The sequence below is a fragment of the Haloferax sp. Atlit-6N genome, assembly GCF_003383195.1.
Lineage (GTDB): Archaea > Halobacteriota > Halobacteria > Halobacteriales > Haloferacaceae > Haloferax > Haloferax gibbonsii.
This window is the reverse complement of sequence record NZ_QEQJ01000006.1, coordinates 53,479-107,955: the sequence shown is the minus strand read 5'-3', so window position 1 is coordinate 107,955 and position 54,477 is coordinate 53,479. Positions and strand designations below refer to the sequence as shown.

The 54,477-nt window shown below is 64.8% G+C and carries 59 protein-coding genes, 3 tRNA genes and 1 pseudogene (2 of these 63 cut by a window edge); 40 read left to right on the top strand and 23 right to left on the bottom strand.

Annotation, left to right across the window (positions count from 1 at the left end; translation table 11 throughout):
- Together DEQ92_RS18150 and DEQ92_RS18145 are read left to right on the top strand one after the other, a co-directional pair.
- Positions 1–411 carry the final stretch of an ABC transporter ATP-binding protein gene (locus DEQ92_RS18150; protein WP_004974475.1) on the top strand. 453 nt of this gene lie to the left of the window's left edge, so only the last 411 of its 864 coding nucleotides appear in the window; its start codon lies off the left edge, out of view; the stop codon is at positions 409–411.
- Positions 408–1,169, top strand: a complete 762-nt coding sequence (locus DEQ92_RS18145) for an ABC transporter ATP-binding protein (RefSeq protein WP_115804994.1) — start codon at positions 408–410, stop codon at positions 1,167–1,169. Before DEQ92_RS18150 ends, DEQ92_RS18145 begins: the two co-directional genes overlap by 4 nt.
- A 33-nt stretch (positions 1,170–1,202) precedes the next feature.
- Here DEQ92_RS18145 and DEQ92_RS18140 read toward each other — a convergent pair whose 3' ends face one another.
- On the bottom strand, positions 1,203–2,396 hold the full coding sequence (locus DEQ92_RS18140; RefSeq protein ID WP_115821200.1) for a hypothetical protein: 1,194 nt from the start codon (positions 2,394–2,396) through the stop codon (positions 1,203–1,205).
- 119 nt (positions 2,397–2,515) lie between these two features.
- Complete coding sequence (locus DEQ92_RS18135; protein WP_115821199.1) at positions 2,516–3,829, bottom strand: ABC transporter substrate-binding protein; 1,314 nt, start codon at positions 3,827–3,829, stop codon at positions 2,516–2,518.
- 187 nt (positions 3,830–4,016) lie between these two features.
- Between DEQ92_RS18135 and udk the strand changes: the two genes are divergently transcribed.
- On the top strand, positions 4,017–4,712 hold the full coding sequence (gene udk, locus DEQ92_RS18130; protein WP_004974480.1) for a uridine kinase: 696 nt from the start codon (positions 4,017–4,019) through the stop codon (positions 4,710–4,712).
- Positions 4,713–4,748: 36 nt separating this feature from the next.
- Here the strand turns inward: udk and DEQ92_RS18125 are convergent, their stop codons facing one another.
- On the bottom strand, positions 4,749–5,069 hold the full coding sequence (locus tag DEQ92_RS18125; protein ID WP_004974481.1) for a DUF5785 family protein: 321 nt from the start codon (positions 5,067–5,069) through the stop codon (positions 4,749–4,751).
- A 151-nt stretch (positions 5,070–5,220) separates the two neighbouring features.
- On the opposite strand from DEQ92_RS18125, the gene DEQ92_RS18120 reads away from it, so the two are divergent.
- Both DEQ92_RS18120 and DEQ92_RS18110 read left to right on the top strand, forming a co-directional pair.
- Positions 5,221–5,952 (top strand): GNAT family N-acetyltransferase, encoded by a 732-nt coding sequence (locus DEQ92_RS18120; RefSeq protein WP_004974483.1) that lies wholly within the window; start codon positions 5,221–5,223, stop codon positions 5,950–5,952.
- A 453-nt stretch (positions 5,953–6,405) separates the two neighbouring features.
- Positions 6,406–7,566, top strand: coding sequence for a site-specific integrase (locus tag DEQ92_RS18110; protein ID WP_115821198.1), 1,161 nt, complete (start codon positions 6,406–6,408; stop codon positions 7,564–7,566).
- Positions 7,567–7,805: 239 nt separating this feature from the next.
- Here DEQ92_RS18110 and DEQ92_RS18105 read toward each other — a convergent pair whose 3' ends face one another.
- From DEQ92_RS18105 to DEQ92_RS18085, 5 genes are all read right to left on the bottom strand, one after another.
- Positions 7,806–8,123, bottom strand: a complete 318-nt coding sequence (locus DEQ92_RS18105) for a hypothetical protein (protein ID WP_115821197.1) — start codon at positions 8,121–8,123, stop codon at positions 7,806–7,808.
- Entirely contained in the window at positions 8,120–8,533 is a 414-nt protein-coding gene (locus DEQ92_RS18100; RefSeq protein WP_115821196.1) for a hypothetical protein, read from the bottom strand. The genes DEQ92_RS18105 and DEQ92_RS18100 overlap by 4 nt, the downstream gene beginning before the upstream one ends.
- Before the next feature lie 518 nt (positions 8,534–9,051).
- On the bottom strand, positions 9,052–9,774 hold the full coding sequence (locus DEQ92_RS18095; protein WP_115821195.1) for a hypothetical protein: 723 nt from the start codon (positions 9,772–9,774) through the stop codon (positions 9,052–9,054).
- A 440-nt stretch (positions 9,775–10,214) separates the two neighbouring features.
- Positions 10,215–10,385: a hypothetical protein gene (locus tag DEQ92_RS23470; RefSeq protein WP_158547632.1), complete on the bottom strand. Its 171-nt coding sequence runs from the start codon at positions 10,383–10,385 to the stop codon at positions 10,215–10,217.
- A gap of 1,437 nt (positions 10,386–11,822) precedes the next feature.
- On the bottom strand, positions 11,823–12,422 hold the full coding sequence (locus tag DEQ92_RS18085; protein WP_115821193.1) for a site-specific integrase: 600 nt from the start codon (positions 12,420–12,422) through the stop codon (positions 11,823–11,825).
- A gap of 263 nt (positions 12,423–12,685) precedes the next feature.
- Between DEQ92_RS18085 and DEQ92_RS18080 the strand changes: the two genes are divergently transcribed.
- Complete coding sequence (locus tag DEQ92_RS18080; protein WP_115821192.1) at positions 12,686–13,243, top strand: hypothetical protein; 558 nt, start codon at positions 12,686–12,688, stop codon at positions 13,241–13,243.
- Positions 13,244–14,056: 813 nt separating this feature from the next.
- On the opposite strand, the gene DEQ92_RS18075 is transcribed toward DEQ92_RS18080, so the two are convergent.
- The 5 genes from DEQ92_RS18075 to DEQ92_RS18055 form a co-directional block, all read right to left on the bottom strand.
- A tRNA-Ser gene (locus DEQ92_RS18075) sits at positions 14,057–14,140 on the bottom strand.
- Positions 14,141–14,186: 46 nt separating this feature from the next.
- Entirely contained in the window at positions 14,187–14,942 is a 756-nt protein-coding gene (locus DEQ92_RS18070; protein WP_004974484.1) for a hypothetical protein, read from the bottom strand.
- A gap of 96 nt (positions 14,943–15,038) precedes the next feature.
- On the bottom strand, positions 15,039–15,674 hold the full coding sequence (locus DEQ92_RS18065; RefSeq protein ID WP_115804995.1) for a uracil-DNA glycosylase family protein: 636 nt from the start codon (positions 15,672–15,674) through the stop codon (positions 15,039–15,041).
- A gap of 248 nt (positions 15,675–15,922) precedes the next feature.
- Positions 15,923–16,240, bottom strand: a complete 318-nt coding sequence (locus DEQ92_RS18060) for a hypothetical protein (protein WP_115804996.1) — start codon at positions 16,238–16,240, stop codon at positions 15,923–15,925.
- Positions 16,237–17,277, bottom strand: coding sequence for an Mrp/NBP35 family ATP-binding protein (locus tag DEQ92_RS18055; RefSeq protein ID WP_004974495.1), 1,041 nt, complete (start codon positions 17,275–17,277; stop codon positions 16,237–16,239). The genes DEQ92_RS18060 and DEQ92_RS18055 overlap by 4 nt, the downstream gene beginning before the upstream one ends.
- 220 nt (positions 17,278–17,497) lie before the next feature.
- On the opposite strand from DEQ92_RS18055, the pseudogene DEQ92_RS24540 reads away from it, so the two are divergent.
- The 8 genes and pseudogenes from DEQ92_RS24540 to DEQ92_RS18020 form a co-directional block, all read left to right on the top strand.
- A pseudogene (locus tag DEQ92_RS24540) lies at positions 17,498–17,689 on the top strand (hypothetical protein); the annotation flags it as partial.
- A 6-nt stretch (positions 17,690–17,695) separates the two neighbouring features.
- On the top strand, positions 17,696–18,763 hold the full coding sequence (locus tag DEQ92_RS18050) for a PQQ-like beta-propeller repeat protein (RefSeq protein ID WP_233516889.1): 1,068 nt from the start codon (positions 17,696–17,698) through the stop codon (positions 18,761–18,763).
- Between the two features lie 76 nt (positions 18,764–18,839).
- Positions 18,840–19,802, top strand: a complete 963-nt coding sequence (gene moaA / locus DEQ92_RS18045) for a GTP 3',8-cyclase MoaA (protein ID WP_050459785.1) — start codon at positions 18,840–18,842, stop codon at positions 19,800–19,802.
- A 54-nt stretch (positions 19,803–19,856) separates the two neighbouring features.
- The gene (locus tag DEQ92_RS18040) at positions 19,857–20,741 is read left to right on the top strand and encodes a universal stress protein (protein ID WP_115821190.1); all 885 of its coding nucleotides are present in this window, start codon (positions 19,857–19,859) and stop codon (positions 20,739–20,741) included.
- A 175-nt stretch (positions 20,742–20,916) separates the two neighbouring features.
- Positions 20,917–22,542 carry a COG1361 S-layer family protein gene (locus DEQ92_RS18035; RefSeq protein ID WP_115804999.1) on the top strand — a complete coding sequence of 542 codons (1,626 nt, stop codon included), beginning with the start codon at positions 20,917–20,919 and terminating at the stop codon, positions 22,540–22,542.
- Between the two features lie 21 nt (positions 22,543–22,563).
- Positions 22,564–25,041, top strand: a complete 2,478-nt coding sequence (locus DEQ92_RS18030) for an RND family transporter (protein ID WP_115821189.1) — start codon at positions 22,564–22,566, stop codon at positions 25,039–25,041.
- Between the two features lie 238 nt (positions 25,042–25,279).
- Positions 25,280–25,747: a zinc ribbon domain-containing protein gene (locus DEQ92_RS18025; protein ID WP_115805000.1), complete on the top strand. Its 468-nt coding sequence runs from the start codon at positions 25,280–25,282 to the stop codon at positions 25,745–25,747.
- Positions 25,748–25,767: 20 nt separating this feature from the next.
- The gene (locus DEQ92_RS18020; protein WP_115805001.1) at positions 25,768–26,484 is read left to right on the top strand and encodes a TetR/AcrR family transcriptional regulator; all 717 of its coding nucleotides are present in this window, start codon (positions 25,768–25,770) and stop codon (positions 26,482–26,484) included.
- Positions 26,485–26,514: 30 nt separating this feature from the next.
- On the opposite strand, the gene DEQ92_RS18015 is transcribed toward DEQ92_RS18020, so the two are convergent.
- Positions 26,515–26,865, bottom strand: coding sequence for a co-chaperone YbbN (locus DEQ92_RS18015; protein WP_050459779.1), 351 nt, complete (start codon positions 26,863–26,865; stop codon positions 26,515–26,517).
- A gap of 206 nt (positions 26,866–27,071) precedes the next feature.
- Between DEQ92_RS18015 and DEQ92_RS18010 the strand changes: the two genes are divergently transcribed.
- From DEQ92_RS18010 to DEQ92_RS17945, 14 genes are all read left to right on the top strand, one after another.
- Positions 27,072–27,156: transfer RNA gene (locus DEQ92_RS18010), tRNA-Ser, on the top strand.
- Positions 27,157–27,179: 23 nt separating this feature from the next.
- Positions 27,180–27,683, top strand: coding sequence for a 30S ribosomal protein S13 (locus DEQ92_RS18005; RefSeq protein WP_004969358.1), 504 nt, complete (start codon positions 27,180–27,182; stop codon positions 27,681–27,683).
- A complete protein-coding gene (locus tag DEQ92_RS18000; protein WP_004974516.1) occupies positions 27,680–28,207 on the top strand; it encodes a 30S ribosomal protein S4 in 528 nt (175 codons plus the stop codon). The genes DEQ92_RS18005 and DEQ92_RS18000 overlap by 4 nt, the downstream gene beginning before the upstream one ends.
- Entirely contained in the window at positions 28,204–28,596 is a 393-nt protein-coding gene (locus tag DEQ92_RS17995; protein ID WP_004043027.1) for a 30S ribosomal protein S11, read from the top strand. The genes DEQ92_RS18000 and DEQ92_RS17995 overlap by 4 nt, the downstream gene beginning before the upstream one ends.
- A 6-nt stretch (positions 28,597–28,602) precedes the next feature.
- Positions 28,603–29,382, top strand: a complete 780-nt coding sequence (locus tag DEQ92_RS17990; RefSeq protein WP_004974519.1) for a DNA-directed RNA polymerase subunit D — start codon at positions 28,603–28,605, stop codon at positions 29,380–29,382.
- 144 nt (positions 29,383–29,526) lie between these two features.
- A tRNA-Leu gene (locus tag DEQ92_RS17985) sits at positions 29,527–29,611 on the top strand.
- 26 nt (positions 29,612–29,637) lie between these two features.
- On the top strand, positions 29,638–29,988 hold the full coding sequence (locus DEQ92_RS17980; RefSeq protein WP_004043025.1) for a 50S ribosomal protein L18e: 351 nt from the start codon (positions 29,638–29,640) through the stop codon (positions 29,986–29,988).
- Positions 29,985–30,422 (top strand): 50S ribosomal protein L13, encoded by a 438-nt coding sequence (locus tag DEQ92_RS17975; protein ID WP_004974520.1) that lies wholly within the window; start codon positions 29,985–29,987, stop codon positions 30,420–30,422. Before DEQ92_RS17980 ends, DEQ92_RS17975 begins: the two co-directional genes overlap by 4 nt.
- Positions 30,416–30,814 (top strand): 30S ribosomal protein S9, encoded by a 399-nt coding sequence (locus DEQ92_RS17970; protein WP_004043023.1) that lies wholly within the window; start codon positions 30,416–30,418, stop codon positions 30,812–30,814. Before DEQ92_RS17975 ends, DEQ92_RS17970 begins: the two co-directional genes overlap by 7 nt.
- 12 nt (positions 30,815–30,826) lie before the next feature.
- Complete coding sequence (locus DEQ92_RS17965) at positions 30,827–31,021, top strand: DNA-directed RNA polymerase subunit N (protein WP_004061330.1); 195 nt, start codon at positions 30,827–30,829, stop codon at positions 31,019–31,021.
- Positions 31,018–31,194 carry a DNA-directed RNA polymerase subunit K gene (locus DEQ92_RS17960; RefSeq protein WP_004043021.1) on the top strand — a complete coding sequence of 59 codons (177 nt, stop codon included), beginning with the start codon at positions 31,018–31,020 and terminating at the stop codon, positions 31,192–31,194. Before DEQ92_RS17965 ends, DEQ92_RS17960 begins: the two co-directional genes overlap by 4 nt.
- 4 nt (positions 31,195–31,198) lie before the next feature.
- Positions 31,199–32,398: a phosphopyruvate hydratase gene (eno, locus tag DEQ92_RS17955; protein ID WP_115821188.1), complete on the top strand. Its 1,200-nt coding sequence runs from the start codon at positions 31,199–31,201 to the stop codon at positions 32,396–32,398.
- Positions 32,395–33,177 (top strand): 30S ribosomal protein S2, encoded by a 783-nt coding sequence (gene rpsB / locus DEQ92_RS17950; RefSeq protein WP_004974538.1) that lies wholly within the window; start codon positions 32,395–32,397, stop codon positions 33,175–33,177. Before eno ends, rpsB begins: the two co-directional genes overlap by 4 nt.
- Positions 33,178–33,333: 156 nt before the next feature.
- The gene (locus DEQ92_RS17945; protein ID WP_115821187.1) at positions 33,334–34,494 is read left to right on the top strand and encodes a rhodanese-like domain-containing protein; all 1,161 of its coding nucleotides are present in this window, start codon (positions 33,334–33,336) and stop codon (positions 34,492–34,494) included.
- A 57-nt stretch (positions 34,495–34,551) separates the two neighbouring features.
- Here DEQ92_RS17945 and DEQ92_RS17940 read toward each other — a convergent pair whose 3' ends face one another.
- A complete protein-coding gene (locus DEQ92_RS17940) occupies positions 34,552–35,370 on the bottom strand; it encodes a VOC family protein (RefSeq protein ID WP_004974542.1) in 819 nt (272 codons plus the stop codon).
- Positions 35,371–35,480: 110 nt separating this feature from the next.
- On the opposite strand from DEQ92_RS17940, the gene DEQ92_RS17935 reads away from it, so the two are divergent.
- Positions 35,481–36,443 (top strand): zinc-dependent metalloprotease, encoded by a 963-nt coding sequence (locus DEQ92_RS17935; protein ID WP_004974543.1) that lies wholly within the window; start codon positions 35,481–35,483, stop codon positions 36,441–36,443.
- A gap of 264 nt (positions 36,444–36,707) precedes the next feature.
- Here DEQ92_RS17935 and DEQ92_RS17930 read toward each other — a convergent pair whose 3' ends face one another.
- Positions 36,708–36,935, bottom strand: coding sequence for a hypothetical protein (locus DEQ92_RS17930; protein WP_004974550.1), 228 nt, complete (start codon positions 36,933–36,935; stop codon positions 36,708–36,710).
- Between the two features lie 100 nt (positions 36,936–37,035).
- Positions 37,036–37,611, bottom strand: coding sequence for a hypothetical protein (locus DEQ92_RS17925; protein WP_050459777.1), 576 nt, complete (start codon positions 37,609–37,611; stop codon positions 37,036–37,038).
- Positions 37,612–37,732: 121 nt separating this feature from the next.
- On the opposite strand from DEQ92_RS17925, the gene DEQ92_RS17920 reads away from it, so the two are divergent.
- The gene (locus tag DEQ92_RS17920; RefSeq protein ID WP_115805004.1) at positions 37,733–40,387 is read left to right on the top strand and encodes an ATP-dependent helicase; all 2,655 of its coding nucleotides are present in this window, start codon (positions 37,733–37,735) and stop codon (positions 40,385–40,387) included.
- A 63-nt stretch (positions 40,388–40,450) separates the two neighbouring features.
- Here the strand turns inward: DEQ92_RS17920 and DEQ92_RS17915 are convergent, their stop codons facing one another.
- Positions 40,451–43,207, bottom strand: coding sequence for an ATP-dependent helicase (locus DEQ92_RS17915; protein ID WP_115805005.1), 2,757 nt, complete (start codon positions 43,205–43,207; stop codon positions 40,451–40,453).
- Between the two features lie 94 nt (positions 43,208–43,301).
- On the opposite strand from DEQ92_RS17915, the gene DEQ92_RS17910 reads away from it, so the two are divergent.
- Positions 43,302–44,048, top strand: a complete 747-nt coding sequence (locus DEQ92_RS17910) for an MBL fold metallo-hydrolase (protein ID WP_004974559.1) — start codon at positions 43,302–43,304, stop codon at positions 44,046–44,048.
- A gap of 12 nt (positions 44,049–44,060) precedes the next feature.
- On the opposite strand, the gene DEQ92_RS17905 is transcribed toward DEQ92_RS17910, so the two are convergent.
- The 3 genes from DEQ92_RS17905 to DEQ92_RS17895 all read right to left on the bottom strand — a co-directional run bounded on the left by DEQ92_RS17905 (position 44,061) and on the right by DEQ92_RS17895 (position 46,345).
- Positions 44,061–44,807, bottom strand: a complete 747-nt coding sequence (locus DEQ92_RS17905; protein ID WP_115805006.1) for an isopentenyl phosphate kinase — start codon at positions 44,805–44,807, stop codon at positions 44,061–44,063.
- A complete protein-coding gene (mvk, locus tag DEQ92_RS17900) occupies positions 44,804–45,892 on the bottom strand; it encodes a mevalonate kinase (protein WP_115805007.1) in 1,089 nt (362 codons plus the stop codon). The genes DEQ92_RS17905 and mvk overlap by 4 nt, the downstream gene beginning before the upstream one ends.
- Before the next feature lie 108 nt (positions 45,893–46,000).
- Positions 46,001–46,345 (bottom strand): hypothetical protein, encoded by a 345-nt coding sequence (locus tag DEQ92_RS17895; protein ID WP_050459771.1) that lies wholly within the window; start codon positions 46,343–46,345, stop codon positions 46,001–46,003.
- Between the two features lie 150 nt (positions 46,346–46,495).
- On the opposite strand from DEQ92_RS17895, the gene DEQ92_RS17890 reads away from it, so the two are divergent.
- The 8 genes from DEQ92_RS17890 (at position 46,496) to DEQ92_RS17855 (ending at position 52,481) form a co-directional block, all read left to right on the top strand.
- Positions 46,496–47,560: a M42 family peptidase gene (locus tag DEQ92_RS17890; RefSeq protein WP_004974569.1), complete on the top strand. Its 1,065-nt coding sequence runs from the start codon at positions 46,496–46,498 to the stop codon at positions 47,558–47,560.
- Positions 47,561–47,654: 94 nt separating this feature from the next.
- Positions 47,655–48,134 carry a 50S ribosomal protein L11 gene (locus tag DEQ92_RS17885; RefSeq protein ID WP_050459770.1) on the top strand — a complete coding sequence of 160 codons (480 nt, stop codon included), beginning with the start codon at positions 47,655–47,657 and terminating at the stop codon, positions 48,132–48,134.
- Between the two features lie 305 nt (positions 48,135–48,439).
- Positions 48,440–49,078 carry a 50S ribosomal protein L1 gene (locus DEQ92_RS17880; protein ID WP_004969375.1) on the top strand — a complete coding sequence of 213 codons (639 nt, stop codon included), beginning with the start codon at positions 48,440–48,442 and terminating at the stop codon, positions 49,076–49,078.
- On the top strand, positions 49,075–50,124 hold the full coding sequence (locus DEQ92_RS17875) for a 50S ribosomal protein L10 (protein ID WP_004974571.1): 1,050 nt from the start codon (positions 49,075–49,077) through the stop codon (positions 50,122–50,124). The genes DEQ92_RS17880 and DEQ92_RS17875 overlap by 4 nt, the downstream gene beginning before the upstream one ends.
- 21 nt (positions 50,125–50,145) lie before the next feature.
- On the top strand, positions 50,146–50,484 hold the full coding sequence (gene rpl12p / locus DEQ92_RS17870; RefSeq protein ID WP_004974573.1) for a 50S ribosomal protein P1: 339 nt from the start codon (positions 50,146–50,148) through the stop codon (positions 50,482–50,484).
- A 181-nt stretch (positions 50,485–50,665) separates the two neighbouring features.
- Positions 50,666–51,949 carry a tripartite tricarboxylate transporter permease gene (locus tag DEQ92_RS17865; protein ID WP_004974575.1) on the top strand — a complete coding sequence of 428 codons (1,284 nt, stop codon included), beginning with the start codon at positions 50,666–50,668 and terminating at the stop codon, positions 51,947–51,949.
- Between the two features lie 83 nt (positions 51,950–52,032).
- Positions 52,033–52,212: an HVO_2753 family zinc finger protein gene (locus DEQ92_RS17860; protein ID WP_004042997.1), complete on the top strand. Its 180-nt coding sequence runs from the start codon at positions 52,033–52,035 to the stop codon at positions 52,210–52,212.
- A 2-nt stretch (positions 52,213–52,214) separates the two neighbouring features.
- Positions 52,215–52,481: an elongation factor 1-beta gene (locus tag DEQ92_RS17855; RefSeq protein ID WP_004969379.1), complete on the top strand. Its 267-nt coding sequence runs from the start codon at positions 52,215–52,217 to the stop codon at positions 52,479–52,481.
- A gap of 57 nt (positions 52,482–52,538) precedes the next feature.
- Here DEQ92_RS17855 and DEQ92_RS17850 read toward each other — a convergent pair whose 3' ends face one another.
- The gene (locus tag DEQ92_RS17850) at positions 52,539–52,796 is read right to left on the bottom strand and encodes a hypothetical protein (protein ID WP_004974577.1); all 258 of its coding nucleotides are present in this window, start codon (positions 52,794–52,796) and stop codon (positions 52,539–52,541) included.
- A gap of 116 nt (positions 52,797–52,912) precedes the next feature.
- Positions 52,913–54,073, bottom strand: coding sequence for a cystathionine gamma-synthase (locus tag DEQ92_RS17845; RefSeq protein ID WP_115805009.1), 1,161 nt, complete (start codon positions 54,071–54,073; stop codon positions 52,913–52,915).
- A 123-nt stretch (positions 54,074–54,196) separates the two neighbouring features.
- Here DEQ92_RS17845 and DEQ92_RS17840 point away from each other — a divergent pair, with 123 nt between their 5' ends.
- On the top strand, positions 54,197–54,477 hold the 5' portion of the coding sequence (locus tag DEQ92_RS17840) for a 50S ribosomal protein L21e (RefSeq protein WP_004974579.1). 10 nt of this gene lie beyond the right edge of the window; 281 of the gene's 291 nt are visible here — the first part of the coding sequence; the start codon lies at positions 54,197–54,199; its stop codon lies off the right edge, out of view.

The window sequence follows — 54,477 nt, the reverse complement described above, 5'->3', positions numbered from 1 at the left end:
CGCGACGACGTCCGCGAACAGGAAGAGGAACTCCTCGAACGCGTCTGGGAGGTGCTCGACTTCTTCGACATCGCCCACATCGCAGAGGAGTACGCGGGCAATCTCTCCGGCGGGCAGCGCAAGCTCCTCGAGATGGCGCGGGCGCTCCTGACCGACCCCGACATGCTGCTCTTGGACGAGCCGTTCGCCGGGGTCAACCCCACGCTCGAGAAGAAACTGCTCGAACACGTACACGAACTCCGCGAGCAGGGCTACACGTTCCTGCTCGTCGAACACGACATGGACCTCATCATGAACAACTGTGAACACGTCATCGTCCTCCACCAGGGCTCGGTGCTCACGGAGGGGACGCCGGACGAGATTCGGAGCAACGAAGAGGTCATCGAGGCCTACCTCGGTGGTAACGTATGAGCGTCGACGCCAACACCGACGCGACGAGCGGCGCGGGCGTCGAAGGACGCGACGACGTGCTCCTTCGCGTCCGCAACCTCGACGCCGGCTACGGCGACCTCCAGATTCTCACCGACGTCGACATGGACGTGTTCGACGGCGAGTACGTCACCATCGTCGGCCCGAACGGGGCCGGCAAGTCCACGACGATGAAGTCCGTCTTCGGCCTGACCGCCCACATGGGCGGGACCGTCCGGTTCAAAGACGAGGACATCACCGGGCGTCGACCCGAGGACATCATCCACGTCGGCATCGGTTACGTCCCGCAGAACGACAACATCTTCCCGACGCTGACGGTCGAAGAGAACCTCGAAATGGGCGCGTACATCCTCGACGAGGTGCCGCAGGACGCCATGGAGGCGGTCTACGAGCGGTTCCCCATCCTCAGAGAGCGGAAAGACCAGAAGGCGGGCACGATGTCCGGCGGGCAACAGCAGATGCTCGCGATGGGTCGCGCGCTCATGCTCGACCCCGACCTGCTGCTCCTCGACGAACCCTCGGCGGGGCTCGCGCCCGACCTCGTCGAGGAGATGTTCGACAAAATCGACGAGATTAACGAGGCCGGCACGGCCGTCCTGATGGTCGAACAGAACGCGAAGGAGGCGCTCCGGCGCTGCGACCGCGGTTACGTCCTCGCCAACGGGCAGAACCGCTACATGGACACCGGCACGGCGCTCCTCGAAGACGAACAGGTCCGCCAGGACTTCCTCGGCGGGTAGTCCGTCTCGGCGGTCCACGCTCTTTTTGGGCAATCAACTGCAGACGTACTCGAATGACTCGACCGAGAGGTCGCCATCTCCACCGCCGCCTCCGTCGCCGTCGCCTCCGCCGCGACCATTGAGGGTCACCGTCACGTTCGTGTTCCAGCAGTAGCACGCCGCGTAGTCGACCGTTTCGGACCCCGCGGCCGTCTCGATAGTGAGTTCGTACACGTCACCGATGGGAACCTCGAAGCCGACGGTCGATTCGCCGGGCGGGGCAGTCCGGTTCGTCTCCGAGACGTCCGCGCCACCAGAGCCGGTCTCGCCGCCGGCGTCGTCACTAGCGGTGTCCGCGTCGGCGGGTCGAACGAGCGTCAGCGTCAGGTCGCGCTCCGCCTCGCCCTCGTTTTCGACGTGAACCGAGGCCGTCTTGGGCCAGCCAGACCCGACCCGAAGCGAGCCGTCTGCCGCGACGAGCACCGCGAGCGTCGGCCAGCCCCAGTTCTCCGGGATGTCCCACTCGTGGGTCGCGGTGCGGCCGTCTTCGGCCTCCACGACCACCTCGTAGGTCCCGTGGGACGCCACGAGCGCCGGCGTCGAAATCTCGCGGTCGGTCGCCGCGTCGAAGGCGCGTTCGAAAACGCGGCTCCCGTCGTGGTCGATGGCGACGGTGAGCCGAGCGTCGGCGTCGCTCCGATTCCGAATCGTCGCGCCCGGCGGTGCGAAGATGTCTTTCGCACCCGTGACGGTGTACGGGAGATCGGCAGCGTCGAGAGCCGGCCGCACGCGTTGTCGCGGTTCGAGGTCCGCGTCGGACGTGACGACGAGTTCGAGATGGCGCGCCTCGTCGGTGACCGTCCACTCGTAGTCGAGCGTCGCGCCCGCTTCGAGTTCCGCGACGACGCGGACAGTTCTCTCACCGACGAGGTCGTTCTCGACGCTCCGCCCGCGGCCGGGCCCCGCTCCGATGTCGAGCGACCCGACGAAACGCGTCTCGTCGCCGTCGGTCACACGGACCGACAGCGTGTGCGACTTGTCGTCCTCGTTGACGACCGAGAGGCCGATGCTGGAGTCCGGTTCCGACGTGTTCGTCTCGGTCGTCGTCTCGGTCGGCGGGTCGGTCGTCGCCATCGTCGTCTGTGGGTTCACGGGGGTCTCGACCGGTTCGTCCAAGTCGCTGAGACAGCCGGCGGCGAGCCCGAGGGCCGAACCGGCGACCGTCGAGAGGAGGGCGCGGCGCTTCATCGACTCACATCTGTCAGCGGTCGTATGAGTGTCTTGTGTCGGGGAGTCGTGTGCGGCAGTCGAGCGCAACCGCTCGCGTCGGCGGCGACGAAAGAAAAGTCGGGTCTGTCGAGTCGGTCTCAGTTGTCCGGGCCGGAGAGCGCCGTCTCGATGACGGAGGAGTACGACGACTCGCCGATGTTGAACGCGACCTGGTTGTACACTTCGCCGTCGAACGAGTCGCTGAACACGTTCGAGAAGCGCTCCGAGAGCTGCTGGCCGTAGTCGTTGTTGACGTACAGCGTCGAGACCGAACTGACTTCGAGGCGCTCGGCCATGACCTGCGCCATGACGCGGCCCTGCAGGAAGTCGGACGGTGCAGTCCGGAAGATGAAGTCGTTGTCTTCGAGGTTCGAGACGGACAGCGCCGTCGAGGACGGCGAGCAACCGACGATTTCGTTCGGGATGAACGCCTGCTGCGAGACGGGGACGTTCACGCCGGAGGACGCGGAGCCACAGACGGACGGAACACCCGCGGAGACGAGCGACTGCGCGGCGGAGACACCGGCGTCCGGGGACGTCTGGGTGTCTTCGATTTGGGCGTTGACGGAGAGCCCGGCCGGGTTGGCGTCGTTGACCTGCATGACAGGAATCTGTGCGGCCTGAATCATCGGCGCACCGACGGCAGCGAGGTCGCCGGTTTCGGGCAGCAGGATGCCGACCGACATCTCGCGGTCGGAACCGCCCGGACCGCTGTCCGCGGACGGGCCGTTCCCGTCGGGGTTCTCGCCGGCGAACGACTGCGTCTCGACGCTCGACGTGGCGTTGTTCTCGGCGTCGAACTCCCAGATGGCGTACGCGGCTTCCGCCGGGTCGCCGTTCTCGTCGAAGTTGACGGACGAGGACGCGCCCTGGTAGTCGATGTCTTCGCCGTTCGCGGCCGCCTCGACGCCCTCGACGAGGTTGTCCGGTCCGACGGTCATTCCATCGGGGTTCGCCATCCGGCGCATCTGGTCTTTGATGGCCGGGCCGGAGTTCTCCCCGGCGGCGGCGTTCGCGAGCAGCTGAATCGCGACCGAGTCGTAGGTCTGCGACGTGAAGACGCCCGGAGCCGCGCCGTACTCGTCTTCGAACAGTTGATTGAACGTGTCTTGGTTCGGACCGCCAGCGGCGGGTGCCGTCCCGGTCACGTTCGCCATGTCGTTGCCGACCTGTCCGGGCATCGACCCGGAGCGCATCCCGTCGGGCACGAGTATCTCCTCGCTCCCGTCGGACGCGCTGTAGTAGTCACGGAACAGTTGAATACCGCTTTCGGGGTAGCCGATGACGACGAGTCCTTCGGGACCGCCGCCACCGCCGCCGCCACCGATGCATCCGGATAAGCCAGTCAAGCCTGCCGCGCCCGCGGCTCCCACTCCCTTGAGGAAGTCGCGGCGTACGATATCATGTACCATGTGAAAGGCAATGGCAACTCCCGCTTATAAAATTTACTCCCTGCGTTTGAAAAGCCATGATAATTGCGACCGACGGCGGTGCGAGAATCGGCTGTGTGAGAACGTCAGACATCGTGATTTATATACCCAACGCGCCGAAGCCGGAGAACCGCTGCGTTCAAACCCGTTCGCGGGCGTCTTTGGGACAATGACTATCCCGTCGTTCGTTATCGGTATCGCGGGGGGGAGCGGTGCCGGCAAGACCACCGTGGCCCGACTCATCACGGAGAACGTCGGCGAGTCCGTGACGCGGATTCCGATTGACAACTACTACAAAGACCAGAGTCACCTCGAGATGACCGAGCGCGAGCAGGTGAACTACGACCACCCCTCGGCGTTCGAGTGGAACCTCCTGTACGAACAGCTCTCGGAACTGCTGGAGGGGAGAGCGGTCGAGATGCCGCAGTACGACTTCGAGATACACAACCGGAAGCCCGAGCGGAACACCGTCGAACCGACCGACGTCATCATCCTCGAGGGGATTCTCGCGCTCTACGACGAGGACGTAAACGAGATGCTCGACCTCCGGCTCTACGTCGAGACCGACGCCGACGTTCGCATCCTCCGGCGCATCCAGCGGGACGCAATCGACCGCGGACGCGACCTCCAGGGCGTCATCGACCAGTACCTCTCGACGGTCAAGCCGATGCACGAGCAGTTCATCGAGCCGACGAAGAAGCACGCGGACCTCATCATTCCCGAGGGGGCCAACAGCGTCGCCGTCACGCTGCTCGAAGAGAAAGTCCAAGCGGAAGTCGAAGGCGACGAGACGCGCACCTGGGAGCGCGACGCTATCGAACGGAAAGTCCAAGAGCGGACCTCGTCCCGCGGGCCCGACAACTAACGCGGCGTCGCGGGTCGAAAATCGGGGCCTCGAAGATTACGCGTTCTTGCCGGTGACGAACTGCGCTGCGCCCTCGTAGAACCAGAAGTCGTTTTCGCGCATCGCCTTGCCGACTGCCTTGTGCAGTTCGACGAAGTCGCCGAACTCCTCGCCTTCGACGTGCTCGAAGATGTCCGCGAGCGAGACGACGCGCTCGTAGTCGAGTCGGATGGGGTGGTCGCCGAACTCCTCGACGAACTCCGCTTTGTTCAGCGGGAAGTCCTCGTCTTCGTCGATCTTCTTCGCGATGACTGCCTGGCCGTACTTGCGTCCGCCTTCGCTCCCCTCTTCGCCGTCCGGGTCGTGTGGCCAATCCATACCCGAGTGTTGGCAGGCCGATTCAAAGCCGTTACGCATTTGTGGGAATTTGTCACGCGGAACGTCGCGGCCGAGTCGCCCTCGCCTCTTCGTGTCGCTTGCTACCGATGAACAAGAAATATACGCGTGGCACGCCATCGTTCTTGGAGTCATGCGAGCGACCGAGCGGCCGACGTTCGAATCCGAGGCCAGCAAGCTGATTTACGAGTACGTCGAGCGGCACGGCACCGCGAAACGGAACGTCCTCCTCGACGTCGCGCCCGTCTCGTCCGACGAGTTCAGAACCGAACTGGAGCGACTGAAATCCCGCGGTTATCTCCAAGAAGACGGCGGCACCCTCCAGTTGGCGCTCGACGTGGGCGCTATCGAGGAACACGAGACCGACGCGGGAATCGTCACCATCCGACCCGCCCGTCAGCGCGACTTCGAGGGTCTGGTCGACGCCATTCGCGACGTGACGTCCGAAGAGACGTACGTCGTCGCCGAGACAATCGCCGAACAACTCCTCTACGACGAGGCGGTCACGCGCCACAACCGGGTGGAGTCTCGGGTGTTCTTCGTCGCCACCATCGGCGAGGAGGTCGTCGGCTGGACGCACCTCGACCTCCCGCAGGTGTCGCGCATCCGCGAGACCGCCCAGCAGACCGTCGGCGTCAAGGGAGAGTACCGCGGTTCGGGCATCGGCAGCCTCCTGCTTCGCCGCGGCCTCGACTGGGCCGAAGCCAACGGCTTCCGGAAAGTGTACAACAGCGTTCCGATGACGAACGACCGCGCGCTGGAGTTCCTCGGCGACCACGACTGGGAGACCGAGGCGATTCGCAGGGACCACTACACTATCGGCGACGAGCACGTCGACGAAGTGATGATGGCGTACCGGTTCTGAGCGGGTCGGCGGCGGTGGGTCGGTTTTTGTGGGGTTGTCGGTCGATTCTCTGAGAATGCGGTGGGACTGGGATTTGAACCCCACTCGCTCCGCTCACGTCGTTCGCGTCGCTCCCTGCTTCAAATCCCAGTCTGTCTCCGCGTCACGTGTTCACCGGAGACGCGCAGCTAAACCTGCGCGTCTCGGTTCTCTGAGAATGCGGTGGGACTGGGATTTGAACCCAGGATTCCGTGAGGAAACCTGCTTTCAAGGCAGGCGCGTTAGGCCACTCCGCCATCCGAAACTCAAGCGGAGTAGTCTAACAGCGGACTATCCCACCGTTGTCTTGCGGTCTCACGCATCCCCGTGGTGGTCACAACATGGAGGAATACGAAACATGTCGAATGCTACTGCGCCTACCTTGAATCGACCACACCAACTCCGTCTTGCGATTTCACGGGGGTGTCCCAACTAATGGCGACTGACAACCACAAAACCTCGTTCGGGACCCAACACAATGAGGCGAGCAATGTTGTAGAAACAGAGGATGGGAGAATCGTCCTGCTACCCGAACCAACCCGCGAATTGCTGAACGACCGCCAGCGAATTGACTACCGAAACCACCGTGAGCAGTGGGTCAAGTGGTTGCTCAATCTTGGTAAGAACCCCGATAAGGCGGACGGCTACGCGTACACAGTGTCCAAACGACGCGCCCACGACACTGACGTGTTCTATCGGTATGTCTGGTCAGAACACGCGGATGGGTACACTACGACCGTAACCCACGAGCATGCCAACGCCTACATGAAACAGTTGGCGTACAGTGACTACTCGGAGACCCACAAGTCGAACGTACAGAAATCTCTAATGTCGCTGTTCCGCTGGCGCGACGACACCGACGAATGGGACCCCGAAATCAAGTTCAGTGGTGAGAGTCAGACCGCTCCACGAGACTACCTTACGCGAGAGGAACGAACCCGTCTGCGAGAGGCTGCGCTTGAGTACGACAGTATCCCCGCCTACTCGTGGATGTCTCCTGAGGAACGCGACCGTTGGCGGGAGTACCTTGCTTACCGCTTGGATAAGCCACTGTCCGACGTTCGTCCCGCTGACTTTGAGGATGCTGATGGGTACAAGTTCGCCAGTATGGTGTGTGTCTCGTTGGATTGTGGACTTCGACCCGTGGAAGTTGGGCGAGCAAAGGTCCAGTGGGTAGACACGGATAACGCGGTCCTCCGTATCCCCAAAGAGGAATCAAGCAAGAATCGTGACAACTGGATTGTTTCGCTAAGACGGGCTACCGCTGAACTGTTACAGAATTGGTTGCTGGAACGTCGGTTGTATGACAAATACGACGACACGGACGCCCTCTGGCTCACACGCCACAGTAATCCCTACGGGTCGTCGTCACTCTCGGGGCTACTGGAACGTCTGGCGGACGTAGCAGATATCGACACGGAGAACCGTTCACTCACGTGGTACAGTCTCCGTCACTCAGTTGGGACCTACATGAGTCGTGAGGAAGGACTTGCAGCGGCTCAAGCACAGTTGCGTCACCGTAGTATTCGTACTACCGTTAAGTACGATGCTGCTCCGATAGAAGATAGACGGGACGCGTTGGACCGTATGGGTTGAACTGATAGCAACCACCTACCGCGTTCATAGATTCTATTTAAACGAGACCTTTAGCGTACGTCAGTATAGGGCGCGAGACCGTCAGTAAATTGATGACCGCCTTGTAGTACATCCGCAGTCGTACTTTGCTGTCTGATACATCGTTATCGGGGCAAATGCTCGAAAATGGTGGTGTGGGAACCACTGTTTTGTCTCCTTTTGTCGTTCCTCTGTCCGACCTAACTACGGCGTAGATACATCTATACGAAGTCAGACAGTCCGCTCGTCTCGTTCTCGTAGTCGTCAAGCGTCCGCTGTTCCATATCCATTTTCGTCATCCGTCCATGCCTCATTGAAAAGTGAAAGTCGTCAAACTCGTAGACGACGTTTTGAAGCGTTTGGCGAGTGACTCCAAACAAATCGGCTATTTGCCGTGTCGAATATTTCAGTTGCTCGTGGAAATACTTGAGAACCTGTTTCGACTTCCACGGCTTGTCAAGTTCAACTAATGCCCGCTGAATCTCGTTGCTCGGAATCTCACAATCATATCGGTGGTCCTCGTGGGTGTATCCCGTCATGCGGACCACCTCACGTTTTCAACAACTGTCTTGAGAGTGAACCCGTATTCGTCCTCAACCTTCTCTGCTACGTCCGTGAGGCGGCGCTGTAACAAGCGCTGAATCCGCTCGTCGTCTATCACATGGCGTAGGTTGTTCAGAATACGGGACCGTTCAGTGGGACTATCAGCGTGTTCAATCGCCAACTGTATCTGCTGAATATCGTCGCTCTCAGACTCAATACGCTGAATCTGTCTTGATACATGCTCGTCTCTTGCAATGACGAGCGATGCTGTGGCGGTCGCCTCGAACGTCCGCCCATTCGTCTGTTGCTCGTCAAGCGAGGCAACGAGCGTTCGGGCGCGGTTCTCCACCGCCCCGTCTGCATTCAGTTCGTCCGCGACGTTCGAGACGACCGTAAGAAGGGTCATACTACGGATTCGGTCGTCACCGTCGGTCTCAACGCCAGAGCCACGGTGACACTCTAAGTACGCGTCACCCTCTCGTTCGTAGCGTTCGGGGTCGAATGTCAGGATTTCTTCGTCACGCTTTCGGAGACGTTCCCACTGCTCGCTGTTACAGTCGTTAGCGGATATTTGAGACCCAAGGGGACGCCCCGATTGGTCTCCACGCTTCGGACTGTCGCGTGTCTCAAGGTCACGTCCGTCGGTTACGCTCGTGTCGTACTCCCGTCCGCGAATTTTCGTTGCACTGTTTTCATTCGGTCGTACAAATGGTGAGGCGGAGGCGGGACTACGGTCTAATCCGTCGTCAATCCACGTCGTCGGTCGTTGCTGTTTGCAGTCGGTACTACTGTTGCTCTGTTGGGGCGTAATGCTCATGGGAATAATCGCAATACGGCGTCCCGCCGAAACCCCTCCCGTGTCTAAAGAACGTAGTACGTCCTTGGGGGTTCTGCGGGACGGTTCAAACGTTGTTAGTTATCAGTCTATTCTCCGCGTTCAACAGTGACCGTAGGGTCACGAGCGACCGCTTCACTGTTGATGTTGATACCCGTGTTCCCACCGCTGTTGGGAACGTCCGTGTCTCTGTAACTCATGCTTGTCCCGCCAAGTTGATGGGAGGGTTCACTGTCCTCAGATTCGTTCGAGTGAATCAATCCCACGTTGCGGAGGATTGCACGAATCTGATTCGGGGTCACGTTCCGCCCTTCGTCGCTGAATACCTCCGCAATCTCATTGGTCGAACACCCAAGTTCTGCATAGAGTGTAGAGACCGTAATCGCGTTCGAGGGGTCTCGCATATCTTCGGGGTAGTCGCCCAACAATTCCGTGAGACGACTCTTGCTGTCTTGCATGTCGTGTTCGTCGCTGTCTTCTGGGATAGAGACACCAAACAGTTCAGTCGCCCTCTCAAATGCCTCACGCCAGTTAGCGACAATCAGTCGGTCACCAGTTGCGGGCGTCGTCTCTTGGATTGCGTCATCAATTGACGAGACGAGCGGATGGGCGAATAATTCGGTGACGAACTGGTTCGCTTCGGGCGTCGTCAAGTCGTCGGGCTGTTCGAGGTAGTCGTCATAGTCGTCACCGACGAGCGGGTCCGACTCACCATATCCAAGACGTGGGCGGTTCAGTATCTCGTCTACGCGGTCGTTGCGGTCCTCTGCGGCGTCACCGTCGCGTTGGCGGGCGCTTTGAATGTCGTACATCAATCATCGCCCCCATACGCGTTGGCGGGAGTCAGAACGTAAGCGACGCCCTCACCGTAGTCAAGGACTTTCGCTCCGTCTGCTACCTCAAACGTGTTTGCGTCACCGTATCGGTAAACGGAAAACACGTACTCCTGTTGGTCGTCCGTGTCTGCGGGATAGGCGACACGAATCCGCCCGTTCTCACGGTCATAATTGGGTGTCGCGGACTTAGATATACTAAGAGTGTCAAACGGTTCAATCTGTTGGTCAATGACGTGGACTTTACTACTCATGTTTGCTGTAACTCTCGATTAGTTCGGCTCGTCGCTCGTCGTCAGGGACGTGAGAAAACGAGGGGTCGTCGTCGTAACAGTCACGACAGTAGAGATAGCCATTCTTGTCAGGATATTGTGGGAACCGTCTGCACCCATCAACAGTGCAAACCTCCGCAATCTCACTCATGCGATAGTCACCTCTTCGCTGGCGTCGTTTTCTTCAACAATCTTCCTCGCTCCAACTCGGGCGACGTAACCAAGCGGAACGTCCGCCTCGAACTGTGCTTTTGCTGATTTCAACATCTGGTGGTCCGTGTCATTCACTCGGATAGCGTGTTCTCTGGTTTCTGTCATATTTTCACGTTGGGCGGGGCGTTCAACTTCCCCACATCTAATACGTACTGACAAGTGATTGAACGCCGCAGACAACTGATTTCGACCGATTCGGATTTTCGACACTCGTTCTGCGTGTCGTTCAACGCCCGCCTCTACTTCTACCGTAGTCAGAGTGAGGTATTTAAAGGAGAATCGCGGTTGCTCGCTTCTACGCGACGTGTCGAACCAGTGGGCGGTCCCCCCTACGTTCGTTTAAGTAACCACCTTTCACGTTAGTAATATAGGGAGGTAGTGAGGGAGAACTGTGGTGGGTTGCGGTGAGATAGTGGGAACAACCTCGTGGGGTTGCGGGGCCTCAACGTGGCGGTGTCCTACGGACGTTCGAGGACTTGTCCGTAGAAGAAATGGATTTTGCTGGCGATTCATCGGCGTATCTCGTATTCCACGCCCGTCCTATATCATGGGGCGTGAGGACATCTGACGCCGATTTCTCCTATTTATCTCACCTTTGACGTACTACTAATATGGGGCTGTTTTTTGAGCAAATCATTCAGCGAGTACTCCGCTGTCCTCCCGCGTGGAACGGTGACGACGTAGAACGAATCACGTTCAACGTGGGTGGTGTCGAACGGCTTTGCGAAAACATTCAACATACCGAACAATCGTCCGTGGATAGGACAATTCATCTCTCACCTACGTGATAATATGACTGAGTGTCCCGAATGTGGTGAGCGATTTGAGCGACTTGGACAACACTTCGCGTATCATTCGGACCACCGACCCGACTTAACGCCACAACAGTTGGCGATGGTCGAATATCTGATATTTCGTGGGGCTAACGTTCGTGGCGACAGCGCAAAATCCCGATTAGAGGTGTATTCCACGTCGGAGGCGTGGATTCGGGACGTTGCGGATACCCTTGGGTGGGTAGCGAATGACCCACGGATACATCAGTCTGCAGCGGACGTAGCCGAACGCCTCAATGACCGTGGATGGAACACGAGTGTGACTGAATGTAGCGATGTGTGGGCGTTCTCTACGGTCCCACATCCGTCGTTGAACTACGACGGTCCTACCGACGTGACTGAGTTGCGACCCCTCACACTTCGCTTACTCGCCTCTGAGCGGGCTACGTTCGTGGGGACAATATTCGGGTCACTACATGTGGACCTACGGGGGTGGAACGTTTCGAGCGACCACCTTCGCGGACTACTCCACGGCATGGGTGTGACCACTGTTGAGTACGAGGGTGAGGGCTACGCAAGGGACACCCATCGTTGTCGCTACCACTGGCATGACGAAGTGCTGGCTATCCCTCACTACGACGCCCTCGAACTACTCGAATCAGTTGGGCTGTCGCTATCAGATGTTTCGGAACCTATCAAACTTGAATAGCGGGGCGGTTGCGGTCAGTGGGCGGTCAGTTCTCCCGACGGGCGGGGCGGTCGCTGTTGCTCACGCCATCGCCGCTCCGATTCTCGCCTCTGTCGGGGCGTCAAGATAGGGTTCAATCGCGGAGTACGACGACCATCCACCGATAGCCATCATGGTACGAACATCCACAGGGTCTGGTCGTTCCACAAGGTGCCACGTCGCCCATGAGCGGCGTAGGTCGTGAGAACTGACGTGGCCCCACCTATCGTTCTCAGTCGTCTCTCCTACTGATTGAGCCGCTTCACGGACCCACCGACGGACTGACGACGGTGACACCGACACAAGCGGGTCGTCGTCGGATAGGTCTCGCTCACGGGCGTACTTCGAGACGTTCCGCTCAACGTCCTCTGGCATCCATGCGTCCCGCATTTTGGGGTCTCCACCGTCGGTGTTCTTGCCCGCGACGGTGAACAGCCAACACTCTCCCTCTTCGGAGTAGCGAATGTCTCCAAGCGTCACCTTGGGTACTTCGTCTGACCGTAGTCCACACCGTGTCTGTAATTGAATGGCTATCTCGCGTTGCCAGTCGCGTTCGCCCGCCGCTCGTTCTAACTGGTCACATTCGTCCCGAGACAGCCAACACTTGACCGTTCCACCGCCAGTCTCTTGGACTGATACCATACACACATTTTCATAGACAATCTACGTAAAGTTTGGGACGGCCGAACCGCTTGAGACGAGACTACTTATAAACAAACTGTAATTCACGGTCGTCAGTAAGCAAGTTGTTATACAAAGTGGCTACGGGGGTGGGGACGGGTTACCCCCGTCAAGATTACAGAGCGGACGGGTCCCATACTCCACGTTGGTGGGGGTGGATAATCACCCGCTACGTATCGGGATTGAGGACACTCTTATCACAATTGCAAAGTTATCTGTTCTCAATGTCAGAAAGTCAATCAAAGATAAACGAAGGTGAGAGGGATGCTCTCGGAGCAATCGCTGGTGATGCCCTCAAGGTGTTCAGGGCAGGGCTGTTCATGATTGTGATTTACATCTCAATACTCTCATTGACGCTGAGGACGGGTGGCGTTGATTATATTGAGAATATTATCGGCTCGTTCTATACTATCAACGGCATCGTGTTTTGGGTTGGTTCCATCACGAGTAGTGTACTCACACATAGAATGGCCCGCCGTGTCACACTGCAAGAGCACTACTCCCAACTTGGACGGATAGACGACAAATTCGACGTATTGAATTTTGCTACCGCTGGTACTGTTGGACTACTGATTTCAGTACTCTCGCTCATCTTCGGTTTGCTTGAAGGTTGGTCGAACACAGTAAACCCTTCAGCGGGGGGTATCGGGATTGACCAACCGCTCTTGATAGTTGGTTTCTCTCTGCTTTTTGTTCTCAGTATCTACACTTTCTTCTCATTCTTAGATATGGTTAGAGACAGGTGGGGGTCAATAAGGAACCTTCTCGGACTGTCGGGCTGATTGTTGTGGTTCACTGAAAACAGCCCGCACAACCAAGACAGAGCAATTAATCATTTGACCAGTACGTTTATCAGGAATCCTTTGATGAATAGTTCACACCTATGTCATTATGGGCTTACGCGTTCGTCGGGTTGTGTCTCAACCTGTCAATTGCATATCTAACCGCGAGAGACGCACACCAACGGGGACACGACAGAGACAAGTGGTTTGTCGCGGCGTCGGTTTTCGGACTACTGGCGATTATTGTCTATCTTCTCACGAGGAACGACCGTGTAGTGCCTGAATCAGAGCGACAACCAAAGCGAACGGGGACTCGAACAGCCTACGTAGGTTCTGCGATGATAGCGGTGATTGCTCTATTTATCATTTCGTTGTCTATCTCTCCGATTCTATTCCCAAACCCGTCCCTTTACGATTCATGCGATGGGGACATAGTTGTTAGTAGCCACCCAAGCACCTCTGACCAATGTGAGATTTCTAGGGGACGGTGGAATGAATTGCAGGAACCGAGAGAACACCGAGGGACGTTTGAGTTCGTCACAGGCTTATCTGGAATTGTGTTAGGTCCCGCAGGACTCTATTTATACAAAAATAGGGAGTCCATTTAGATTCTGGATATCGTGAACAAGTCGGCAAGGATACTCTTTGTTCAGCCAATGTAGCCGCGCAGTCAAGACAGGCCCAATTAGCCCCGAGGCTATCGTGCCCAAGTTTTATCACCGTGAGTCAAGCGCATGTGGATGTGAACGCTACGGGTCCGAATGCCGAGACACCCGATAATCGCCATACAAGGCTGTAAGGAGTGTTAGAAGGCGGTGGGACTGGGATTTGAACCCAGGATTCCGTGAGGAAACCTGCTTTCAAGGCAGGCGCGTTAGGCCGCTCCGCCATCCCACCTTCGCACGACAGTTTTGAGTCGGATACCTAAGTGTTGTCGCTTCGCTCAGTCGCGGACGAGTTCCAACACGCCGTCGGTCGGTTCGACCCGAAGCCCCCTCTCGAAGACGAACGTCGTCGTGTGCTCGGGGACGACCCGCTCCGACTCGACCCGCGAGCGGAGCATCGGCACGACCGTGGCGAGGTCCGCGCCCGTTTCGAGGACGGGAAGCATCGGGACGTAGTCGAGGCCGTGGCCCGCGTCGTCGGCGCGCTCGGCGAGCGTCTCGACTTCCGGCTCCGCGTAGGCGTCGGTGAAATCGATGGGGTCGAGGAAGCCCGAGAAGTAGACGCGTCCTTCCGTCGAGGGGCCGAGGACGACGGGCGTGCTCCGGAGCTTCATCGCCGCGCTGTCGATGTGGGTGCGCCCGAGAAGCGGCGCGACCGGGCGGACGATAGCGGCCGAGTGGACCTCCTCCTCGTTGAGGAGATGCGAGACGGTGTTGCCCGCGCGGGCGGAGAACGACGAGCCGACCTGCGGTTCGAACCGCACGCCGTCGGTGCCGCCGAGGGCGTCGGCGACGACGCTCCGAATCTCGGCCTCCGAGTCGTGGTCCCCGGCGAACTCGTCCGGGAGGTCGTCCTCGGTACGGTAGTTGACGAGGAGGTCGCCGCCGGAGCGCTCGACGGCGATACAGGCGTCTTTGAGCATCGCGGCGTAGAGCTCCGCGGCTTCGGCTTCGGTGAGCGGACTCGTCTCCGCGAGTTCCGAAAGCACCAGTCCCGGCCGCGGCGGTTCGGCGAGTACGGCGATGACCGTCATACCCTCCCCTCGCGCCGGGGAACCCTTGAACCCGCCGCTTGTGACCCGTCGAATCGGGGGGCCGCGGGGACGGAACGCTCCGCGCGCCGTCCCGTTTCAGCGACTCTGCCGACCCTTCGTCTGCCGGTAGTCCCGGCCGAACACCGACTCGCGGACGTGTTCGACGAACGCCTCGGCGTCGGCGTCGGTCAATCGCTCCGGCTCCTTCATCGGGACGAGTTCGAAGCCGCGGCCGCGGATGGTCGTCGCGTGCTCCGCGTCGACGTCGAAGCTGTCGGCCGCGCGCGTGGTGTAGTCGAACGCGAGCGCCTCCAGCGCGGCCTGCCCGACGGGGACGATGATGTGCGGGTTTATCATCCGAATCTCCGCGTTCAGGTAGGGCTCGCAGGTCGCGACCTCGTCGTCGGTCGGCCCGCGCTCGGGATGGCGACAGCGCGTGAGGTACGTGAAAAAGACGTTCTGCACGTCCGGCTCGTCGGCGTCCGGTTCGGACCGGACGAACCCGAGGTCGACGAGGATGCGCTGGACGCGCTGGCCGGCCTCGTCGCCGGTGAAGGGGACGCCCGTCCGCTCCGCGGCCGCGGTCGGAGCCTCGCCGACGAACAGGAACTCCGCGCCCACGTCGCCGTAGCCGTGGACGACCTGCTCGCGCGTCTCGCAGAGCGCCGAGCAGTTCGTGCAGTCGGTGTCCATCGAGAAGGGGTTCCGGAACTGGCGTTGGTGTGCGTCCACACCCTCGAATTCGGCTCCGGAACCAAAACCCGCCCGGTCCGCGCAGATAATCGAGTCGCACCCTCGCTGGCGGGGGGCAACCGAGTCGGCGAGTGCGTGGTGAAAGTGAACACGGGGCGAATCGGAGGAGACGCGGGCAAAGAGGGCGCAGTCGCTCGAATCGCGGAGTCGACAAAAGCGGAAGTGAACCGAGCGGAGGCGAACGCGAGTCGGACGGTCAGCGGTGTTCGGCAGTCGGGGGAGTCAGTTCAGCGGTCGATGCCGCCCTGCGCCTTGATGTCCATGATGTGGCGGACGTTCAGGTAAATCTCCTCGGGCGAGGTGTCGCCGTCGGGGTCGTAGAGGTCGCTGACGCGGTAGAGGATGGCCGACACCTGCCGGCTCTCGGAGGACTCGCCGTAGATGTCGTCGGCGATGTCGCGGAGGAACGCGACGCGTTCGGGGTCCGCGGGGAAGTCGGCGTCCGAGTCCGGAGCCATCTCCCAGTCGACCTCGTCGGGGTCCGCCTCTGGGCTCGCATCCGCATCGGCGTCCCCGCCCGCGTCGGGCCGTCCGTCGTCGCTCATCGCTCGCTGACGGTCCGCCGCTGGACGACGCCGACCATGTCGGCGATGTTCTCGGTCATCACGCGGAACGCGTCGGCCGTCTCGTCGCCGTCTTCGAGGACGATGGGCTTGCCGCCGTCGCCGCCCTCGCGGACGGCCGGGTCGAGCGGGAGCGCCCCGAGGAACGGCAGGTCGTTCGACGCGGCGAACTCGCGGCCGCCGCCCGCGCCGAAGATGTCGTGGCGGTTCCCGCAGTCGGGACACCGGAACGTGCTCATGTTCTCGACGATGCCGAGGACGTTCGTGTCGTGCTTGCCGAACATCCGGAGTCCCTTGTTGGCGTCGTCGAGGGCGACGTTCTGCGGGGTCGTGACGATGACCGCACCCGTGAGCGGGAGCGTCTGAAGGATGGACAGTTGGGTGTCGCCCGTGCCCGGCGGCAGGTCGAGAACGAGGTAGTCGAGGCTGCCCCACTCCACGTCCTCGACGAGCTGGGTGAGAAGTTGGTGGACCATCGGGCCGCGCCAGATGACCGGGTCGTCGTCGCCGACGAGGAAGGCCATCGACATGAGCTTCATGCCGTACTTCTCCGGCGGGACGATGGTCTGGTCTTGGGTCGCCTGCGGCGCTTCCTCGGCGGCGACCATCCGCGGGACGTTCGGCCCGTAGATGTCGGCGTCGAACAGGCCGACGCGTGCGCCGAGCTTCGAGAGGCCCGCCGCGAGGTTCACGGCGACCGTCGACTTCCCGACGCCGCCCTTGCCGGAGGCGACGGCGATGATGTTCTTCACGCCGGGGAGGACCTCCTCGTCGGGGTCGCGGTCGCTCGGAATCTTGGCGGTGAGGTCGGCCTCCAGTCCGTCCTCGGCGAGGACCTCGCGGATTCGACGGCCGATGTCCGTCTCCGCCGGGGAGTACGGGGCACCGAGCGCGAGCGAGATGCGGGCGGTGTCGCCGTCGACCTCGACGGCGTTCACCAGTCCGAGCGAGACGATGTCGTCTCCGAGTTCGGGGTCCTCGACCGCACGCAAGCGGTCGCGTACGTCGGCTTCGTCCATGTCCGTCACTCCGGCGGTGCGGCCGATAAGAGTTTTGTAAGGGCCGGTCGGGGATGGCTACCGAGACGGCTGCACCCGAAGACGTATATATCCTGTCTGGGAACAAACATTAGTGCCCTCTTCTCACGGTCCCGGTGCCGACGGACAAGCCCTCTCCAGACGCCGACTCCTCGCAGCGCTCGGAACCGGCGCGACGGTTTCACTCGCGGGGTGTTCGGCGATGAATCGTCGCACGACTGTCTCCGGGTCGTGGCAGACGCGCGGGTACGGCCCCGCTCGTACCGGCGCACCTGCAGACGTGTCTGGACCGAAACCTCCACTTAAGCGGCGGTGGAAAGCCGATTTCGTCGGTGACTGGAATCAATCTTCACCGGTCGTCGCCGGTGACACCGTCTACCTCGGGTCGATGACCGGAGGAATGTCTGGGAGGGAGGCCGAAACCTACCTCAACGCCTTCGACGCCAGCACTGGCGAGGGTCGGTGGACGCGGTCCATAGAGCAACACACCCCGAAACACAACAGTTCGTACGCTGACTCCCTCACCGCTAGTGACGACGGCCTCTTCATCCAGACGTTCCGTGGCCTCCGCGCGCTTGACTTCGACGGCACCGAACGATGGAAATTCGAGAATACTGGCCCTCGATTTCTCGCGGATACCTGCCACCCGGCCATCACCGACGGCGTCGTTTACACCGGAACCTACGGGTCAACACGAGTTCGGGATGACGACGACGAGTACAGCGGCTCAGAAGGTCTATTCGCTCTCGACGCCTCAGACGGGAGTCTCCTGTGGGAGTACAGACCGGACGAGTACGCGACCGACCTGACGTTCAGTCCGACTGTCGCCGATGGAACGGTCTATCTCTGCTTTCTCGGACGCGGTATCGTCGCACTCGACACCGCCGACGGCGAGGTGCAGTGGACGAGAGCGGTTCCTGTGGACACACCCGCAACCGTGCGAAACGGAACGGCGTACGTCGCAACGCAAGTTTTCCACGAGCGTGACGACGCGTATGAGTACAGACTGTACGCGTTAGACGCCGAAACCGGGGAGACGGTGTGGGACCGACCCGTCGGTGGTGCGTGGTCGTCACGGGGAATCTCACACGACGGGTCTGCGCTCTATCTCTCGAGTGACCGCTACCTGCTGTCGCTCGACGCCGAGACCGGTGAGGTGCGGTGGCGTGCCTTCGGCGATGCGAGCGACTGGCACTCCGAGATTGGATGGTTCGACGATGACCACGCACCGATTTCCGGCTGGGGCGTCCCCGTCGTTATCGATGATGTGGTCTACGCGGGCGACGGCGAGTACGGAACGCTCGTCGCACTCGACAGTGAGACAGGTGAACTCCTCGATGCCGCACCGAAACGACGATGGGGAGCGAGCGGCACAGAAGGTTCACCTGCAGTCGCAGACGGTGTCGCGTTCTACACGACACCGCACTTCCTCCACGCTGTCGACACGAACGTCTTCGAGTTTTGGTGAGTTGTAACTAATACCAGTTACGCCGCCCCAGTCATCGACAGCGAATTTATCAACGTACGCTCCCAGGATTCGGTATATGGTGCTGGTGGACGACTTTGGCCGCGAGGTAACCGGCGTTCGAATCTCTCTGACCGACCGGTGTAACTTCGACTGCGTCTACTGTCATAACGAGGGCTTGGGCGACACGCGCGGGCCGATGGACCCCGCGGACGAGGAGATGAGCACTGACGACGTGGTCCGTTTTCTCGAAGTCGTCGAGGAGTACGGCGTCGAGAAGGTGAAGTTCACCGGGGGCGAGCCGATGCTCCGCTCGGACCTCGAAGAGATTATCCGCCGGACGCCGGACTCGATGGAGACGTCGCTCACCACCAACGGGACGTTCCTCGGCGACCGAGCGGAGGACCTCGTCGCGGCCGGACTCGACCGCGTGAACGTCTCGCAGGACGCCCTCGACCCCGAGGCGTTCGCGCAAATCACCAAGTCCGGCGCGTACGACAAGGTGATGGAGGGCGTCAAGGCCGCGGTCGACGCCGGTCTCACGCCCGTGAAGCTCAACATGGTCGTGTTCACGAAGACCGCGGGCCACGTCGAGGAGATGGTCGAGTACGTCGCCGAGAACGAGGGGCTACAGCTCCAGCTCATCCAGTACATGCCCGAACTGACGGGCCGCCCGGAGTGGAACATCGACATCGAGCGGGTCCACCGCTGGCTGGCCGACCTCGCCGACGAGGTGGAGGTCCGCGACATGCACCACCGCCGCCGCTACTACGTCGGCGAGGGAATGGTCGAAATCGTCGACCCCGTGGAGAATCCCGAGTTCTGCGCCAACTGCCACCGCGTGCGCGTAACACACCAAGGATACCTCAAGGGCTGTCTCAACCGCAACGACGACCTCCGTCCGATGGGCGAGATGACCCGGGAGGAAATCCGCGAGACGTTCGAGGCGGTCGTCGCCAACCGCGTGCCGTACTACGGCGAGTACCTCGTCCGCGACGGCGACGACGGCTGGACCATCAACGAAGAGTACATCGGGGCCTGAGCGGCGACCGTCCCGACGCGCGAGCTTTTCTCTTCTGACGACTTTTCGGAGCCCATGACTGTCATCGTCGAGCGCGTGGTCCTCGCGACGGACGGAAGCGAACCCGCGAGAACGGCCGCGACCCACGCGCTGTTTCTCGCCCGCGTCCTCGACGCGCCGCTCCACGTCGTCTCCGCGACCGGCACGTCGTCGGCCGCCGCCGAGACCGCCGAACCGTCCGTAAGCGCCGCCTTCGAAGCGGAGGAGGCCGTCAGCGCGGTCGTCCGTCGTGCGCTCCTCGCGGACGTCCGAGCGACCTCGGAAGTCGCCGACGGTCCGGCCGCGACCGCCGTGGAGCGCGCCGTCGGCGAGGGAGACCTGCTCGTCCTCGGGCGGCGCGGACAGACCGGTTCCGGTCGGTTTCTCGTCGGGTCGGTCGCGGAGCGGCTTCTCGGCGCGCCGCCGGTCCCGACGCTCGCGGTTCCGGCGGCGGCCACCGACCCGGACTACCGGACGGTTGCGCTTCTCGCGGACGGCGAGTCGTCGTCGGGGTCGGCTGCGCCGCTCGCCCGCCGCATCGCCGCGGCGACCCGCGCGACGCTCCAACCGCTCGCCATCGTAGACGGCCGCGATGCCGCGATCGCGTCGCCGGAGGCCCTCCGAGCCCTCGAAGCCGAGGCGCGAACCCGACTGAACGACGTCGTCGCCGCGGCCGCGAGAGACGCCGTCGAATCCGGCGGAACCGTCCGAACCGGCGAGCCCGCGGCCGAACTGCTGGCGCACGTCGAACGGGTGGGGGCCGACGTGGTCGTCGTCGGCGTCGGGGGGTCCGGCGGCGAAAACCGACGACCCCGGCCCACGGAACACCGCGCCGGCGGGGTCGTCGCCAGTCGGGTCGTCCGCCACGCGGAAGTTCCGGTCCTCGTCGTCCCGAGCGTGAGCGACAGTGTAAAACGCTGAACTAGTTTTTAGAAGTTCCATTCAATTTATACGTCCCCACTACTCAGGGTAGCGTGTTGATTGTACGTTCAGTCAGCCGGCGTTCGGCGTGGGCGTACGACCGCGTTCGTCTCTCCCCCATCCCCACCGGCGGACGCGATTCAACATCCGAACCCCACCACCCCCTCTACACTCCATGAAACTCTCACGTGCACTTGTGGTCTTGCTGGTCGTCTTGGTCGCCGTACCGAGCCCAGCGATGGCCGGTATCGTCGGCGAACCGAACCTTCAGGCGTACGCGCCGAGCAACAAACTCGTTCCCGGGCAGGAGACCTCCCTGAACGTCGTCGTGACTAACTACGGCGGCGACAGCGAGTACCGGAAGTTCTCCTCGTCGGAGAGTTCGGGAACGCTGAGCGACCAACAGCGCTCGGCGCTCGAAGCCCAGGTCAAATCGACGCGGAACGTCAGGCTCACACTCGAATCCGGTGAGGCGCCGGTCGAGGTGAACACCGCGACGCTCCCGGTCGGCGACATCCCGCACGCGACCCAGCGGGACGCCTCGTTCTCCGTCTCGGTCAAGGAGAACGCCACGCCGGGGACCTACGAGATGACGCTCGTCGCGAAGTACGAACACGACTCGTCCGTCCGCGACGACGGTGACGTGAAGAACGAAGAGGAGAAGACCGAGGAGATTCCCGTGACCGTCGTCGTCGAGCAGGCCCCGCGCTTCGAGGTCGTCTCCGTGAACACGACCGCGCAGGTCGGCGGCAGCGGGACGACCACCGTCACGATGCGCAACGTCGGGTCGCTCCCCGCGTTCGACTCGTCCGTCACCGCGACCTCGCAGAACCCCTCGATAACGTTCGGTCAGTCTGCCTCCGCGACCCGGTACGCCGGCTCGTGGGGCGTCAACGAGACGCGCCGGCTCGAATACGAGACGAGCGTCGCGTCCTCCGCCGCCGTCCAGCAGTACGCCCTCTCGCTCGGCGTGAGCTACGAGGACGAAGACGGCGTCGCCAAGCAGTCGAAGAACATCGCCACCGGCGTGAGGCCGGTGGCCGAACAGGAGTTCTCCATCGACGCCGAGCAGTCGACGCTCCGCGTCGGCCGCGAGACCACCGTCAGCGGAACGCTCACGAACGACGGCCCGCAGACGGCCCGCGACGCCGTGCTCACTATCTCCTCGAAGTCGCCGAACACGAACATCAAGGAGACCGAGTACGCGCTCGGCACCCTCGACGTCGGCGAGTCCTCGGACTTCTCGTTCTCGGTCGAAGTGACCGACTCCGCGGACGCCGGCCAGCGGCAACTGAGCTACACGGTCGAGTACCGCAACTCCGAGGGCGACACCCAGCAGTCGAAGGCCCTCTTGATGAACGCCGAAGTGAAACCCAAGCAGAACCTCTTCGGCGTGACCACGAAGAACGGGAGCATCGAGGCGGGCGGCTCGCAGACCGTCACGCTCGTCGTGACCAACAACGGCGACGAGACCTACCGCAACATCGACGCGAAGGCCTTCGCCGACAGCCCGCTGACGCTTAACGACGACACCGCGTTCATCCAGGAGCTCGAACCCGGCGAGTCGACCGAGATTCCCCTCGAACTGAGCGTCGGTTCCTCGGCCAACCCGAAGGCCTACTCCTTCGACATCGACTTCCAGTACGAAAACGAGGACGGCGAACGCAAGCTCTCTGACCAGTATCCGGTCGCCATCGACGTCACCGAATCGAGCGGCGGCGGCGGCCTCTCGACGCCCCTCGTCGGCGGTCTCATCGTCGTCGGACTCGGCGTCGTCGGCTTCCTCTGGTACCGCCGCTAACCGCCCCACTTTCCCCCCACAATGATAGACTACGAAGTGTACGTCGACCGCCTCGGCGGGTTCATCGTCGAGAACCCCGGGAGAGTCGTGGCGCTGTTCTTCGTGCTGACGCTCGTCTTCGGGGCCGGTCTCGGAAACATCTCGACCGACTCCGGCACCTCGCAGTTCACCGAGGACTCGCCCGCACAGGAAGCGCTCGACGACGTCAACCGGGAGTTCTCACCCGCGTTCGAGACGAGTTCGGGGAGCACCCAACTCATCCAACGGGACGATAACGTCCTCTCGAAACCGGCGATGCTCGACATGTTGCGGCTCCAAGAGCGCATCTTGAGCCGCCCCGACCTCCGGGCGACCTCCACGTCGAGCGTCGCGTCCACGGTCGCCCAGACGCTCGACCCGTCGGCGACGACCATCGACGAACAGATAGGCGCGCTCGAATCGGCCTCGCCGAGCGAGGTCCGCGCCGCGGCCAAGCAGGCGACCGCGAGCCCGCAGGTCTCGTCGCTCCTGAGCGATGACTTCAACCGCCAGTCCGTCGAGGCCTCCTCGACTATCGGCGTCGTGAGTCACGAGGTCCCCGGCCTCTCGTCGAGCGCCGGTACCTCCGGAACCAGCCCGATGACGGGCATCCAAGAGGAGATTCAGACGATGACTTCCGTCTCGAACAGCGACATCCGCGTGTTCGGGAGCGGCATCATCTCCGGCGAGTTAGGCAACGTCATCGCCGACTCGCTCCTGCTCGTGGTTCCGGCGGCGGTGCTCCTCATCTTCGGGTTCCTCGTCGTCGCCTACCGCGACCCCATCGACCTGCTCCTCGGCGTCGTCTCCCTCGTCATCGCCGTCGTCTGGACGTTCGGCTTCATGGGCCTCGCGGGCATCGCGTTCAGCCAGATGCTCATCGCGGTGCCGCCGCTGTTGCTCGCGGTCGGTATCGACTTCGGGCTCCACGCGGTGAACCGCTACCGCGAGGAGCGCGTCAAGGACATCTCGCCGGTCCCCTCGATGCGGACCACCATCAAACAGCTCTCGGTCGCGTTCTTCATCGTCACCGGCACGACCGTCCTCGGGTTCCTCGCGAACGCCACGAGCGACCTCGCGCCCATCCGCGACTTCGGTCTCGTCGCGGCGGTCGGCATCATCTTCACGTTCCTCGTCTTCGGGGTGTTCCTCCCCGCGGCGAAGCTCTACGCGGACGAACTCCGCGAAAAGTACAACGTGCCCGAGTTCGCCTCCGACCCTCTCGGAAGCGAGGGTGGCATGCTCGCGCGGGTCCTGTCGGGCGGCGTCGTCGTCGGGCGGAAGGCCCCGCGGGCGTTTCTCGTGGTCATCCTGCTCACGACGGTCGTCGCGGGCGCGTACGGGACCGGCGTCGACACGACGTTCTCCCAGGAGGACTTCCTCCCGCCGGAGGACCAACCCGCCTACCTCCAACAGCTTCCCGAGCCGTTCAAGCCCGGCGTCTACACCGTCACGAAGGACCTGAACTACCTCGAAGACAACTTCGAGAGCACGCAGGGTGACAGCGTGACGATATACGTCGAGGGACAGTTACGACAGGACTCGTCCCTCGAGATGATTCACCGCAACGGCGAGGACCCGCCGGAGTCGTTCGTCACGGACGACCGCCGCGCGGAGGCGACGAGCATCGTCACGGTCATCCAGAGCTACGCTGAGCAGGACCCCGAATTCGCCGCGCTCGTCGCCCGGAACGACGCCGACGGTAACGGCGTCCCCGACGACAACCTCGAGACGATATACGACGAACTCCTCAGTTCGCCGGTATCGAACCAGGCGTCGTCGTACATCACGGAGGACTACCGGCAGACGCGCATCGTCTACACCGTCGAGGGCGACGCCACGCAGGACGAAATCGTCGCCGACGGGAAACTCGTCGCCGAGCGCCTCCGCATGGACGCCACGGCGACCGGGAGCACCGTCGTGTTCAAAGGCGTCTCCGACACGATCTTGCTGTCGGCCATCGAGAGCCTCACCGTCGCGCTCGCCGCGACCGCGCTGTTCTTGGTGGTCATCTACCAGCTCCTCGAAGGGCAGTGGACCCTCGGCGTGGTGAACCTCGTGCCCATCGTCGTCTCCATCGCGCTCCTCGCCGGGACGATGCGCTATCTCGGTATCCCGCTGAACGCGCTGACGGCGACGATTCTCTCCATCGCCATCGGGCTGGGTATCGACTACTCGGCCCACGTGGTCCACCGGTTCGCCGACGAGTACAACGCCGAAGGTCACGACCTCGACGAGGCGCTTCGGCTGACCGTCGGCGGGACCGGGGGCGCGCTCACCGGGAGCATGCTCACCACGACCACGGGACTCGGCGTCCTCGCCATCGCCATCACGCCCGTCCTCGGTCAGTTCGGGGTCGTGACCGCGCTGAGTATCTTCTACTCGTACCTCACCGCGCTCCTTGTCACGCCCTCGGCCATCGTCCTGTGGGAGCAGTGGACCCAGCAGGACACCGCCACCGCGGCACCAACGTCCCCCTGACGCATCGCCTTCCAACCCCCACGCTGACGCATCGCCTTCCCAAATTCAGTTTGCCCCTGCCCCGGCCCCCACGCCCGCATCGCTCGCAGACCAGCCCACACGGACGAACCGCACGCCAACCGGCCCGCGAGGAACCGCGCGTCGAACAGCCCGCGACGAATCGCACGCGACCCGCCCACGACTCCCACGACACACCACGAACGGAACCCTCATGAGCGAGAATCAATCGAGTCCACGTATGTCCGCACTCACGAAGCTCCGTCCTTGGCTCGCCGCGATACTCGGACTGATATTCACCGGGTTCGGCCACATCTACCTGCGTCGCTGGCGACGGGCCGCCATGTGGGTGCTCCTCGTTCTCGCGGTGGCCGCGCTGTTCGTTCCTTCGGGGACGCTCGAGGCGTTGGACGCCGCCGAGACGATGTCCCCCTCGGAGTTCACCTCGGTTCTCACGGAGCTGTTGCCCCTCCTCGCGGTGAGCTTTGCGAGCGTCCTCGACGCGTTCGTCATCGGCTTCCGGCAGGCCGCCGAGGCGCAGGCGCAGGCGGCGCGCTCCACCGTCGACGACGCCGACGACTCGGCGGCGGCCGTTTCCGACCCCGACTCGGACGCCGTCACGTGCCCCGAATGCGGCCGCGAGGTCGACGCCGACCTCGACTTCTGTCACTGGTGTACCACTCGCCTCGACGAACCAACTGACGACTGAGAATCCCAACGAGACACATCATGGACGACGACCGAATCGACACCGGCCGAAGCGAGACCGAGCAGGCGATTATGGACGCCACGCTCCGGGCGCTCGCGAAACACGGCTACGCTGACCTCTCGATAAAGAACATCGGCACGGAGTTCGAAAAGAGCACCTCGCTTCTGTACTACCACTACGAGAACAAAGACGAGCTGCTCCTCGCGTTCCTCGACTACATCATCGACCTGTTCGTCGAGACCATCGACCCGGAGGCCGACGACCCCGACGCCGAGCTTCGGCAGTTCGTCGAGTACGTCCTCCCCCCGGAGGGCGACCTTTCGACCTGCGAGTCGGTCCCTCCCGGCGTTCCGGAGCCGGTCGCGGACAGCGGCAGCGTCGACCCGTTCCAGCGGGCCATCTTCGAACTCCGCACGCAGACCGTCCACGACGAGCAGTACCGAGAGAAGTTCCGGCGCATGGAGACGCACATGGTCGAGACGGTCGCGACGCTCATCGCTCGGGAGATGGAGTCGGGCCACTACCGCGAGATGAACGCCGAGATGATGGCCGAGAACCTGATGGCCTTCCTCTTTCGGAGCCTGGACGTGCGCGTCACCGGGACGCGGCTCGAATCAGCGTACGCGATGCGCGACTCGGTGTACTTCCTCCTCGACAACGTGATGCCGAAAGGGAGCCACCCGGGCGAGGCCGCTGCACGCGACGCCGACGGTAACGACGCGGATTACGACGCGTAACCGGCGTCGCCACCGTACCGAACCGACTCCTCACCGCTCGTCGTTCTCGACGAAGTCGACGACCGCCTGCGCGCCCTGAAACCCGTCGGCGAGGCGGTCGACGAGTTCGCCGTCCTCGAACAGGAGGAGCGTCGGGACGCTCCGAATCGTGTACCGTTCCGCGACCGACATGTCCGTCTGCGGATTTATCATCGCGACGACCACGTCGGTCGCCTTCGCGACGTTGCCCAGCACCGGCTCGATGCTCTGACACAGCGTGCAGCCCTTGGTGTAGATGTCGAGGAGGACGCGGTCGTGTTCGGCCACGAGGGCGTCGAGCTCTTCGACGGTCTCGATTCGGACCGGCTTCGTCGCCTCAGGAGCGGACTCTGTCGAACTCATTGACCAGAATACGTAACCGTAGTTATTATGATTTTGGTGAGATTGTGTAACACCCCACAGTTCGCCGGCGAGCGACGGTGACTCGGGGTCTCACGCGAGGTCCCTTTCGTGATGTTTAAGTAATGCCCCCGTCTCGTAACGGATGCAATCGATGTAGGGGAATGTCGTCCCCGAGTCCGGAAGGGCGAAACTAACACGAACGAAGTGTTGCGGTAGCCAAGCCTGGCCCAAGGCGCTGGGTTGCTAACTCAGTGGCGTCAAGCCCCCGGGGTTCGAATCCCCGCCGCAACGCTCACAACACGACTTCCAAAGTCATGAGTGCAGAAGAACCACAGGACGGCTCTCCGGAGGAGGAAGAGGACCTCCGTTACTTCATCCGAATTGGTCAGACCGACCTTGACGGAACGAAGACGGTAGAGCGCAGTCTGACGGACATGAAGGGTATCGGCAAGCGCACAGCGCGCATCATCGCCGACGCCGCGGAAGTGAACCGAACGGCGCTGTTCGGTAAGCTTCCCGAAGACGAGATCGACTCCGTTGTCGATGTCGTCGAGAACTTCGAGGACCACGCCCCCGAGTGGATGGCAAACCGACGGAAGGACTTCTTCTCCGGTGAGACCGACCACATCACGGGTTCGGACCTCGAAGAAAAGCGGCGGCATGATATCAACCGCATGAAGATGATCAGCTCCTACAAGGGCGTTCGACATCAGCGCGGCCAGAAGGTTCGCGGCCAGCGGACGAAGTCCACTGGACGTACCGAAGGCACCATCGGTGTCAACGTCGAGGAGATCAAGGAGGCGCAGGCTGAAGAATGACGACGGGTAACAACACCAAGTTCTACGAGACCCCGAACCACCCGTTCCAGGGCGAGCGTATCGCGCAGGAATCGGACCTCCTCTCTCGGTACGGTCTCAAGAACAAGGAAGAACTCTGGCGCGCGCAGTCCGAACTGCGCAACCTCCGCCGCGAGGCGCGACGCCTCCTCGGCGAGGCCCAGGGTGACGTCGAAGAGGCCGAGTCGCTCGGTGCCGAGTTCATGGCGCGCATGCGCCGCTACGGCATCCTCTCTGCGGAGGACGACATCTCCCAGACGCTGCGTCTCGACGTGACCGACATCCTCGAACGTCGGTTCCAGACGGTCGCCTACCGCAAGGGGCTCGCACAGACGCCCCAGCAGGCCCGTCAGTTCATCGTCCACGGTCACGTGGCCGTCGGCGGTGCTCGGACGACCGTCCCCTCCCGCAAGGTCGAGGTCGACGAAGAGGACACCGTGGCGTTCGACGAGACGTCGAAGCTCGCGGACGAACTGCACCCTGAGCGCGCGGAGGCCCAAGAATGAGCGAATCCGAAACCGGTGACAAGTGGGGCATCGCCCACGTTCACGCATCGTTCAACAACACGCTCATCACGGTGACTGACATCACGGGCGCCGAGACGATCGTCAAGTCGTCCGGCGGTTCCGTCGTCAAGCAGAACCGTGACGAGGCATCTCCGTACGCGGCCATGCAGATGGCAGAGAGCGTCGCCGACCAGATTAAGGCGGCCGGTATCGCCGGTCTGCACGTCCGCGTCCGCGGTCCCGGTGGCAACGGTAACAAGAGCCCCGGACCCGGCGCACAGGCAACGATTCGCGCCCTCGCTCGCGCCGGTCTCGAGATCGGTCGCATCGAGGACGTGACGCCGATTCCGCACGACGGAACTCGCGCGCCGAAAAACAGCCGACTCTAACACACCATGGTAAACGACTTCCAGGTCGAGTTCATCGAACGCGAAGACCGACGCGCCCGTTTCGTCGCGCGCGGTCTGACCCCGGCGCTAGCCAACGGCATTCGCCGGGCGATGGTCGCCGACGTGCCGACGTTCTCCATCGAAACCGTTCGGTTCGTGGAGAACACCTCGGTCATGTTCGACGAGATGATCGGGCTTCGTCTCGGTCTGGTTCCGTTGACCACGCCTCTCGACGACTTCGAGCCCGGTGACACCGTCACCGTCGCGCTCGAAGTCGACGGGCCGGCAACCGCCTACTCCGGGGACATCGAATCCGCGGACGACATGGTCGTCCCGGCGGACGAGAACATCCCCATCATCGAGCTGAAGGAGGGCCAGCGCCTCGAGTTCGAGGCCGACGCCGTCCTCGGCTACGGAAAGGACCACGCCAAGAACCAAGGCGGGGTCGCCGTCGGCTACCGACACCTCCAGCGCGTGGAGGTCGTCGGCGACGCCGGCGAGTTCGATGAACAGGAACCGAACATCCTCCGCGGCGTCATCGAAGAGGCCGCGGCGGAGCACGCCGAGGGGGACGCCGAAGACGGCGACCTCGTCGCGACGGAGACGTTCGGGAACGACCTGACGGAGCGGTACCCCGGTAAAGAGGTCGAAGTACACGACGTGCCCGGAGCGTTCGTCTTCAGTGTGGAGACGGACGGTTCGTTCGACGTCGACGAGCTCGTGACCCGCGCAGTCGCCTCCTTGGGTGACCGCGCGGCCGAGCTCGAAGAGAAGGTCGCACTGTAAGAATGAACACTGCCCCGTCTCAACACCGACGTTCGCCCGCCCCGCGAGGGGTCACGACCACCGATAGCGTGGCGTGTGACTCCCTCACGGCGGCGGGTCGGACCGAAGGTGTTTTTACGGGGCATGAAGTACAGCGGAATGCTTGCAGGGATAGCCAAGTCTGGCCAACGGCGCAGCGTTCAGGGCGCTGTCTCATAGGAGTCCGCAGGTTCAAATCCTGCTCCCTGCACTCCGCTTTCTCTCTGGAGGTAGACAATGAGTAAGACGAACCCGAGACTCAACAGTCTCATCGCCGAGCTGAAGGCGGTCTCGCGTGAGTCCGGTGCCAACGTCTGGCAGGATGTCGCGGACCGTCTCGAAAAGCCACGGCGCACCCACGCGGAAGTCAACCTTGGTCGTATCGAACGATACGCTCAGGAAGACGAGACCGTCGTCGTGCCCGGCAAGGTGCTGGGTAGCGGTGTGCTGCAGAAGAACGTCACAGTCGCGGCCGTGGACTTCTCGTCCACCGCTCGAAAGAAGATCGAGCAGGTCGGCGACACCGTGACGCTAGAACAACTCGCTGAACAGAACCCCGACGGGTCCAACGTACGGGTGATCCGATGAGCCTCGCAGAATTCGACGCAGACGTCGTTGTCGACGCTCGAAACTGCATCGTCGGCCGCGTCGCCTCGGAGGTCGCACAGCGCGCCCTCGCAGGGGAGACGGTCGCCGTCGTCAACGCTGAAGACGCCGTCATCACGGGCTCGGAACAGGACGTGATGGCCAAGTACAGAAAGCGCGTCGAAGTCGGTTCGGACCAGGGTCCGTACTACCCGAAGCGTCCCGACCGCATCTTCAAGCGTGCCATCCGCGGCATGCTTCCGTACAAGAAGCCCCGCGGCCGCGAGGCGCTCTCGAACGTCCGCGTCTACGTCGGCAATCCGTACGACGAAGACGGCGAGATGCTCGAAGACACCTCGCTGGACCGACTTTCGAACATCAAGTTCATCTCGCTCGGAGAGGTCTCCGAGAAGCTGGGTGCTAACGTCACATGGTAACGAACACGTCCGGTAAGAAGAAGACCGCAATCGCTCGCGCCACCGTGCGCGAGGGCGAAGGTCGAGTCCGAATCAACTCCCAGCCGGTCGAGCTGGTCGAGCCGGAGATGGCCCGCCTCAAGATGCTGGAACCGTTCCGCATCGCAGGCGAGGACCTCCGCTCGCAGGTCGACATCGACGTGCGCGTCAACGGCGGCGGCGTGGCCGGTCAGGCCGACGCAGTCCGCACCGCGCTCGCTCGTGGCCTGGTGCAGTACCTGAACGACGCGGAGCTTCGCGACGCGTACATGGAGTTCGACCGCTCGCTTCTGGTCAACGACGTCCGCCAGTCCGAACCCAAGAAGTGGGGCGGACCGGGCGCGCGCGCTCGTTACCAGAAGTCCTACCGCTGAGGTGATCTAACCATGATGATTCCCGTCCGGTGTTTCACCTGCGGCACAGTGATCGGCGAACACTGGGACGAGTTCAAAGCCCGTGCTCGCGAGGGAGACGAGGACCCCGCTGACGTCCTCGACGACCTCGGGGTCACCCGTGCTTGCTGCCGGCGGATGATGGTGTCGCACAAGGACCTCGTGGACGTCGTATCTCCCTACCAATGATGCAACGGTACAACCGATACGAGAAGGCACGCATCCTCGGCGCGCGAGCGCTGCAGGTCTCCTACGGTGCACCCGTACTCGTCGATTCGGAACAGACCGAACCGATATTAATCGCCGCTGAGGAGTACGACGCAGGTGTACTTCCGTTCACCGTCAAACGAGAGGGTAAGTGACAACATGACTCGAATCACATCCGTAGCTCTGCGCCGCGTGCTCGACTCCCGTGGAAACCCGACGGTCGAAGCCGACGTGCTCACCGAATCCGGTGGGTTCGGTCGCGCTGCGGCCCCGAGCGGGGCGTCCACCGGCGAGTACGAGGCAATCGAACTGCCGCCGACTGAAGCCATCGCCGCCGCGCGGCGACACGCCGTTCCCCGACTCGTGGACGAGGTCCACGCGGGCAACCAGCGTGAGGTCGACGCGACGCTCCGCGCCGCAGACGGCTCCGAGAACTTCTCGGAAATCGGCGCGAACAGTGCGGTCGCCATCTCGATGGCGGCCGCGAAGGCCGGTGCCGACGTGCTCGGTGCACCCCTGTACCAGCACCTCGGCGGCGCGTTCCGCGGCGACAACTTCCCGACGCCGCTCGGGAACGTCATCGGTGGCGGTGAACACGCCAAGGAAGCGACGAACATCCAGGAGTTCCTCGCCGCGCCCGTCGGCGCGCCGAGCGTCTCCGAAGCCGTCTTCGCCAACGCGAAGGTCCACGCCCGCGCGTCCGAGATTCTCGACGAGCGCGGCGTGCCCGCCGCGAAGGGCGACGAGGGTGCGTGGGCACCGCCGGTTTCGGACGCCGACGCGTTCGAAATCATGTCCGAAGCGGTCTCCGACGTCGAGGACGAACTCGGCTTCGAGATTCGCTTCGGCCTCGACATCGCGGCCTCGGAGATGTTCGAAGACAGCGTCTACCACTACGGTGACGAGACGAAGACGACCGACGAGCAGATCGACTACGTCGCCGAAATGGTCGACGAGTACGACCTCGTCTACGTCGAAGACCCCCTCGACGAGAACGACTACGAGGGCTTCGCGGAACTCACAGAGCGCGTGGGCGACCGCACGCTCATCTGCGGTGACGACCTGTTCGTCACCAACGTCGACCGTCTGCAGGACGGCATCGACGTGGGCGCCGCGAACTCCATCCTCATCAAGCCGAACCAGATCGGGACGCTGACCGACGCGTTCGACGCCGTCGAACTGGCCTCCCGAAACGGGATGGACGCCGTCATCTCTCACCGCTCCGGTGAGACGGAAGACGCGACCATCGCACACCTCGCCGTCGCAACCGACGCGCCGTTCATCAAGACTGGCACGGTGCAGGGCGAGCGAACCGCCAAACTGAACGAACTCATCCGCATCGCGGACGACGCAGTATGAGCGACAACGAAAACGACGCGGTGGAGGTCGCCGACGAGGAACCCGAGACGGAGACCGAAGCGGTCGCCGAGACGGAACCCGCCGAGGCCGCCACCGAAGACGAGACAGCAGAGACCGCCGAGGCGGCCGACGAAGCCGCCGAGGCCGAAGAAGCAGAGCCGGAACCGGCCTTCGACGAGGACGTTATGCCCGACGAAGACGCCGACCTGCTCATCCCGGTCGAGGACTACCTGGCCGCCGGTGTCCACATCGGTACCCAGCAGAAGACCAAGGACATGGTCCGGTTCATCCACCGTGTCCGCGACGACGGGCTCTACGTGCTCGACGTCAGCCAGACTGACTCGCGAATCCGCACCGCCGCGGACTTCCTCGCGAACTACAGTCCGGAGCAGATTCTGGTCACGTCCTCCCGCCAGTACGGTCGCTTCCCGGCCGAGAAGTTCGCCGACGCCGTCGGCGCTCGCGCCCGCACGGGCCGCTTCATCCCGGGAACCCTGACGAACCCCGACTACGCCGGCTACATCGAACCCGACGTGGTCGTCGTCACCGACCCGATCGGTGACGCGCAGGCCGTCAAGGAGGCCATCACGGTCGGCATCCCGGTCATCGCGATGTGCGACTCCAACAACCAGACGTCGAACGTCGACCTCGTCGTCCCGACGAACAACAAGGGTCGACGCGCGCTGTCGGTCGTCTACTGGCTCCTCGCCAACGAGACGCTCGACCGCCGCGGCTCCGACACGGTCTACGCCCTCGAAGACTTCGAGGCCGAACTGTAGTTCGGGACGACATTTCGATTCGACTTTTCTGACACCCGCCCGGTGAGCGGCGGCACGTTCTCTCGGTTCGATAGCGGTGCAGCGACGCCGACCCGAGAGCCGCGCGCGTCGCTCCCGCCGCAAACGGTTTTGTGCGTCGTTCCCATAGCTAACCACATGAGTAAACTCCTCCACCAGCTCACCGTGAGCGAACTCGCTGACCAGGTAGACGCGGGAGAATCGTTCACCGTGGTCGACACGCGACCGCCCGAGAGCTTCGAGTCGTGGCACATCGAGGGCTCGGTTAACGTTCCCTTCCACCCCGTCGACGGACTCGGCGGCGACTGGGATTGGGAGCGCGTCGACGACCTCGCCGAGGAAGGGCCGGTCGTCGCCATCTGCGGGAAGGGCCTGTCCTCTACGTCGTTCGGGTTCGAACTCGCGTCGCGGGGCTACGACGACGTGGAGGTCGTCAAGGGCGGCATGGAAGACTGGAGCAAACTGTACGAGGTGGTCGAACTCGACACCGGCGACGACGACCTGTTCGTCGCGCAGGTCCAGCGGCGCGCGAAGGGCTGTCTCGGCTACGTCGTCGGCTCGCGGTCGGCCCGCGAGGCGGTCGTCGTGGACGCGACGCGGCAGGTCCACGAGTTCGAACTCGTCGCCGCCGACGCCGGCATGACGGTCTCGGGTGTGCTCGACACGCACGTCCACGCCGACCACGTCTCGGGCGGCCGGGCCCTCGCCGACCGACTCGGCGTGCCGTACTACCTCGGTTCGGAGGCGGCGGACCGCGACGTTGCATACGAGTTCACCGCGCTCGACGACGGCGAGACGCTGAGCGTCGGCGACTACGGTATCGAGGCGATTCACGCGCCGGGCCACACCTCGGACATGACGAACTACCTCGTCGACGGTCGGTTCCTCCTCACCGGCGACACGCTGTTCGTCGAGTCGGTCGGCCGGACGGAACTCCAGTTCGGCGACGCCGACGCGGCGACGGGCGCGGAACTCCTCTACGAGACGCTCCACGACACGCTGTTGTCGCTTCCCGACGAGACGCGCGTCCTCCCCGGGCACGTCTCGGTCGGGGCGGACGGGCGCTACGGCGTCGCCGCGCCGGGCGAACTCGTGAGCGCGACGCTCGGCGACCTGCGCGGGGAACTCGACTTGCTGTCGATGGACGAGCAGGCGTTCGTCGACCGGGTGGCCGGAGATACGCCGGAAAAGCCCGCGAACTACGAGCGCGTCATCGCCATCAACACCGGGCGGGCCTCGGTCGGCGACGAGGAGGAGGCGACCGAACTCGAACTCGGACCGAACAACTGCGCCGCCTGAGCCGACCGTCGGACCTCGACTCGCGATTCAGGGCGATTCGGGCCGATTCGGGCCGATTCAGGGGAGTTCCACCACGCCCAGTCGCCCCTCGAACAGGTCGTGGTCGAACCACGCCATGTGGCGGTCGCTGTAGCGAATCTCGGGGCCGAGCGACAGCGAGTTCCGCGCCCGGTCGAGGTCGGTGACGCCGACGAGAAACGCGCACGGTCCCTCGCCGACCGCGTCGATGCGCGCTTCGAGCGCGCCGCCGCCGGGTTCGCACAGGGCGAGCGGCGTGCCGGGGAGGACGGCGAACTCGGAGAACGGCCCGTTGATGTCGACCGGCGAAGGGTAGCGGTGCCGTCGGGCGAACAGCGCCGCGGTCGCTTCGCGGTTGCGGGTGGCGACGACGACGGTGTGGAGTCCGCGGACGGCGGCGTTTCGCGCGGCTTTCGGGACGCGGTAGCTCCGCGGGGTGCGGTCCCGGATGAAGAAGGGGAGCCGCTGGTCCGCGCCCTCGAAGCTCATGTCCCACTCGACGAGGCGGCCGTCCGGCCGAGCGCGGGAGGCCTCGTGCGGACCGTCGACGGGAAGGCCGGCGTCGATGGCGGCCTTGGCGGTGGCGGCGGCGTCGTCGGTCTCCAGACACCACGATGCGGGGCCGGCGTCGGCCGCGAGGTGGTCCGGCCAGAAGCCGGCGTCCGCCGCGTCGGTTCCGAGCGTCGGCGCGATGAGTTCGAGGTACGACCCGTCGGGGAACGGGACGACGGCCATGTGAGTCGTTCCGGTCCCGTGTTCGCCGCCGTAGGTCGGGGTGAGACCGACCTCGTTCGCGGCCGCCCGGAGTTCGTACAGCTCGGTACCACCGAACGCGACGTGGTCGATGGTTCGGTCCATACGCCCCCCACGTTCGACTCGGTATAGTGTTTAGGGGCGTCGTGTCTGCGAATTAGAGGGTTCGTTTCGCCCGACCGAAGCGTTTTGCGTCCGGCCCGCCACGATACAGTATGAACCTCTTTCGGAGCGTCAGAGCGGTCGCGGACGCTTCGGCGACCGGCTCCGGCACCATCGACTGGGACGCCGTCGCCGAGGCCGCGAAAGCCGCGACCGACCCCGGCTCGCTCGACCTCTCGGAGGCGGAGCGAGCGGGGTACGCCGCGGACGTTCGCGACGCGCGCGACCGCCTTTCGACCGTCGCCGAGGTGGAGTTCGACGTGCCCGAAGTCGTCGAAGTCCAGAACCGACACCACTGGATAGACGCGAACGTGGCGACGTTCCGCCGGGTGATGGTCCCGTTCGAGGAACACGGCCCCGCGCTCCTTCCCGGTGTCACCCGCGCCGTCAACACCGGCTCGTTCGCCTTCGTCCTCTCGTTCCTCGGGAACAACGTCCTCGGGCAGTACGACCCGCTGCTCCTCGCCGAGGGCGACGACGACCACGGCCTGTACTTCGTCCACCCGAACATCCGCCGGGTCGCCGACAGCCTCGACGTGGACTACCCGCGGTTCCGCCGCTGGATCGCCTTCCACGAGGTGTCCCACGCCGCGGAGTTCGGCGCGGCCCCGTGGCTCTCGACGCACCTCGAATCGCGGATGCAACGCGGCGTCGACGCGCTCGTCGAAGGCGACATCGACCGCGACGCGTTCCGCGAACTCGACACGGCGATGACCGCCGTCGAGGGCTACGCGGAACTGCTGATGGACCGGGCGTTCGACGACGACTACGAGGACCTCCGCCGGAAGCTCGACGAGCGACGACAGGGCGGCGGTCCCGTCGCGAAGCTCGCGCGGCGGCTCCTCGGACTCGGCCTCAAGCGCCGGCAGTACGAACGCGGCGCTCGCTTTTTCGAGCACGTCGCCGACGAACGCGGCGTCGCGGCCGCTTCGCGAGTGTGGGACCATCCGGAGAACTTACCGACCGACGCGGAATTGGACGCGCCCGAGCGATGGATCGCACGGGTATCGCCCTGAGGAGACTGCAACTCCATCACATGCGTACCCGACACCCGAACCGTGTCCGGGTCGCGCACGCACCTTGGGTAGGACGCCGCGTTGCACCGAAGGCCCAATTCCGGTGTCCCACAGCGTCTTCCGGTGAATAACCAGGTCATTGCCCCTGCCCTGGTTACCGGCGAGAAACTGTCCTCAGAGGACAGATATATACCCTGCGATTCAGTGCCACGCGTTTAATCTGAAATATGTGTTTGTGTTCGAATTTCACAACAGACGATACGTCTAGCGTCGGTTCACCGCGGTGAACTCCTTGGCCCAGCGGCCCAGATACCACGTGAGGACCCCGCCGACGGCCACCCCGGCGAGGAGCGCGATTGCGCTCTGAACGAGCGTCGCTCCGGCTTGGACGGCGACGAGCCCGGCCGACACGCCGACCAACAGGACGAATCCGATTTTGATTCGGTTGTTGGCGAGCCGCGTCTCCTCGTCGCTCATGCTGGAACCGACCATCGTTCCTCCGAAATCGCGCCGTGGGGCGGTTTTCGCGACCGCCCGCGGAATCTATCGTCCATAGCAGTCCATTGGGTTGGGAGGGTTTGAAACCGGTGTCTCACTGGAACCCGCGGTCGACGCCGTCGGACTCGATGAGGTCGTCGAGGTCCGTGGACAGCAGTTCGTCGGCGTCGGCGAACTCGTCCGCGAGGTCGTCGAGGCGGTCGGGCCGGGCGTCGAACTCGTAGTCCATCGGGCCGAACGCCGGGCTTTCGAGCGCCTCCATCACGTCGGTGAAGAAGTCGTCGGCGGTGGTCGGCGCGTCGGCGTGGACTTTCACGGTCTCTTCGAGTCGCCGCGCCATCGATTCGGCCTGCGACTCGTCTTCGGGCGGTTGCTGGACGGCGAACCGGCCGGCGTCGTTCTCGCCGTCGTCGCCGCGCCGGCGCGGGAACAGCGGGTCGAGGTCGTCGTCGATGCGACGGGCGACGCGAGCGCCGACGCCGCGGACCTCGTAGGGGTTCTTCGCGTACGTCTTCAGTTGGTAGACACCGGCGTTCGGATGGGCGAGAAAGAGGTCCTCACCGAGGCTCCGTCGCCGGGTGCCCGCGACGGCCCGCCACGCGTCGGGGTCGCGGCCGCGGCCGTCTTCGACGACCTCCGAGAGGATGTCCTGCCAATCTCTGACGCGCATGGTTGGGCGTACCACGCGGGAGAGAAAGAGCGTGACGGTCGGGGAGAGTCGCGCACGCGAACCGCGCGGGACTCACACCCCACCGACGGCTATTTGGCCGCGCCTCACCGACGGTTCGGACGTGAACCTTCGCGGTCCGCTCGTCGAGGTCGGCGAGCCGCGTGACGTCGAAACGAAGTACGGCGAGCGGTCGCTGGCGGAGGTGACGCTCCGCCCCGAGCGCGGGACCGGAGACCCCGTGACCGTCACCCTCTGGGGGAAGTGGACCCACGCCGCCGAACACGCCGAACCGGGGATGGACCTGCTCGTCACCGACGCCGAGGAGTCCGAGTACCGCGGCGAGACGACCTATTCGACCGGCTCGGAGTCGTTCGTCGTCGTCGAACCCGACTTCCTCGTCGACGTGACCGACATCCGCTCGTGGGTGCAGTGCTCGCGGATGTACTACCTGAACAAGCTCTCGGGTATCCCGCTGAACTACCCGGTGGTGAAAGGGACCATCGTCCACGACGTGTTCGGCGACCTCCTCCGCGGCCGCGACCTCGACTCGTCCATCGACGAGCGCATCGACGAGCGCGGCCTCGAACTCGGCCTGCTCGGCCGCGAGGTCGACGAGGTCGCGGACGAGGTCCGCCGCAACGCCGCCGCCATCGAGGGCTGGCTCTCGCAGGGCGTCCTCACGGACGAAGACGAGTGGCGCTCCGAGTACACGCTCATCTCGCCGACGTTCGGCATCAAGGGCCGCGCCGACGCCCTCCGCCGAGGGTCGCCCGTCGAACTCAAGACCGGCAAGAACCTCAACCGCGACCCGCGGTTCCAGGACAAGATTCAGGCCGCCTCCTACGCGCTCATCCTCGAAGAGCGGGGCGTCCCGGTCGACACGGGGACGCTCCTCTACACGAAGAACACGACGCTCGACCGGACCGAGGAGTCCGGCGACCTCTCGCCGGCGAAGGACTTCTCCATCGGCCGCGGCCTCCTCGAGTTCGTCGTCCGCACCCGCAACGAAATCGCGGCGATGGAACACGACGCGTCGGTGCCGACCGGCTACGAGGTGAACTCGAAGTGCGAGTACTGCTTCGAGAAGGACACCTGCATGGTCGTCTCCGGCAGACTCGACCAGGAGTCGAAAGCCGGCGCAATCGGGAATCCGGTCCCCGAGGAGGAACGCGACTACTTCGACCGCTTCTACCGCGCCGTCGAGGAGGAGCGACGAGCGGTCCACAAGGAGTACCGCAAACTCTGGGACCAGAGCGCCGAGGAGCGCGCCGACGACGACCGGGCGCTCATCGGCCTCGAACCCATCGGCCAGACCGAGCGCCCCGACGGCACGTGGGAACTCCGGGCGAAGCAGACCGACGACGCGGTGTCGAAACTCCGCGCCGGCGACGTGGCGCTCGCCAGCGACGGCCACCCCGTCGAGGGGCACGCCGAACTCGCGCGCATCGTCGAACTCGGCGACGAAATCGTCGTCACGACCGACGAACCCGTCCCGCTCCGCCGCCTCGACGTGTACCCCTCCGAACTCACCGTCGACCGCCTGCTCACCGCGCTCCACGACGCGGTGCTCAAGGGCTCGCCCGACCGCAAGGACGTGCTGTTCGACCGCCGTGACCCCGACTTTTCGGACCGCTCTGCGGGCCGCACGTTCATCGACAACAACGACGCGCAGGACGACGCGGTCCGCCTCGCCGTCGACGCCGACGACCTCGCGCTCATCCACGGGCCGCCGGGGACGGGCAAGACCTACACCATCGCCCGGACCATCCGCGCGCTCGTCGAGGACGGCAACCGCGTCTTGCTCTCGGCCTTCACGAACCGCGCGGTCGACAACGCGCTGGAGGCCCTGCGCGACCAAGGATTCGAAGATATCGTCCGCGTCGGCACCGAATCCGGCGTCCGCGAGGACATGCAGGACGTTCGGCTCTCCCGGAGCGGCGACCCGAACGCGCTCGCCGCCGCTCTCCACGACGCGCCGGTCGTCGCCGCGACCACCGCCTCCTGCGGGTCGCGCGTGATGCGCGAGCAGTCGTTCGACGTGGCGCTCGTCGACGAGGCGTCGCAGATAACCGAACCGGGCACGCTCGCCGCCGTCAACCTCGCAGACCGGTTCGTCCTCGTCGGCGACCACAAACAGCTTCCGCCGGTCGTCCGCGCCGAAAACGACCTCCAGAAATCGCTGTTCCAGCGACTCATCGAGACGTACCCGGACGCCTCGGTCATGCTCGACCGCCAGTACCGCATGTCCCAGCGGATTCAGGCCTTCGCCTCCAAGGAGTTCTACGACGGCGCGCTCCGCCCGGCCACGGGCGCTGTCGCGTCTCAGCACCTCCGCGACCTCGGCGTCGACACCGCGGACCTCCCCGCGGAACTTGCGGACCAAGTCGCCTTCGTCGACCCCGACGGCCGGCGCGTCGGCAACACGAACCCCATCGAAGCCGACCGCGTGGCGGAGGTCGTCGCCGCCTACGAGGCCGCCGGCGTCGACGCCGACGACATCGGCGTCATCGCGCCGTTCCGGGCGCAGGTCGCAGAAATCTCCCGCAGAACCAACGCGACCGTCGACACGGTCGACCGGTTCCAGGGCTCCTCGAAGGAGGTCATCGTCGTCTCCTTCGTCGCCACCGGCGACTTGGACGGCCCGCTGTTCGAGGACCACCGCCGCATCAACGTCGCCCTGACGCGGGCGAAGAAGGCGCTGTGTCTCGTCGGCGACGCCGACGCGCTCGAATCCGACCCGTTCTACGACCGGATGCTCGCGTGGGCGCGCCGGTAGGTCGTCTCGGCGGCGCACCGACCGTCGGCCCGCCGCCCCGCCGACTCGCCGACCCGTCGCCCGTCAGTCCACGTCGATGCCGAGGTCCGCCTCGTCGTCGCCGATTTCGGCCTTGACGCGCTCGTGGAACTCCCGGAGCGCCGCGCTCTCGTCTTCGGCGAGGACCACGTCGCTCGCGGTCAGCGTGGCGAGGCCGAACGCCCGCGGCGTCGGCGACGAGACCTGGTGGCCGACCACGTCCACGTCGCCCGTTTGAATCGCCGCAACCGCGTCCTCGATGGCGGCGAGGTTGAGTTTGTCTTCGAGGATCTCACGGTAGGTCTCTTCTATCACGGCGAACTCGTCGAGGTCCTGTGCGAACGACAGCAGCATCTCCGAGGAGACCTGCTGTTGGGCGGCGGACTTCTCGTAGCCCTTGTAGCGCTTGAGAATCATGAGCGAGCGCGTCGCGTTGATGCGGAAGTAGCGCTTCAGGAGGTCGGTCCCGTCGAGGGCGGCCCGCAGGTCGGCTTCGACTTCCTCGGGTGTCAGGTCGCGGAGGACGCCCGCGAGGTCGACTTTGCGGTTGAGCGGCATCGAGAGCGAAAAGCCGTTGTCGGCGACGGCGACCTGCACGTTCGCGTTCGTCCGGCGGGCCGCGTGGTACGCGAGGAGCCGCGAGAGGCCGTCGTTGAACCGCCGGCCGTAGGTGCAGTGGACGTAGAAGTGCCGGCGGTAGGTGTCGCGGTCGAGTTCGGTCTCCACGACGAGTCTGTCCGGAGTCGCCACGCTCTCGGGGCCGGCGTACCTGACCTGCTCGTCGAACATCCGCGTGACGGCGCGGACGCTGTTCTCGTCGAGCGGGAACTCCCGGAGCCACGACCTGACGGCGGGCGCGCCGCCGGCGTCGAGTCGGTCCACGAGGTCGGCCTGGAACGCCGCGAGTTCGCGGCCGAGGTCGTACGAAAGCGGCAGGCGCTCGGAGAACCACGAGGGGACCGTCGGGCGCTGTGCGGTGCGGTCGACGTACACCTTCGACCCGCGGCGGTAGCGGTACGCGAAGTGGTCGCCGCCGAGGACGAACACGTCGCCTTTCTCCAGCGTGTCGAGGTAACCCTCGTCGAGCGTGCCGACCCACTGGTCGGCCCCGCGGACCAACACGTCGCAGGTAAACGAGTCCGGAATCGTGCCGATGTTGGTCATGTAGATGACGCGGGCCATCCGACCGCGCTTGCCGATGAGGTGCTCGCCGACGGGGTACTCCTCGTAGTGGTGTTCGCCGTCCGGCGGGTCGTTGGTGTCGCGCCAGATTTTCGCGTAGACGTTCTTGTCTTCGAGACCGTCGTAGTCGGCGGTGAGATAGCGGAACAGGCGCTCGAAGTCGTCGTCCGAGAAGTTCCGATACGGGTAGGCCCGCCGGAGCGTCTCCCGCAGTTCCGACTCGGGGCGAATCGCGTTGATGGCCATCCCGTACACCTGCTGGGCGGCCACGTCGAAGGCGTTCTCGGGGATGAACACCCGGTCGACGAAGCCAGACTCGGCCTTCGAGAGCATCACCGCGCACTCGACGAGTTCGTCCCTGTCGAGGGCGATGACGCGCCCTTCGACCGTCTGGCCGAGCTGGTGGCCGGCCCGACCGACCCGCTGGAGGAGCGCGGCGACGGATTTGGGTGAGCCGACCTGCACGACGAGGTCGATGTGGGGCATGTCGATGCCGAGTTCGAGGCTCGTAGAAGTTGTGACGACGCGTAACTCGCCGGCTTTCAGCTTCGACTCTATCTCCTGTCTGCGCTCTTTCGAGAGGCTCCCGTGGTGACAGCCGGAGTTCGACTCGTCGATGTCGTCGAACCCCTCGCGGAGGTTGTGGAGGACGCGCTCCGCGCCCGACCGCGTGTTGGTGAACACGAGCGTGTTCGTGTGCGAGGCGACGAGGTCGTGCAGGCGGTCGTAAAACCGGCTCTGGACCTCGCTTCGGGGCGTCCGAATCAGGTCGTCGGTCGGACACTCCAGCTGCACGTCGAAGTCGCGGACGAACCGCGTGTCGACGAGTTCGTAGTCGCGGGGCTCGCCGTCCTCGCGGCCGACGAGGAACTCCGCGACCGTGTCGAGCGGTTCGACGGTGGCCGAACAGCCGATGCGCGTCGGCGACGACTCGGCGAGGTCCTCCAGCCGCTCTAACGACACCGACAGATGAGTGCCGCGTTTGTTCTCCGCGAGGCTGTGAATCTCGTCGACGACGACGTACTCGACGGTTCGGAGCTTCTCTTTGAACTTCGGCGAGTTGAGCAGAATCGCCAGCGTCTCGGGCGTCGTGTTGAGGATGTGCGGCGTCTCCGAGAGCATCTTCTGGCGGTCCGCCGAGGAGGTGTCGCCGTGGCGGATGGCGTGTCTGATGTCGACCGTCTCGCCGCGGTCGGCGGCGATGTCGGCGATGCCCTCTAACGGCTCGGTCAGGTTCCGGTGGATGTCGTTGGCGAGCGACTTCAGCGGCGAGACGTAGAGGCAGTACACCGAGTTGTCGAGGCCGTCGGGCGACTCGCGCTCCCGGCGGAACAGCTCGTTGATGATGGCCGTGAAGGAGGCGAGGGTCTTGCCCGACCCCGTCGGCGCGCAGATGAGGGCGTTGTCGCCGTCGTGGATGCGCGGGATGGCCCCGCGCTGGGGCGGGGTGAAAAAGCCGCCGTTGCCGGGGACGAACTCCCCGAACCGGTCGACCCACCACTCCTGGACGGCGGGCTCCAACAGGTCGAGGACGTCCTCGTCGGCGACCGTCACCGACTCGGGGTCGAACTCGTAGTCGCCGCCTCTCGACGCGAGAAGCGAGCGGCCGCGCCGGGTCATTACCTCGGGGTTAGCCTGCGCGGGTATGAGGGTTGTGCCCGCGGCCGAGCCAGCGGGCGCAAGGACTAACGCCGCCGCCGTGGTATCTCGGCGCATGCGCGTCACGTTCCTCGGAACCGGTAGTGCGATGCCCGTCACCGGCCGCGCCCAGACCGGGCTCCTCCTCGAATCGGACAGCAACGCCCTCCTCGTGGACTGCGGGTCGGGCGTCCTCGCCCGACTCGCGGAGACGGAGGTCGGCTACGAGGGCGTCTCGTCTGTCCTCCTCACGCACCACCACCTCGACCACGTGTCGGACCTGATGGCGCTCGTGAAAGCCCGGTGGCTCGCCGGACAGGACCGACTCGAAATCGTCGGCCCCGAGGGAACCGAGGACCTCGTCGAGGGGCTGTTCGACGTTCACGACTACCTAAAGGGACGCCTCGACGTGCAGGTTCGGGAGGTCGGGCCGACCGAGTTCGGCGTCGCCGGCTTCGACGTGATGGGGTTCGAGGTCCGCCACTCGATGCCGACGCTCGCCTACCGCTTCAGCAACGAGCGGGGCGAGGCCGACTTCGTCTTCTCGGGGGACACAGAGGCGTTCTCCGCCCTCGGCGACTTCGCCGACGGCGCGAGCGTCCTCGCGCACGACTGCTCGTTCCCGGACGACGTGGACGTGTCGAACCATCCGACGCCGTCGCAGGTGGGCGAGGCGCTCGCCGGCTGGGACATCGATTCGGTCTACCTGACGCACCTCTACCCGCACGCCGACCGCGTCACCGACGACCTCCGAGCGAGCGTGAGCGAACGGTTCGACGGCGAGGTTCGGGTCGCAAAAGACGGCTTGGTCGTCGAACTCTGAGTTCGAGTCCGACTATTCTCCGCGGATGACGGTCCCGGGCGACTCGCCGGCGACGAACGCCGACAGCCCCTCGGGGCCGAAGACGTGCGCCGGCGCGCCGAGCGCGAGCAGTTTTCTGACCTTCGCGGCCATGCCGCCGGTCACGTCGGTCGACTCCGACCCGCCGAGCGCGTCGGCCGCGTCCGCGAACGCCGTAATCTCGGGAATCACGTCGCCGCCGGCGTCGAGGACGCCGGGGACGGTCGAACAGAGCCCGACGCGGTCCGCGCCGAGTCCGGACGCGAGCGACACCACGAGGTCGTCGCCGCTGACGATGGTCGCGCCCTTGCCCGCGTGCGCGATGACATCTCCGTGGAGGACCGGGACGAAGCCCTCGTCGAGCATCGTCTCGGTCGCCGCGAGGGGAAGCGACAGCGAGCCGTCGGCCTCGCGCGCGCCGGCCGAGAGCGGATGGACCGGCAGGGCCGAGACGCCGCGGTCCGCGAGGGCGTCGAGGACGGCGTCGTTGAGTCGCTTCATCGCGTCGTGGATGGCGCGCACGCCGCGGGCGTCGTGGCTTCCGGACTCCGAGGAGACGCCGTGTTCGGCGGCGTGGTGGTGGCCGAAGCTCCCGCCGCCGTGGACGACGACGATGCGGCCCGACTCGGCGAGGGTCGCGACCGCGTCCGCCGCGGCCGCCAGTCCCTCCTCGTCCACCGTCTCCGGTTCGTCCTTGTCGGTGACGACGCTCCCGCCGAGTTTGAGGACGACGAGACTCACGCCGAGTCCTCCCCGTCTCCGTCGCGCTCGGGGTCCGTTTCTGCCTCTGCTTCCGCGTCCGCTTCGGGCGGGACCTCGACTCTGACGCCCTCGGTGGCGAGTTCGGCGCGGAAGGCGTCCTCGCAACCGGGGGTGAACCGGAGCGCGGTCTGGGTCTCGGGCGTCGGGTCGAGAGAGACGATACAGCCGCCGCCGCCCGCGCCGGTCAGTTTCGCGCCGTACGCGCCGGCCTCGCGGGCGGCCCACACCATCGAGTCGAGCGAGCGCGAGGAGACGCCGAGGGCTTCGAGCAGGCCGTGGTTGAAGTTCATGAAGCGGCCGAGTTCCGAGAGGAGCTCCTCGGGCGGTTCGTCGGCGTCGGGGTCCGACTCGGCCAGCAGTTCCTCGCCCCGGCGGACGATGTCGCCGACGGTCGAGACCGTGTCGGCGGCGAAGTCGTACTCCTCGCGGAGCGCGCGGACGCCGGAGACGAGCGCGCCGGTGTCGCCCGCACCGCCGTCGAAGCCGATGACGAACGGGAGGGGCGGCGCGTCGATGGTCCGGCAGTCGTCGCCCTCGACGCGGACGGCCCCGCCCATCGCGGAACAGAAGGTGTCGGCGCGGGAGGCCTGTCCGTCCTGGACCTCGTGTTCGGCGCGGTAGGCGCGTTCTGCGATTTCGCGGGGCGCGAGTTCGACGCCGAGTTCGCGGGTCGCGGCGTCGATGCCGGCGACGACGACCGCCGCGGAGGAGCCGAGGCCGGCCCCGAGCGGGATGTCGCTTTCGACGGTGATGTCGAAGCCGGCGTCGGGCGCGTCGGCGGCCTCGCGGGCCTGGTCGACCGCGGCGTCGATGTAACCCATCGCGGCCTCCACGAGCGGTGCCGGAACGTCCACGTCGGGCCGGTCGCCGGTCGAGCCGCGGTACTCGACGGTGAAGCCGTTGAGACTCAGGTCCTCGGCGCGGACGCGGACGTGGTCGTCGTCGCGAGCGGCGACGGTGACGGTCGCCCGGCGCTCGACCGCGCAGGGGACCGCCGGTTCGCCGTAGACGACTGCGTGCTCCCCGAACAGGTACACCTTGCCGGGAGCGCTCGAAACGGTCATACCCCGGAGTTGCTACGGGATTCGCTTAAGGGTATCCGACCGCGGCCGAACCCGGCGGTGGTCGTCGGTGGGAACGGTCGCGGAAAAACGGTGTTCGGAGCCGCCGGCTTAGGCGTCGATTTCGACTTCGTCTCGCTCCTCGTCGTCGAGGTCGGCCAGTTCGTCGAGGTCGTCGCCGCCGCCGCGGATGTAGCGGACCGCCGCGGCGATGCCGACGAGGAGGACGAACCCGACGAGCAGCGCCATACCGGGGCCGCCGCTCGACTCGGATTCGTCGGTCTCGTCGGCGTCGAGCTCCGCGTCGTAGTCGTCGTAGTCGTCGTACGATTCGTCCTCGGTTTCGAGTGCCGCCGCCTCGTCGCCGCCGCGCTTGGAGAGGAGCGGCGCGCTGTTGGTCGGGCTGAACTCGAAACCGTCGTGCAGGTGGACCTCGAAGAGGGTGAAGTCGGCCATACCCATCAGTACGCTCACAAGATGGATATGCCTTGTGGCGACGGGACGACGCGGGTCGCCGTGAGACGCGACGACCTCGCCCCGCGGTGACACCCGGTGGGGTGTGCTGGATTCGCTGTGTTCTTGTTCCGCCGCCCGCGAATCTCCCGTATGGACGACGACCGACGCGCCTTCCTCGAAGACCTGCTCACCACACCCAGTCCGTCCGGCTACGAGGTCGCCGGCCAGCGCGTGTGGGTGGACTACGTCTCGCAGTTCGCCGACGACGTGACGGTCGACGACTACGGCAACGCCGTCGCGGTCCACGAGGGCACCGGCGAGGGCCCCGAAATCGCCTTCACCGGCCACGCGGACCAAATCGGCTACATCGTCCGCGACATCGACGACGACGGCTTCGTCCGTATCGGTCCCATCGGCGGCGCGGACCGCACCGTCTCGAAGGGCCAGCACGTGACGGTCCACGGCGACGGCGGCGACGTGGCCGGCGTCATCGGCCAGACCGCCATCCACCTCCGTGACGTGGGAAGCGAGGAGTACGACGACCTCGAAGAGCAGTTCGTCGACATCGGCGCGACGAGCAAGGGCGACGCGAAGGACCACGTCGAGGTCGGCGACCCAGTGACGGTCGAAGCGCGGGTCCGCGACCTCGCGGGCGACCGGGTCGCGGCCAACGGGATGGACAACCGCGTCGGCACCTGGTCGGCCGCGGAGGGCCTCCGCGCCGCCGTCGAGGCCGACGTGGACGCGACGGTGTACGCCGTCAGCACGGTTCAGGAGGAAGTCGGCGTGCAGGGCGCGAAGATGGTCGGCTACGACCTCGACCCCGACGCGATGGTCGCCGTCGACGTGACCCACGCGACGGACAACCCCGACGTGCCCGGCAAGCGCAAGGGCCCGGTCGAACTCGGCGAGGGGCCGGTCGTCTCCCGCGGGAGCGCGAACCACCCCAACGTCGTCTCGCTCGCCCGCGACGCGGCCGGGGACGCCGACATCGGCGTCCAACTGCAGGCCGCCGGCATCCGCACGGGAACCGACGCGGACGCCTTCTACACGAGTCGCTCCGGTATCCCCTCGCTCAACATCGGCATCCCGAACCGCTACATGCACACGCCCGTCGAAGTGGTCTCCACGAGCGACCTCGACGACGTGGCCGAACTGCTCGGGTCGATGGCCGCGCTCGCGGGCGACGTGGACTCGTTCGGCGTCGAACTGTAGGCGGGCGGACGGCGCCCCCGCGCTGTGCGTAGTTGTCGCACACGCCTCCGGGCGAAAGAAAACCGTTAAAAGTCGCCACACGGTGTTTCCACGTATGGCTGGAACTATCGAAGTACTCGTTCCCGGCGGGAAGGCGAACCCCGGTCCGCCGCTCGGCCCGGAACTCGGCCCGACCCCCGTCGACGTGCAGGACGTCGTCAACGACATCAACGAACAGACGGCTGCCTTCGACGGCATGGAAGTCCCCGTCACCGTCGAGTACGACGACGACGGCTCGTTCAGCATCGAGGTCGGCGTCCCGCCGACGGCCGCCCTCATCAAGGACGAGGTCGGATTCGACACCGGCAGCGGCGAACCCCAGAAGAACTTCGTCGCCGACATGTCCATCGCACAGCTGAAGAAGGTCGCAGAGCAGAAGTCCTCTGACCTGCTCTCGTACGACCTCAAGAACGCCTCGAAGGAAGTCGCCGGGACGTGCGCGTCCCTCGGCGTCACCATCGAGGGCGAAGACGCCCGCACGTTCAAGCAGCGCATCGACGGCGGCGACTTCGACGACCACTTCGACGACGAGTAATCGTCTCGGAACCGTCTCGGCGGTTCGAACCGCCCTTTCCGTCGGGCCGAGTCGACTCGGCCCGCTTTCTTCTCTCCACGGACCCGACTCGACCCGGAGCGACTCGACCGTCGACGACCGCACATCGCTCGCGTGCTCGCCAGTTCGCATGTGTGGCTGTGGCACGCGAAACCCCCGAATTCGGGGGTTTCGGCTCCCGTGGTTCGACGGACTTAAGTTGAGCCTACTCGTCCTGCCGGACGAGGCAGGCAGTAGCCTGTTTCACTGACCCGTAGGAGCAATCCTGCGTACTACGGAGGTGAATAATGGCAGACACAATAGTTGACGCAGTCTCTCGCGCACTCGACGAGGCACCCGGGCGGAACTTCCGCGAAACGGTTGACCTCGCCGTGAACTTGCGAGACTTAGATCTTAACGACCCGTCGAAGCGTGTCGACGAGAGCATCGTGCTCCCGTCTGGCACCGGCCAGGACACCCAGATTGTGGTGTTCGCGACCGGTGAAACCGCGCTCCGCGCAGAGGATGTCGCCGACGAAGTTCTCGGGCCCGACGAGCTCGAAGACTTCGGCGACGACACCGATGCGGCGAAAGACCTTGCCGACGAGACCGACTTCTTCGTTGCCGAGGCTGGACTGATGCAGGACATCGGTCGCTACCTCGGTACCGTGCTCGGTCCCCGTGGTAAGATGCCGACCCCGCTTCAGCCCGACGACGACGTCGTCGAGACGGTGAACCGGATGAAGAACACGGTGCAGCTCCGCTCGCGCGACCGTCGCACGTTCCACACGCGCGTCGGCGCAGACGACATGACGCCCGACGAAATCGCGGAGAACATCGACGTCATCGTCCGTCGTCTCGAGGCGACGCTCGAAAAGGGCCCGCTCAACATCGACTCCGTCTACGTGAAGACGACGATGGGGCCGTCCGTGGAGGTGCCCGCATGAGCGAGTCCGAGGTTCGGCAGACCGAGGTTATCCCGCAGTGGAAGCGTGAAGAGGTCGACGAGCTCGTCGACTTCATCGAATCCTACGAATCCGTCGGCGTCGTCGGCGTCGCGGGCATCCCGAGCCGCCAGCTCCAGGCCATGCGCCGCGAGCTTCACGGCTCGGCCGCGGTGCGCATGAGCCGTAACACGCTCGCGAACCGCGCGCTCGACGAAGTCGACGACGGCTTCGAGGAACTCAAGGAGTACATCGCCGGGCAGGTCGCCCTCATCGGCACGAACGACAACCCGTTCGCCCTGTACAAGGAGCTCGAGGCGTCGAAGACGCCCGCGCCCATCAACGCCGGTGAAGTCGCCCCGAACGACATCGTCATCCCCGAGGGTGACACCGGTGTCGACCCGGGTCCGTTCGTCGGCGAACTCCAGCAGGTCGGGGCGTCCGCCCGCATCATGGACGGCTCGATCAAGGTGACGGAAGACTCCAACGTCCTTTCGGCGGGCGAGGAAGTCTCCGAGGAACTCGCGAACGTCCTGGCGGAACTCGGCATCGAACCCAAGGAGGTCGGTCTCGACCTCCGCGGCGTCTTCTCCGAAGGCGTCCTGTTCGAGCCCGACGAACTCGCCATCGACGTGGACGAGTACCGCGCCGACATCCAGTCGGCCGTCTCCGCCGCGACGAACCTCTCTGTCAACGCGGTCTACCCGACCGCTCAGACCGCGCCGACGCTCATCGCCAAGGCGACGAGCGAGGCCAAGGCCGTCGGCCTGTTCGCCAACATCGAGAGCCCGGACTTCATGCCCGAGCTCATCTCGAAGGCGGACGCCCAGCTTCGGGCGCTCGCGGCGAACATCGACGACGAAGAGGCGCTTCCCGAGGAACTCCGCGGCGTGTCCGCGGCTGACACGGGTGCCGCCGAGGAAGAAGAATCGACTGACGAAGAAGCAGCGGACGCCGACGAGGCAGACGCCGACGCCGACGAAGACGCCGCCGAAGACGACGGCGACGACGACGAAGACGCTGGCGACGCCCTCGGCTCCCTGTTCTAACAACACACAAGGTACACAACAATGGAATACGTCTACGCTGCGCTCATCCTGAACGAGTCGGACGAAGAGGTCAACGAAGAGAACATCACCGCGGTCCTCGAGGCCGCCGGTGTCGATGTCGAGGAGTCCCGCGTCAAGGCGCTCGTCGCCGCGCTCGAGGACGTCGACATCGAAGAGGCCATCGAGACGGCCGCCGCTGCCCCCGCGCCCGCCGCGGGCGGTTCCGCCGGTGGCGAGGTCGAGGCCGCTGACGACGACGACGAGGAAGACGCCGAAGAAGAGGCCGCTGACGAAGGCGGCGACGACGACGACGACGACGAAGAAGCCGACGGCGAGGGCCTCGGCGCGCTCTTCGGCTAACTCCTGCGAGACTCAGCCGCATCCGCGGCGACGCTCGCTTCGAAACTCCGATTTCTTTCGACGCAACTCACCAGCGGCAGTTCCGGTCGCGTGTTCGCCGATTCGGACGCGGGCCGCGCCACCGTCAGCGCCGGTGCCGAGCGCGTAGCTTCATATCGAAAGCCGCGGCCACTCCGGCGCGATGTTCCTCACCGGCGGGGCAGTCGTCTCCCTGTTCGCTCGAGCGGCGGCGCTCGCGTCGCCCGTCGCGGCCGACCCGACGACCGCCGCCCTCCTCGGCGTGGTCGTCGGCGTCTTCCTCGGGACCTGTTCGGGCCTCATTCCCGGCCTCCACGCGAACGCGTTCGCTCTGCTCCTCGCCGGCGTCGCGTCCGAGTTCCCCGGCCCGCCGGTCGCCGTCGCGGCCGCCGTCCTCGCCGCGTCGACCGTCCACACCTTCCTCGACGTGGTGCCGGCGCTGACGCTCGGCGTGCCCGACGCCGCGCTCGCGCCGGGGGCGTTGCCGGCGCACAAACTCGTTCTCGGCGGGCGGGGACGCGAAGCGCTCAGGCTGTCGGCGCTCGGTAGCGGCGCGGCGCTCTGTCTGGCGGTGCCGGTCGCGGTGCCGCTCACCGAGGTACTGGTCGAGGGCTATCCCGTCGTCCGGGACCACCTGTGGGTGGTGCTCGCCGCCGTCGCCGCCGCGCTCGTCTGGACCGAACCGAGTCGGCGGGCCAAACTGGCGGCCTGCGTGACCATCGTCGCCTCGACGGGGCTGGGTCTCGCGGTTCTCGACCGGCCGTTCGGGGGACCGCTTCCGGTCGGTGGCGTGTTGGCCCCGCTCTTGGCCGGGCTGTTCGGTGTTCCGGTCCTCTTGGCGGCGCGACGCGGGGCCGGCGTCCCACCGCAGGGTGACGCCGCGCTCGCGACCTCGCCGCGTTCGGTCGCGCGGAGCGTCGCGGCGGGTGCCGGCGGCGGGGCGTTCGTCGGCTACCTCCCGGGCGTTTCCGCCGGAGTCGCCGGCACGCTCGCGCTCGCGGCGCTCCCCAGAACCGACCCAGACGAGTCGACCCGGGCCTACGTCACGGCGACGAGCGCCGCCACGACGGCGACGACGGTGTTCGCGCTGTTCGCCCTCGCCGGGTTGGGGACGCCCAGAACGGGCGCGCTCGTCGCACTCACGGAGGCGAAGCTCCCGACCGGCCTCGGCCTCGCGGTGCCGGTGACGGTCGTCTCGGGTCTCTGCGGGGCGGTGTTGGTGCCTGTCGTCGGCGACCGGGCGCTCGCGTTCGTCGGGAGACTCGACCAGCGCCGACTCGTCACCGCCGTCTGCGCCCTCCTCGTCGTTCTCTCGTGGGCGTTCGCTGGCGTCGGCGGCGTCGTCGTCCTCGCCGTCGCCGGGGCTGTCGGCCATCTCCCCGTTCGGTTCGGCTGTCGGCGCGTCCACCTGATGTGCGTCCTCATGGGGCCGCTGGTACTCGGGTGAGTCGTGTCCACGCGGGACACGGATTTCCCCCAGCAGAACCCGGAAAGACAACGGTTAAAAGTCGCGCGCCGGTTTATGAGCGTATGAGCGAGTCCGAACAGCGACACGCGCACCAGTGTGTGTCCTGTGGCATCAACATCGCCGGCATGAGCGCGGCGACGTTCAAGTGCCCCGACTGTGGCCAGGAGATTTCGCGTTGTTCCAAGTGCCGCAAGCAGAGCAACCTCTACGAGTGCCCCGACTGCGGATTCATGGGTCCATAATCATGGGAAAAGTAGCTGCTAAAATCAAGGTCATGCCGAACAGCCCCGAGCTCGACCTCGACAACCTCGAGGACGCGCTCGAAGACTCCCTGCCCGAGGGTGCGAAGATCAAGGGCTTCGAACGCGACGACGTCGCGTTCGGACTCGTCGCCCTCCTGCCGACGGTCATCGTCCCCGACGACGCCGGTGGCACCGAGGCCGTCGAAGAGGCGTTTATCGAAGTCGAAGGCGTCGAGAGCGTCTCCGTCGAGAACGTCGGCCGTATCTGAACTGACGACCGACCTTTTTCGAAGTCTCGTCCCCGGAGCGACCGCGTTCGACCGCCGTCAGCGGCGCTCCATGAAGTAGACGCCGAGGACGACGCCGAACGTGAGCCCGAGCATCACGCCGATGGCCAGGGAGTCGCCGATGACGCCCGCGACGCCGCCGAGAAGGAAGCCGATGGCCAGCCCGATACCGAACTGCTCGGCGCTGTGGCTCGACCCCTCGTGGTCGTCGGAATCGACCATCACGCGGTCGGTCGGTTCGGCGTAGCTCTGTCGCTGTACGGACTCCGCGCTCAGGGTGACTGACTCCTGGGACATACCTCATTATTCTTCGTGCTATTCAATAACCCTTGCCCGCGTTCTCAACTTTCGGCAACGACCGGCGTGCGAGCGCGCGAGGGCGCGTGAGGACGAGTCGACGCGGACTCCGACGCTCAGAACGCCGCGTCGAACGCTCGCTGAAGGTCGGCTTTCATGTCGTCGATGTGCTCGATGCCGACCGAGACGCGGATGAGGCCGTCGGTGAGGCCCGCTTCGAGTCGCTCCTCGCGGGGGATGGCCGCGTGAGTCATCGCCGCGGGCTGTTCGATGAGGCTCTCGACGCCGCCGAGGCTCTCGGCGAGCGTGAACACCTCGGTCTCCTCGACGACGGTCGAGGCCTGTTCGAGCGAGCCGTCGAGTTCGAACGAGAGCATTCCGCCGAAGTCGTCCATCTGCTCGGCCGCGAGGTCGTGTTGCGGGTGGGAGTCGAGGCCGGGGTAGAACACCTCGGAGACCGCCTCGTGGTCGTCGAGCCACGCGGCGAGTTCGCGGGCGTTGTCGCAGTGGCGGTCCATCCGGACCGGGAGCGTCTTGGTCCCGCGGAGGACGAGGAAGCAGTCGAACGGCGAGGGCGTCGCGCCCACGGAGTTCTGGTAGAACGCTATCTCCTCGTCGAGGTCCGCGTCGTCGGTGACGAGCGCGCCGCCGACGACGTCGGAGTGGCCGCCGAGGTACTTCGTCAGCGAGTGCGAGACGATGTCCGCGCCGTGGTCGAGCGGGCGCTGGAGATACGGCGTGGCGAAGGTGTTGTCGACGGCGCACAGCGCGTCGACCTCGTGGGCGATGTCGGCGAGCGCCTCGATGTCGTTGACGCGCATGAGCGGGTTCGTCGGCGTCTCGACCCACACGAGCTCGGTCTCGTCGCGGACGGCGTCGCGGACGGCGTCGTGGTCGGTGGTGTCGACGAAGTCGAACTCGAGGTCGTACTTCTCGTAGACCTGCGTGAAGATGCGGTGGGTGCCGCCGTAGACGTCGTTGCCGGCGACGACGTGGTCGCCCGCTTCGAGGAGGTTGAGCACGGTGTTTATCGAACCCATCCCCGAGGAGAAGGCGCGGCCGTGCGAGCCGTGTTCGAGCGCCGCGAGGTTCGATTCGAGGTCGGTTCGCGTCGGGTTCCCCGTGCGGGAGTACTCGTAGCCGCGGTGGTCACCCGGCCCGTCTTGGGCGTACGTCGAGTTCGCGTAGATGGGCGTCATGAGCGCCCCCGTCTCCTCGTCGGGCTCCTGTCCCGCGTGGATGGCGCGCGTCTCGATGCGTCGCTCGTCTTCGGACATACGAGAAGCGCCGCACCGACTCGGGTTAAGTCCGTCCCTCCCGCGCGACCACGCGGGGGACACACACGCGCGGTTCGTAACGTGCAATTTATAATGGCGACGCAAGTATTCGTTCTCACGACTATGCCGAGCTCCAACGGTCCGATGAAGGGGACGCGAGGAAAGCTCTCGAACAAGCCGCGCGAGCGCGGCACTTCGCCGCCGCAGCGCGCTATCGCGGAATTCGAGGAGGGCCAGAAGGTCCACCTCAACATCGACCCCAGCGTTCGCGAGGGTCGTTTCCACCCGCGCTTCAACGGTCTCACCGGCGAGGTCCTCGGGAAGCAGGGCCGCGCGTTCAAGGTGCAGATCAACGACGGCGGCAAAGAGAAGACGGTCATCGTCCGACCCGCTCACCTGCGCGC

Excerpts from the sequence above, each read along its gene's own strand:
- DEQ92_RS18140 (WP_115821200.1), bottom strand. The coding sequence starts at position 2,396 with ATGAAGCGCCGCGCCCTCCTCTCGACGGTCGCCGGTTCGGCCCTCGGG.
- DEQ92_RS18145 (WP_115804994.1), top strand. The coding sequence starts at position 408 with ATGAGCGTCGACGCCAACACCGACGCGACGAGCGGCGCGGGCGTCGAA.
- DEQ92_RS17990 (WP_004974519.1), top strand. The coding sequence starts at position 28,603 with ATGGTAAACGACTTCCAGGTCGAGTTCATCGAACGCGAAGACCGACGC.
- DEQ92_RS18070 (WP_004974484.1), bottom strand. The coding sequence starts at position 14,942 with ATGACGGTCATCGCCGTACTCGCCGAACCGCCGCGGCCGGGACTGGTG.
- DEQ92_RS17865 (WP_004974575.1), top strand. The coding sequence starts at position 50,666 with ATGTTCCTCACCGGCGGGGCAGTCGTCTCCCTGTTCGCTCGAGCGGCG.
- DEQ92_RS18050 (WP_233516889.1), top strand. The coding sequence starts at position 17,696 with ATGTCTGGGAGGGAGGCCGAAACCTACCTCAACGCCTTCGACGCCAGC.
- DEQ92_RS23470 (WP_158547632.1), bottom strand. The coding sequence starts at position 10,385 with ATGACAGAAACCAGAGAACACGCTATCCGAGTGAATGACACGGACCAC.
- DEQ92_RS17980 (WP_004043025.1), top strand. The coding sequence starts at position 29,638 with ATGAGTAAGACGAACCCGAGACTCAACAGTCTCATCGCCGAGCTGAAG.
- DEQ92_RS18000 (WP_004974516.1), top strand. The coding sequence starts at position 27,680 with ATGACGACGGGTAACAACACCAAGTTCTACGAGACCCCGAACCACCCG.
- DEQ92_RS18005 (WP_004969358.1), top strand. The coding sequence starts at position 27,180 with ATGAGTGCAGAAGAACCACAGGACGGCTCTCCGGAGGAGGAAGAGGAC.
- DEQ92_RS18110 (WP_115821198.1), top strand. The coding sequence starts at position 6,406 with ATGGCGACTGACAACCACAAAACCTCGTTCGGGACCCAACACAATGAG.
- DEQ92_RS17875 (WP_004974571.1), top strand. The coding sequence starts at position 49,075 with ATGAGCGAGTCCGAGGTTCGGCAGACCGAGGTTATCCCGCAGTGGAAG.
- DEQ92_RS18095 (WP_115821195.1), bottom strand. The coding sequence starts at position 9,774 with ATGTACGACATTCAAAGCGCCCGCCAACGCGACGGTGACGCCGCAGAG.
- DEQ92_RS17890 (WP_004974569.1), top strand. The coding sequence starts at position 46,496 with ATGGACGACGACCGACGCGCCTTCCTCGAAGACCTGCTCACCACACCC.
- DEQ92_RS17960 (WP_004043021.1), top strand. The coding sequence starts at position 31,018 with ATGATGCAACGGTACAACCGATACGAGAAGGCACGCATCCTCGGCGCG.
- DEQ92_RS17885 (WP_050459770.1), top strand. The coding sequence starts at position 47,655 with ATGGCTGGAACTATCGAAGTACTCGTTCCCGGCGGGAAGGCGAACCCC.
- DEQ92_RS18055 (WP_004974495.1), bottom strand. The coding sequence starts at position 17,277 with ATGGACGAAGCCGACGTACGCGACCGCTTGCGTGCGGTCGAGGACCCC.
- DEQ92_RS17975 (WP_004974520.1), top strand. The coding sequence starts at position 29,985 with ATGAGCCTCGCAGAATTCGACGCAGACGTCGTTGTCGACGCTCGAAAC.
- DEQ92_RS18080 (WP_115821192.1), top strand. The coding sequence starts at position 12,686 with ATGTCAGAAAGTCAATCAAAGATAAACGAAGGTGAGAGGGATGCTCTC.
- DEQ92_RS17850 (WP_004974577.1), bottom strand. The coding sequence starts at position 52,796 with ATGTCCCAGGAGTCAGTCACCCTGAGCGCGGAGTCCGTACAGCGACAG.
- DEQ92_RS18060 (WP_115804996.1), bottom strand. The coding sequence starts at position 16,240 with ATGAGCGACGACGGACGGCCCGACGCGGGCGGGGACGCCGATGCGGAT.
- mvk (WP_115805007.1), bottom strand. The coding sequence starts at position 45,892 with ATGACCGTTTCGAGCGCTCCCGGCAAGGTGTACCTGTTCGGGGAGCAC.
- DEQ92_RS18020 (WP_115805001.1), top strand. The coding sequence starts at position 25,768 with ATGGACGACGACCGAATCGACACCGGCCGAAGCGAGACCGAGCAGGCG.
- rpsB (WP_004974538.1), top strand. The coding sequence starts at position 32,395 with ATGAGCGACAACGAAAACGACGCGGTGGAGGTCGCCGACGAGGAACCC.
- DEQ92_RS17845 (WP_115805009.1), bottom strand. The coding sequence starts at position 54,073 with ATGTCCGAAGACGAGCGACGCATCGAGACGCGCGCCATCCACGCGGGA.
- DEQ92_RS18015 (WP_050459779.1), bottom strand. The coding sequence starts at position 26,865 with ATGAGTTCGACAGAGTCCGCTCCTGAGGCGACGAAGCCGGTCCGAATC.
- DEQ92_RS17880 (WP_004969375.1), top strand. The coding sequence starts at position 48,440 with ATGGCAGACACAATAGTTGACGCAGTCTCTCGCGCACTCGACGAGGCA.
- DEQ92_RS17945 (WP_115821187.1), top strand. The coding sequence starts at position 33,334 with ATGAGTAAACTCCTCCACCAGCTCACCGTGAGCGAACTCGCTGACCAG.
- DEQ92_RS17855 (WP_004969379.1), top strand. The coding sequence starts at position 52,215 with ATGGGAAAAGTAGCTGCTAAAATCAAGGTCATGCCGAACAGCCCCGAG.
- DEQ92_RS17910 (WP_004974559.1), top strand. The coding sequence starts at position 43,302 with ATGCGCGTCACGTTCCTCGGAACCGGTAGTGCGATGCCCGTCACCGGC.
- DEQ92_RS17995 (WP_004043027.1), top strand. The coding sequence starts at position 28,204 with ATGAGCGAATCCGAAACCGGTGACAAGTGGGGCATCGCCCACGTTCAC.
- DEQ92_RS18025 (WP_115805000.1), top strand. The coding sequence starts at position 25,280 with ATGTCCGCACTCACGAAGCTCCGTCCTTGGCTCGCCGCGATACTCGGA.
- eno (WP_115821188.1), top strand. The coding sequence starts at position 31,199 with ATGACTCGAATCACATCCGTAGCTCTGCGCCGCGTGCTCGACTCCCGT.
- DEQ92_RS17965 (WP_004061330.1), top strand. The coding sequence starts at position 30,827 with ATGATGATTCCCGTCCGGTGTTTCACCTGCGGCACAGTGATCGGCGAA.
- DEQ92_RS17915 (WP_115805005.1), bottom strand. The coding sequence starts at position 43,207 with ATGACCCGGCGCGGCCGCTCGCTTCTCGCGTCGAGAGGCGGCGACTAC.
- DEQ92_RS18035 (WP_115804999.1), top strand. The coding sequence starts at position 20,917 with ATGAAACTCTCACGTGCACTTGTGGTCTTGCTGGTCGTCTTGGTCGCC.
- moaA (WP_050459785.1), top strand. The coding sequence starts at position 18,840 with ATGGTGCTGGTGGACGACTTTGGCCGCGAGGTAACCGGCGTTCGAATC.
- DEQ92_RS18085 (WP_115821193.1), bottom strand. The coding sequence starts at position 12,422 with ATGGTATCAGTCCAAGAGACTGGCGGTGGAACGGTCAAGTGTTGGCTG.
- DEQ92_RS17860 (WP_004042997.1), top strand. The coding sequence starts at position 52,033 with ATGAGCGAGTCCGAACAGCGACACGCGCACCAGTGTGTGTCCTGTGGC.
- DEQ92_RS18135 (WP_115821199.1), bottom strand. The coding sequence starts at position 3,829 with ATGGTACATGATATCGTACGCCGCGACTTCCTCAAGGGAGTGGGAGCC.
- DEQ92_RS17925 (WP_050459777.1), bottom strand. The coding sequence starts at position 37,611 with ATGCGCGTCAGAGATTGGCAGGACATCCTCTCGGAGGTCGTCGAAGAC.
- udk (WP_004974480.1), top strand. The coding sequence starts at position 4,017 with ATGACTATCCCGTCGTTCGTTATCGGTATCGCGGGGGGGAGCGGTGCC.
- DEQ92_RS18105 (WP_115821197.1), bottom strand. The coding sequence starts at position 8,123 with ATGACGGGATACACCCACGAGGACCACCGATATGATTGTGAGATTCCG.
- DEQ92_RS18030 (WP_115821189.1), top strand. The coding sequence starts at position 22,564 with ATGATAGACTACGAAGTGTACGTCGACCGCCTCGGCGGGTTCATCGTC.
- DEQ92_RS17895 (WP_050459771.1), bottom strand. The coding sequence starts at position 46,345 with ATGGCCGACTTCACCCTCTTCGAGGTCCACCTGCACGACGGTTTCGAG.
- DEQ92_RS17940 (WP_004974542.1), bottom strand. The coding sequence starts at position 35,370 with ATGGACCGAACCATCGACCACGTCGCGTTCGGTGGTACCGAGCTGTAC.
- DEQ92_RS18125 (WP_004974481.1), bottom strand. The coding sequence starts at position 5,069 with ATGGATTGGCCACACGACCCGGACGGCGAAGAGGGGAGCGAAGGCGGA.
- rpl12p (WP_004974573.1), top strand. The coding sequence starts at position 50,146 with ATGGAATACGTCTACGCTGCGCTCATCCTGAACGAGTCGGACGAAGAG.
- DEQ92_RS18100 (WP_115821196.1), bottom strand. The coding sequence starts at position 8,533 with ATGACCCTTCTTACGGTCGTCTCGAACGTCGCGGACGAACTGAATGCA.
- DEQ92_RS18120 (WP_004974483.1), top strand. The coding sequence starts at position 5,221 with ATGCGAGCGACCGAGCGGCCGACGTTCGAATCCGAGGCCAGCAAGCTG.
- DEQ92_RS18040 (WP_115821190.1), top strand. The coding sequence starts at position 19,857 with ATGACTGTCATCGTCGAGCGCGTGGTCCTCGCGACGGACGGAAGCGAA.
- DEQ92_RS17930 (WP_004974550.1), bottom strand. The coding sequence starts at position 36,935 with ATGGTCGGTTCCAGCATGAGCGACGAGGAGACGCGGCTCGCCAACAAC.
- DEQ92_RS17935 (WP_004974543.1), top strand. The coding sequence starts at position 35,481 with ATGAACCTCTTTCGGAGCGTCAGAGCGGTCGCGGACGCTTCGGCGACC.
- DEQ92_RS17970 (WP_004043023.1), top strand. The coding sequence starts at position 30,416 with ATGGTAACGAACACGTCCGGTAAGAAGAAGACCGCAATCGCTCGCGCC.